The following is a 49,419-nucleotide window of genomic DNA, read 5'->3' as shown; positions in this document are numbered from 1 at the left end:
TTGAGAAAACCGTGTAATCAGCGGCATCAATTAACCCTTTATCTAGCGAGGTATAAACGTCTGAACCAGGTAGGTTTACCGGAGTTGCGCCAGCGGCTGCAAACACTGCCTGCACTAAGCCTTCAGGTGCTCTAAGTTTAAGGCCTTTAAGATCGGCAACACCATTTAGCGGAACTTTAGAAACGAACGCTTCAAGGCCCGTCGCGGTAGCACCAAGAAATTGCACACCGTACGGCGATAGCAACTCTTCATACAACTCGCGACCACCGCCGTTATTGATGAAATCCATCATTTCAGCAGGATCGCCCCAGGCACCAACGGTATTACCAAGTAGACCAAACGCTGGGTCTTTACCTGAAAAGTAACCCGTGGCGGTAATGTGACCATCGAGAATGCCTGATCCAACCGATTCGAGTGTTTCGGTGTGCTTGACTATAGATCCAGCCGGCAGCATTTCAACGCTTACGACACCAGCGGTTAATTTATCAATGCTATTTGCCCAATCTTGCATCAGCACATAGTTGGCGTTACCCGCGTTATCACTTGATTGAAACTTCAAGTTAAATTCAGCAGCCAAAACTGTGCTGGTCATTAAGCTGATACCTGCCACTGATCCGAAAAGGATCTTTGAGATAACAACTGCTTTTTTAGAGAGATTTGATTTATTTATTTTCATTATTAGCCTCTATTATGTTTGTTGTACGTTTATTGAATTACTTGAGCCCGTTTTTTCATTAAAGGGCTTGAACTATCTGAACCACCAGTTGGTCAACCGGGTTATTGATTGAAACCGTGATCAAGTTTTCTGTTTGATCCGGCTCTTCCAATGCGTCGAATTGGCTGTCTATTAGCGACAGCGCCATAAAGTGATTTTCACGTGCCGCCATGCGACTGTGTATTTCTGCTCTGCTACCTTTGAGATAGACAAAATGCAGATTATCAAGATTGTTAATAAGCTGCTGTCGGTAATTTTTCTTTAGGGCAGAGCAGGCCAGGACAAATCCTTTTTTATGCGAGATACGCTCGCTAATAGTATGGTTTAAAGTCGCTAACCAAGGGGCTCTGTCCTTATCGGTAAGAGGTATGCCAGCACTCATTAGGGATACATTTCTTTGTGTGTGAAAATCATCACCTTCTAAAAAGTCAATTGCTAGCAAACTGGCTAAATTTTTACCTACGGTACTTTTACCACTACCAGCGACGCCCATGACAATAATATACATATGATTTACGAACTCCCTATAAAAGATAGCGCTAACATTTGGAGCGGTAGCTCATTAGTTAGCCTATTTGTAAGCAGGTTACTACCTGTAAACTAGCTGAGTCAAGAAGAATTAAATAATAATGACAGCGCTAACATCGTATTGCTATCAGCTTGTCGATCCTATACTCTTACCACTAAACGAGCAGAATATAGGTGATAAGTGAACAGAGGCAGTGCTGGTGATAAGCTGGGTAAAAATGGTTCCCGTAGCAAGGGACGTGTCACTTTAAGCGATGTCGCTAAAGTGGTGGGCGTAAGTGCTATTACAGTGTCCCGGGCGTTAAATGACCCAGACAAAGTTAATCCCAAGTTACGAGTCAGGATTGAACAAGCTGTCAGCGATCTCGGTTATGTGCCCAACAGAGCGGCTAGGTCGCTGGCAACCAGTAGCACCCAAACGTTGGCTGTCGTTATCCCCACCATTTCGAACGCAGTATTTAGCAATGTGTTGAAAGGCATATATGACCAAACCGCGGGACATAATTATGAAGTGTTATTTGCGAACACTTATTACTCGCTTCACAATGAAGAGAAGGTAATTGCCAAATTATTAGCACAACATCCTGACGGAATTATCACCACGGGCTTAGATATTACAGAGCGTTCTAAGTCAATGTTATTGGCTGCTAACATTCCACTGGTTCAAATAATGGAAGTAGGTACTGGCGATGTCTTAGATATGTGTGTCGGTTTTTCTCATTTTGATGCTGGTGTTGCGATGGCGGAATATTTGATTGCACAAGGCAATCGCCATATCGGTTTTATCGGCGCGCAAATGGATTTTAGATCCCAGCGGCGTATGCAGGGTTTTTTATCGAAACTAGCAGACGCTGGCCGCGAGACAGATAAGTATCTATTGACGACCACTACGCCATCAGACATCAAACTGGGCGGACAGCTATTGGGCGATCTATTGGCGAAACAGCCTGAGGTCGATGCGATTTTTTGTAATAATGACGATTTAGCCTACGGCGCAATTTTTGAATGTCAGCGTAGAAAATTACGAATGCCCGAGCAAATTTCTATTGCCGGTTTTAATGATCTCGACGCCTCAGCTTCTATTAATCCATCGCTAACAACGATCAGAACCCCACTGTACGAAATTGGCAGCCGAGCGGCAGAATTACTGATTAATACAATAAAAGGTCGACCGGTTGTGTCGAAAACGCTCGATTTAGGGTTTGAGTTGATCGTGCGTGACAGTACTTGAATGGTATAAGCAACCCTAATTCAGATGCTAAATGATAGGATTAACGATAATCCCTACCTGATTTAGCCACCGTTTAAGTTTTAGTTAATTGATACTTGTTGGCGATGGCCACAACCGCCACTGCCGCTAAAATAAGTGCAGTCGCGGCATAATCTCTAAGTACAATCGGCTCACCGACTAACAACGCACCAATCGCAAGCGCGACGACGGGCGGCACATAAGTTGCTGACGAGGCCACTAACGCGCCTAAGTGCTCGATAATATAATAGTAACAAAGATAAGCCACGCCAGTGCCTAATAGCCCGAGTCCGAAAATACTACTGACAAGCGCGGTGGTGTCATTAGCAAGGTGACTGATGCCCGTAAAATCGGTGACACAGGCCAAAACCACTAACCCCGCGCCCAGTTGATAAGTGGTTAAAGCGAGCGGAGACAATTTCAGTGGTGAAATAAAGCGTTTCGCATACACAAAAGACACCCCGACACTAAACGAACCCAGCATCATGTAAGTCACTCCTGATAGCGTGCGGGCATCGACTTGGTTATCAAAAGGTCGCGCTAGCATAAATACACCAATAAACCCCAGTCCGGTGCCGATTAACTTCCACTTGGTCACTCGCTCCTCTTTTAGAAACAACAGGGCTGCCACCAATGAAAACAATGGGATAGCGCCACTAATCGCCCCAGCAATGCCCGAATTTAATAACGAAGTGCCTTTGGCAAAGCCAAAATAATAAATAACCGTAGCCAACAAACCCATCGCGAAAAAGTGAGGCCAGTGTTTTAAATGCGCCAATGACAATGATTTAGTCACTAGAGCGACTATCGCCACGGGCACAAAGCCAAAAAACACCCGCACGAACACAATTTGCATCGGACTAATGTGTGCTGCGGCAAGTTTCATAAAAATAAAATTACTGCCCCAAATAAGACCGATAAAAGCAAACGCAAACAGGGCGACATTATGTTTAGATGAAGGTTGAGATGAAGACATAGATGAAGACATAGATGAAGACATAGATGAAGACATAGATGAAGAGATAGATGAAGAGATAGATGAAGACATAGTTGTTCCTTAGATAAGATGAATCGCGACAACCGTCTGACCGCGGGGTTAATCATGACGGGTAATAGAATAAAAGATTATTGTACCTTTCAATCTTCATGTAAAATGATATCTTGTAATGTCAGGTATCATATTTGGTGAAGTCATGGATTTTAAAAAACTGCGAACATTTCAGTGTGCCGCTCTAACCTTAAATTTTAGTAAAGCCTCGGATCAACTTGGATATGTTCAATCAGCTGTCACCAATCAAATTAAGGCATTGGAGCAGGAACTTGATGTTCAGCTCTTTGAACGAAATGGTCGAGGCGTGGCGCTAACCCATGCGGGTGAACAATTATTGCATTACAGTCAAAAACTGATGGCGTTGCGTGAAGAAGCGCGGGAAAAAGTTTCCAACAGCAGGCCCAATAAAGCGATTCGCATTGGCGGTCACGAAAGTTTTATTACCTATTACTTGCCTAATTTATTAAAAGATTACGCCAACCACCAAAGTGACTTTCGGCTATCTGTTACGCCGACGCCTGTGGCCAATCTTAAAAATGATATTTTGGCCGATCGTATCGATGTCGCCTTTATTTTAGAAAAAACGGTAAGCCGCACCGGATTAAAGATCCATACCTATCAAGATGAAGAAGTGGTCATCGTGTGCGCGCCCAGCCACCGATTGGCCAATCAGCTAAGCGTTAAACCAGAGCAGCTGGCTAATGAACATTTATTGTTAACAGAAGCAGGGTGTTGCTATCGCAACCAATTTGAGCGGATATTAATTAGCGCTGGCGTGTTTGATCAGCACAACAGTAGCGAATTTGTTAGTGTTGAAACCATTAAAGCCTGTGTCAAACTCAACATGGGTATTGCGCCGTTAAGTCGGGCGTGTGTTGACGCTGAAATAAAGCAAGGGCTGCTGCAGGTGGTTAACCTAGAATCGATAAAACTTAGCGTCAATGTTCACTGTGTCTCGGCGCAAAACCGTGCTTACCCAGAATCGGTTGCCAAGTTCATCACCTATTGTGAAAATTACGACTTTTCAACCCGCTGAACTGTTCAATGTTACGCCATCGGTGGCAAGTAAATGTGCTCGTCATTAATGCCGACTTTACAATAATGATGAAAAGATAACTAAGCCAATGATATAAACATCTACATATTCGAATGAATAAAAAAACCACCGTTACAAGCGGTGGTTTTTGAATAAACAGTAATTTTATTACGGATTAAGTCAGCGTAAATGCCTCACCAATACCCAATAATGCAGGGTTTTTTGCATCGATAACAAAAGCAGGCACTTGCTTTAGACGCTCATTAAAGCGGCCCTTTGCCTCGAAACGTTGCCTAAAGCTAGATTGCGCAAAATAACTGCCTAATTTAGGCACAATACCACCGCCAATATAAACACCTTGATAAGCGCCTAGCGTCAGCACCACATCACCCGCAACTGAGCCCAATAAACCACAGAATATATCTAAAGCTTCGACACAATAGGCATTACTACCATCAAGTGCTTGATCCGAGATATTCTGCGGAGTTAATGGCTCTGCTGTAACCTGTTCTAGCGTACAAATCGATTGGTAAAGGTTTTGCAAACCCATGCCCGACACTAAACGCTCGGCAGATACATGCGGATATTGCTGCCGACAAATACGAATAATATCAAACTCTCTGTCGTTGGCAGCCGCCGCCGTTACATGACCGCCTTCTCCTTCAAGCGGTACCCAAAGGTCACCCAAAGGGATAAGCCCAGACACACCAAGCCCAGTCCCAGCGCCGACTAGCGCTAGCGCTGTTTTCTTGCTCGACTCATTAATAACCCCACCCACTTGAACAAGGTCGGTTACTGACAGCAGAGGAATCGACATCGCCAATGCGGTAAAGTCATTTTTGACAATCAGCTGGTTAAACCCCATTTGCTGCTTAAGTGCATCAATCGAAAACGACCAGTGATTATTGGTCATTTTCACTTGATCGCTGACAATGGGAGTTGCCAGCGCAAGGGCTGCTTCGGTAATCAAAGGATTACCAACCATCGAAAAATAATCCTTGATTGCACCAGAAATATCACTGTAATCGGCACAGGCAAGTACTCGTTCTTGATGAATACCATGCTCGTTTGACAGTAAGGCGAATCGCGCATTGGTACCGCCAATGTCAGCAATCAAGCGCACTAACTCATGTGACATTAGCGAATTCTCATCTCAGTCTTAGGATCAAAGAATACCGCTTTTGTCATATCAAATTGCAGTGGTAACGCTTGCTCTGTGCTACACATAGTCGTTGGGTGAACACGACAAACTATCTTCGCGCCATTGAGACGAATCGTTACCATTGTATCGGGACCGGTCGGCTCAATCATTTCAACATCACAAGCCATTACACGGTTAGCTGATCCATCTTCGCTGTCTTGGGTAATTTGCTCAGGACGAATGCCTAAGATCACCTGTTTACCGACGTATTGTTTTAAGCCTTCAATGTCTTGGTTTATTGGAAACTGCATTGATTTACCAGCACTTTCAAGTAATAACTCATAACCATTATCACCTTGGCTTAGCTCACAAGGGACAAAGTTCATTGAAGGACTGCCCATAAAGCCGGCAATAAACTGATTGGATGGATTGTCGTAGATCTCTTGTGGCGTACCAAATTGCTGGACTTCGCCATTTTTCATCACCGCAATCACATCGGCTAAGGTCATTGCCTCTATTTGATCATGTGTCACATAAACGATGGTTGTGCCCATACGTTGATGCAGTTCCTTGATCTCGCCGCGCATTTCGACACGTAGCTTGGCATCAAGATTCGATAATGGCTCATCAAACAGATAAATTGCCGGATCACGCGCTAATGCACGCCCCATAGCGACACGTTGGCGCTGACCACCAGACAATGCCGCCGGTTTACGGTCAAGCAAAGGCACGATTTGTAACATCTTAGAGACACGATCAACCACCACCTTCTGCTCATCTTTAGGCATTTTAGCTATGTCTAAGCCAAATGAGATGTTCTGGCGAACCGTCATATTTGGATATAACGCATATGACTGAAAAACCATCGCAATATCACGATCTTTAGGATCAAGTGCCGTCACATTGCGATCACCAATATGAATCTCGCCATTAGTGACGCTTTCCAAACCCGCAATCATGTTGAGTAAGGTCGACTTACCACAGCCGGATGGGCCGACTAGGATCAAAAACTGTCCTGGTTCAATTTCTAGATTGATCCCTTTTAGTACTTTTATTGGACCAAAACTCTTTTCTATATTTTTTATTTTTAAAGCTTGCATCAGTATGTTCCTAACCTTTAACAGCGCCCGCAGTGAGGCCTCGAACGAAATATTTACCCGCAATGACATAAACCAAAAGCGTAGGTAATGCCGCGATAATTGCAGCGGCCATATCGACGTTATATTCTTTGACACCCGTACTGGTATTGACCAAATTATTGAGCGCAACCGTAATAGGTTGATTATCACCCGCCGAGTAAACGACGCCAAACAGGAAGTCATTCCAGATTTGAGTGAATTGCCAAATAACGGATACCACGAGAATAGGGGTCGAGATTGGCAAAATAATTCGCCAGAAAATCATCCAAAAACCAGCACCATCAATTCGTGCTGCATTAACCAATTCATTAGGAACCGTGATGTAGTAGTTTCTAAAAAACAGGGTGGTAAATGCTAATCCATAAATAATATGGACCATAATCAGGCCATAACTGGTGCCTGAAAGTCCCAAGAAGCCGAGAGTTCTCGCCATTGGCAGTAAAATAACTTGAAATGGGATCATGGTGCCGATAAGCAACATACCAAAGAACAGGTTACTGCCGCGAAATTTCCACTTAGTCAGCACATAACCATTGAGCGCGCCGAGAATAGTTGAGATAATAACCGCTGGCGCAACAATCGATACTGAGTTCCAGAAATAACCTTTTAATCCTTCACAAGTCGCTCCGGTACATGCCGTACTCCATGCCTTACCCCAAGCATCAAAATTCAATGACTGGGGGAGGGACAGTATAGTACCGTTACGAATTTCATCTAAATCTTTAAGTGACGTAATCACCATTACCACTAAAGGTAATAAATAAAAGATAGCCGCAACTGCTAATAGACAATAAATTAATACACGACTGATACTCATTGTTTTTTCTCCCGAAGCTCAGAGTAGAGATAAGGCACGATAATCGCCAGAACGGCCATTAACATCATCATCGCCGCTGCTGAACCGACCCCAATTTGTCCACGAGTAAACGCATAGGTATACATAAAGGTTGCAGGTACATCGGTCGCATAACCCGGACCACCGCCCGTTAGCGCCACGATTAAATCAAAGCTCTTAATGGCAATGTGCGTTAATACAATTATCGCACTGAAAAATACCGGACCTAAACCAGGGATAATAATCTTACGATAAATCAACGGCATTGATGCACCATCAACCCGCGCAGCTTTTACAATGTTTTCATCGACACCGCGTAAACCAGCAAGGCACAGCGCCATCACAAAACCTGAAGACTGCCAAACACCCGCGATAACCACGGTATAAATAGCCATGTCACTATTGACCAGCCAGTCGAAGGTAAAAGACTCCCAGCCCATCTCTCGGAACATTTTCTGCAGACCTTGCTCAGGATTTAATATCCATTTCCAAGCGGTACCCGTCACGATGAATGACAACGCCATTGGATAAAGGTAGATGGTACGAATAGCACCTTCTGCACGAATTTTTTGGTCAAGGAAAATGGCTAAAAACAAGCCAATGACCAAACAAATAACGATGAATAACACGCCGAATATTAATAAATTTTCTGCAGCGACCCACCAACGGTCATTTGCAAACAGACGTTCATACTGCTTTAAGCCGGCCCAATCATATTTCGGTAACATACGAGAGGAGCTAAAAGACAGCCATGCGTTCCACAGCACAAAGCCGTAGATAAAAATAAGTGTTGCAACAAAGGTAGGGGCAACCACTATTTTGGGGAGAATGTCCCCAAAGGAAAACTTGGGTTTATTGGATACGCTCATAAACGAACCCTCCTGAAAAAGGAAGATGGTAGAAAATTAAAACCCAGCACAAGGACTGGGTTTTACCACAACGGTCAAACTAATGATTAATTATCAGCAGCGGCTGCGATAGCTTTAACCATCTTGGCAGCAGCTTCTTTAGCCGTAACTCTATCGTTATTGTAAAATTCTGTCACAGTGTCATAAATTGCACCCTGAGTTGCAGAAAATGTAGACATACCATGTGCCATACTCGGCACTAACGTGTCACGCTTCGCTGACTCAACAAAATCTGTTGATGATAGCTTGGCACAATCATCAAATTTTTCCATTGATAGGTTCAGACGAACAGGAATAGAACCCTTGTTCAAGTTGAATACTTCTTGGAACTGCGGACTTAAGATTGTACTGGCTAAATCATCCTGGCCCTTCTGTAGTTCCTTGTTATCTAGGTCAAACATAACAAAGCTATCGATATTGAAGGTAAAGTCTTTTGCAGTACCTGGTGCCGGAGCACAGATATAGTCAACGCCTGGCTTTTTACCGGCTGAGGTAAATTCACCTTTGGCCCAATCACCCATGAACTGCATGCCCGCTTCACCCTTGATTACCATGGTGGTAGCAAGGTTCCAGTCACGACCCGGAGCACCTTCATCAGTGTATTGCTTGATCTTACGGAATATTTCAAGTGCTTCAATCATCTGTGGGCTGTTTATAGCTTCAGGATCTAGTTCAACAAATGCTTTTTTGTAAAACTCAGCACCTGCAGTACCCAGTACCACTGACTCAAAAGTTGTTGCGTCCTGCCAAGGCTGTCCACCATGAGCAACGGCTGTAATACCTGCGGCTTTAATTTTTTCTGCTGCAACGAAAAACTCATCCCAAGTTGTTGGAATTGTTGCGCCTGCTTTTTTGAATACTGCTGGGTTAGCCCACATCCAGTTAACACGATGAACGTTAACAGGAACAGCAACGTATTTACCGTCATACTTCATTACGTCAGAAACTACGCTAGGAAGTAAGTTATCCCAACCTTCGGCTTTAGCAACTCTGTCGATATTGGCAAGTACGCCTTCAGCGCCCCATTCTTGAATGCTTGGTCCTTTAATCTGCGCTGCTGCAGGAGGATTACCAGAGACAACGCGTGATTTTAGTACTGTCATCGCACTTTCACCGCCACCGCCAGCCACAGCAAAGTCTTTCCATGTGTGTCCTTTTGATTCCAACAACTTCTTTAGCTCAACCACTGACTTGGCTTCACCGCCTGAAGTCCAATAATGAAGAACTTCAACATCAGCTGCTTGCGCGGCCATTGAAACACTCAGGGTAAAAGCAATAGATAAACCAATTTTAGACAATTTCATAAAATCTCCTCTGATGAAAGAACACCACAAGCCTCTTTCTAGAGGATGTGAATAAACGCTAGACTATTGAGCAAGTTGTTAAAACTACCTCTTGAAATGCATGATGTCAATTAATAAATCAAATTGATTTATTGGTGACACTGGAGATTTTATAGCTATAAAAAATCGATTAATCAACATGTTGGTAGTTGAGATTACTTTTGGTGTTGTTATCGCACTATCACTAAGTGGCCAGTGAAGTTGCATAGCTAACGTCAACGATATTTTGTTCAGTTGAGGTGGTACAACATCATGAAATGTACTTTTATTGTGCAGTGCGTCATGTCCTTTGTTAGTTATGGGCGGCTCCTGTAACTGACTGATTTTTATGCTTGTTGTTTGGGTGGATGAAATTTTACTCTGATTCAGATTTATGACTGATGTACCGTCTTAGCTAGACTCGTTTTTTACCGCTAATGCTTTGATGCCCACATAAATAACTGCGGCGTATACAGCGGCTATACAGGTGCGGTTTAATTAATTTGAATTTTTTGGCGCGAGTTATATATCACTTTAGCTCGTTAAATATAGCAATGAAAAGAGCAGGGCACAGATGATTACCCCCCCAGAATATTGTTATATTATTGTTAGAATAAAGATCTTGAAATGGGTATCCTAACTTCAAATGATAAATTTAAAACTCGTCAATATTACAAAGGCTGGCTTCTAGCTCTTGTTTACTTAATCTACCAGGAATGACTAAATAGGCCTGTTATTGCCAAAAACAATTTGTTGAGACGTGAGTTGTTGAGGCGTTAGTTTTGGTTTAATTAAGGTTTTGTGTATCTGCGGATAGCTCAATAAAGTTTTCAACAGTTTGCGTAATTTTTACGATTATCGAATCTGTAATTCCCCCCAGATGGTTGGCTAAAATATAGTCCTCAAAAGCCTTCAAATCTCTATTTTGATATAAAAAAGCTATAGCAGGTTCCAGACTCAGCTGAAGATGATCGAGTAATATAAGGTCAAGTTGGCACTCTTGCTGTCTAATTAGATCATTTAAGCAGCCAGCTCGTGTTTGTTGCGCTTTGTGCCATAGACGTTTTAAATGGGAAACTCCCAGGCAAGAATAATCGAGATGAGCAGGTAATGGCTGTTCTAAAATCCCGGGAGTAGTCTGGTATTCGAATTTAAAATGAGGATATCTACCCTGAATATATGAAAAATTAAGTTCATTGCCAATTTGTGGACTGGCTGCTCGAAATCGTTTAGGTAAGTTTAAAGAAGATTGATTATCAGCCAGTTGGTGTTCGTTATATACCGTAATCCGGGTGGTGAACTTTAGATCTTTGTAATCATCAGGAATAGCCAGAACGCCAGCAATAGAAGGCAGTTCTGTTTTTACCAATGCGGCCGTTGTTATTTTATCGAGGCAAAATACTTGGCCAAGGTGAATATATTCAGTTGCTCAACTATCGCCTGATGGACGCCACGTATAAATACTTGTGTCCGCATATGCTCTTGGGCGCATTGTGCCGCTGTGATCATAGAGACAGCCTTACCAACCGGAGTTATAGTGGCATCTAAATCCAGAAAAACATCCGGATGTAGCTCTATCATCGTGATATCACATAAGCATTGAACTAAGTCGTCAACTTGTACTTTCATAATATACATTGTCCAATTGAAGTTGCTTTAACAGCCAAGAATTAACGACACAGTCAATAACCAGATTTACTCGCTCTTCCTCACCTTGATTATCAACACTATGAATTAAATTGGCATTGATATACCACAGTTCACCTGCTTTCATAGGCACAACCCGCTGGTTAACCTTAAATTCCAGTTTGTCTGAAGTCTGAATCGGCAGGTGTAACCTCGCTTCACCTTGTTCCAAGCATAAACCTTGATCACGGTGAGGCTTAATATAAGCGCCAGGTTTTAGTCGCATTAAACGCACTGATTTTATTGGACAGTGCAGGTTATCAAGCACCGAGTTAAGGTTCGGACATTGCGCTAAAATAGCTAAGTTTTTCCAATTGTTACCGGCTTCAATTGCAAAACTTTGTAAAATTGGATGAGCATCAAAGTGTTCGCTCAAAGCTCTTAAAGGCAATACATCCCAGCCCCCCTGATAACAGCGCTGATTAATATGGTCAACCCAATCTCGGGTGAGCAAGGGAGTTATTTCATTGAGTAAAATTTGTGGGTCAATTTTTTGAGTCATTCTACCGAATGCTATCGCATCATAATCAACTTCAGCAGGACTAATAAAAGACATTTTTAACCTCATAAAATATATTGAAAACTCAGGTGAATCGCACGATAGTTCAAGTATATTCATCTAAACTGAGCCAGACTTACAGGGTAGGGCTACAGATTGAAATTACAAAACTTGTTTTGTAGCCGTTGCCAAATGCAGATGCTATGTGGTGCCGTAGCAACAATCCTGATTTAGCCTGACATTTGTGGTACCAACACAACTAAAATGTTTATTTAACATTAACATAGTCTCTGTAGTACGAAAGGCTAAAAATTCACTTTTATATAGAATCACCACTAATGACAAATTAATCAAATGTTTATTAGTTAGCTTTTCCGCAAAAATCTTCGCAGCTTAGCCCTAAGTCGAATTCGAATAACTGTAGGTTGGCTCGAGATCCAATGGTTGTTTATATTTATTAAGGTCGTGTAATTTATCTCGGTTTATTGAGAGTCTCACCTTTGCGTTATATTCACTATTTTCAATAGATTTAATATCTGTCTTATACATTAAACTAATAACTAAAAACAAATAGTCGTTCATTTATTGCACAGGTCGTTTGTTGGTGATAGCTTACGACTTATAATAAGTTTGTCACTTAAACTTATTGAATATCAGTTATATTTTATACGTGTCCCATCATAATTAATCATTACGCGAACGCTAATCAATGTATTACTTGGAAAGGAGTCTTAACGTGACTGACAGAACCGACATTACAAAAAACAACTTTTTTGCCTGGTCCTTGTACACGGCTTACCGCAATCCGGTTACGATTGGAAATTGGGTTGCTGCAGAATGGCCCGGTATCCCAATTTCTGATGCGCATGACATGAAACGCGATATCGATTTTAGGATTGATATGTTCATCGAGGCGCTAAAAGTCGCGATTGCTGGTACCGCCAATTGCAACGATTGGGTACGCTACTTTGTGGTACCAGAATTTTATTTCCATAGTGCACACGGTCCGTATCCAGGCCTTAGTATCGACGGTCAGTCAGCTTTTGATTACCTTATGAATCGCCTCGCGTGTCAAAGGCACTCTCGGTGATTCTTCCGATTCAGGTAGTGACTGGGTGATTTGTACCGGCAGTGTCCTTACTACCCACGTCACAGATATTGCTAAATTTTTGGCCGGAACAGAGGTCAAAAAGCGTCTCACCACATTGAATGAGGCTTATAGCCGCGCGGCACAAACAAACACCGCACCTGTACGGACACCACACATCGGTTTAACACGACTCAAAACACTTATAGCCGCAACCGAACCTAAAACCGAGTATGATGAGTTCAACGCGCTGGTGAATTCATACCGCCAGGATCCGCTCTGCACTGTACGTAACCGTGCTGAAATTTTTGTTTACAATGGCGGCTCGACTGGTGATATCCTCCGCTATTCAGTTGAAAAACAGGCTGAATCAACAGTCGATTTAACCTTGGGTGTACTACAAAATGGCGTAATTGACACTGGTGGCCAGATCACCGAATGGCTGGCTAATTATCCACCTGTCAGTATCATAAGCGGCGATAATCAGAAAGCAGGCACTAGTAGCGAGCGTCAACCTGGTGCGCGTATCCCCATTATATCTTATAAACAAAGCGTCGAATTAGGCGCCGAAATTTGCCTCGACCATCGGCTACAACGACTGCGACGTACAGTGGATATGGCTGGTAATAGCCCACTTGATATTCAGCTCGTTCCCTCTGGCGGGATGCAGCTATTGAGTTATGCTATCGCGGGTGGCAGCAGCGGAGCTATCTTTAACGCCGACGGCTGTGACTATATATTGAACCAATACAACAGCGCCGGTAAACCTGTTATAACCTACAATGGTGAGGCCAGCAGTGGCGTTACAAAACAGGTAATTACTGGGGTCTATACTGCTTCGGTCCAAACTAAGTCTAAGGGAACCGACGGCACTCCCTATTACAGTCATAGCCAGTTGGCTTTTCGCACTACTGAACTAGGGCCTTTCGGTTATCTGAACCCTGATAGCACTGAAAATCCTGGTGGGGTGACTTTTAGCGGTGACGTCTCTAGCCCTGCCAACCAATACCTCGACCTCTACAAGGAACCAGTAACACATTCGGTAATAACCAGCCGGAATGTCGATGATTACTTCACTGCTAACCTAGGGGAGGTACATCAATATTATTTGAATATTGATTAAGCATGCTGCACCTATAATTCGAAAACGGTGCTAAAAAGTGGGCCGCCATAATTAAATCATTGATATATATTAGTTATGGCGTTTATGTAGCGGTCAACTAAATTTTTCCACTACTCTAGGCGTAGAAACAAGATAAATAGGGAAGAATTGACTCTTTATCTGCACCACCATAGGTCAGTACACTTGATTCATTAGGTATCAAACTTATTGAATATCAATGATATTTCAATATTTCATCTTTGTTGTTAACTCAGTAGCTCTTGTTATTCGGCTAAAGGAAATAGCGCGGTAGTTAGCACCGTAGGTTTGATGTAGCTTGGTTAGCCGGATCCGCCAGTAAACATGCTTCGTCACTTATTTAATCGCAATAACTATCCAAACGGCCGAGCTTGTTAAAGGCCGGCGGCTGAAGTTTTATCATTCAGTCATGATTTATGAAGACGCCAAGGAAAGGACCCAAGATTTTATCCGTTGATATTGAAACGGCAACCGAAATTGCCGTTTCTCTTTGGGGTAAAGATCTTACTATTTTTTATCCTGGTCAAAGTCGCCATGATCTGCATGCTCTCGAGAGGCTGCCTGCAGCTCAAGTATGAACGACTAGCTCTTACTTTATCTTGCTGTGAATTTATTTATGGCTGCTGTTTCGTTGGGGCTAAAACAATTTCACGAATACAAACGTTTTGTGGCTGCTGGTAAGCATAAGCAACGGCATTGGTCACATCAATGGGTGCTAATACACCGCCCATGCTGTCTTTCCAGCTGTGGTAATCATTAATAATTTCACTCGAGGTCGTGTGTGATAACAGTTCAGTTTCCACTGCGCCCGGGGCAATGGTAATAACTCGGACATTACTGTCTGCGACTTCTTCACGTACCATTTCTGAAATTGCATGAACAGCAAACTTGGTTCCGCAATAAGCGGCATGGTTACCATAGGTCTTGCGTCCGGCGACTGAACTAATGTTGATAATGGTGCCTGTATTGTCGCCTTTCATGCTAGATAGCACTGACTGCATACCGTTTAATAGACCCAATACATTGACGTCGTACATCGTTTTCCATTCTGCAGCGTCTTGAGTATCTATTTGGCCTAACATCATCACGCCAGCGTTATTGACTAACAAGTCGACCGGGCCAAACTGTGCTACTGCACCCTTAACAGCGTTATTAAATGCTGCTTGGTCACAAACATCTACTTGGGCGCAAATGGCATTAGGTAGTTCAAGTGCCTGTAAACGTTCTAAACGGCGCGCAATTAATAATAACGGATGACCTAACGCACTCATGTGCTGCGCTAAACTTTCACCAATTCCTGAACTTGCACCAGTAATAACAACTAACTTTTTCATTTTCGATCCTTTTAATAACTAATCAATTTACTTAACCTAAATTCTGGATAAGAGTTTTGTAACACCATGAAACTAGAAGCATAAATATAAAATTCCAGTGACGAAATTTTAGTAGATATCAAGGCGTTTTCACGAATCAATAGCTGGCTATTGGGAGTAAAAACAACGCTGATAGGTGCTAAAAGAGCGTTATTGGGCAAATTCGCTTATCCGGTATTCAGGTTACTTAGAAAGCCATGGTAAACAAATTGCTATTGATGATATATAATCCCACACTTACATCATTGTTTACTCACAGTTGCCAGTAGGTGCCATTTATGAAAAACCAAGTCAGCCTTTCAGAGATAAAAACTTTTGTGGTGTTAGCGCAAGCTGGCAGTTTTACGAAAGCGGCTGAGCTGCTCTTGTGCTCGCGCTCTCATATTTCTAAGCAACTGGCGCAGCTGGAAGCGCAGTTGGGGGTCACCTTATTGGTGAGAACGACCCGAACTCAGCAACTGACACCGCAAGGCGATGCCTTTTTTAAGCGCTGTTTGCAATCGCTCAATGGCATTGAACATGCGATAGAGCGGGTTATTGAAAGCGCTGACACGCTGGCAGGTTCGATTAAAATAAACAGTGTTGGCGGTTATATTGGTGAAGATATTATCGCGCCATTAGTGCATGACTTTATGAATCAATATCCCGAAATTAATATTGAACTCGACTTTACCAGTAAGCGGGTTGATCTAGTCGCTGGTGAGTTTGATTTTGTGTTTAGAATGGGCGCGTTAATAGACTCAACATTAATCGCGAGAAAACTGACCAATATTGATAGCGATACTTTTGTCAGCCCCCGTTATTTGGCGAAATACGGCACGCCAACCTCACCACAACAATTAACCGATCATCGATGTATCATTGGCAGTGTACGCCATTGGACGTTTATCAATAACCAAACCAAGCAAAGCTTAGACATTGCAATTGCTGGTAACTTAACCTGCAAAAACGGTAAAATTATGGTGTCAGCGGCACTCGCTGGCAACGGCATTATTAGGGTACCTAAACTTTATTGTGCTAAGGAAGTTGAAGCGGGTTTATTGCAACCATTATTTAAAGATTGGCACATTGCGACCACGCCATTTTATTTGGTATATGTGCAAGACAAGCACCAGCCGCTGCGTTTAAATGTGTTTAAAGAATACGTGATCGACAACATTGCTAAATACATGCCAAATGCCACTCATCAATGAGGGACAATTGATCAGGCATATTAAGAGTGCGTGGTTAAAGTCAGCTAGGGACTTTAATAATACCAATTGCATTTAACAATTGACCACTTGTGCTAGTTTAAATCAACAATAAGGCTACCGCGTCCTGCTCGCGCCCCTTACCTACGTCCTGTAGGCAACTGCGTACCTCTCAATCCCAATAGCTAGCTATTGGTCATTCGAGCGCCTTGTTCTTGCAAATTTCCCCTGCGCACAACAAGATCATATCTTTAATGCAATTGGTATAACAGGCTATCGTTCGTTAAATGCACATACAAAAGCCCGCCAACTTTATGATAATTCTTGAGTTGGTGGGCTTTTAATTAACCTGAGATTAAGTAGCTAATTCCAGATATTTGGTTTAAACCATGTCATCAAACGGGTTATGTTGAGGCAGGTCAATTGGGTGGTTAAACCCGGGAATTTTCATGCTTGTTTGAGTTAGCTCAATTTCACTGTCGTCAATCATGCCCTGACCAAAACGGTAAATAAGCTTAAATTGGCCGTTATCAGCCTGTTGCTGATAGATTGCTTGTTCAATCTTGACCGCAGCTAATTTTTGCTGATATTCGCTTATCGCTACATCACCATAGCGTTTAGTTAACATTGCTAGGGTTTTATTGGGTGACAATACCGTCGCAGTTGCATTGTTTCCGCCAAACCCTTTCGAGTTGATAAAGGCAACATCCATTGGCTGACATTGCCAATGATCAATTGCAATGTTTAGCCTTTCGTCGTGCACGTCATCGGCTACTTTATCAATGGTGGTAATACCCGGCATAATGTCATGGGCAAAAATCCCCAGTGCCCACGCTAATTGGTCGCCACTGGCGGGACCAATCGTGTGGCCCAAATAGGCTTTAGGCGCGGCAATTGGCCAATTATTAATGTTAAAGTTTTTGGCAACGCGATCATAAATCAGTGATTCAGTAACGCGGTTTTGCGGGGTACTCGAACCATGGGCTAAAATAAAGCTGTGCTTAGATACGCTGTCAGCGCCAACAATGCTGGTGGCTAGGGCCACAGATTTGGCCATCGTAATGTAGTTGCCAGGACCTGGTGCAGTGATCGATTTTTTAATGCCGTCGGCATTTACAAATACATCAGCGACAGAGCCTAAAATATTAGCGCCCATTTCAATGGCTAATGCATCGTCCATTATGACAAAAAATTGCGCCGCTTCACCAATGGTAAAACCACAATTGTTGCCAAACGGGCGGCTGGTACGGCGGTGATCAGCATGTTCGCTATTATCTAATCTTTTTAGCCCTTCTTCGTTGGCCAATGCACTCATGTTACCAAAACCTTCGATAATCTCTGGCGTGATTAACGAGTCGGCATTGCCAACAATGGCTAAACGGATTTTGCCCGATTGCATATCGGCCACGGCGGTACGTAAATTATATAAGAAGGTTGCACAGGCACCGGTAGCGGTATGGGTTACACCAACACTGCCAGTAACGTAGCCATTAATAAAATCAGTGGGCATGGTGTTTAAACCAAGCGCTAAATTTTTCGAGCTAACGCGCGCGCCATTTAAGCGGTTTTTCATTAAACCACCCAAACCGTCGGCTTGCATTTGGCCAACCATTGAGCCGGAATAAGTACCGACCATATCAGGACTTATCTTGTCTAAAATAGTGTCCCATTCGATGCCCACCGAACGAATAGCATCGGTTGCGCCAAAAATAGTCGCCTGCAGGCCACGTGCTTGATAACGGCTGTTGTATAAAGTTTCAGGTTTAAACCCGGTCGGGAATTGACCCGCTGCTTTAATTGGGTTATCGCGATACGAGTCATGTTTTATCACCAACTCTTCTTCAATTTCAACCCAAGCTTGGCCGTCTTCAAGTTTAGTGATTGTCCACGTTGAGGGTAGGGGCTGGGGTAAATCTTTAGCACGGGTAGTGAAGTTTATGTGGCCGTCACTAGGGTGCAATGTCATGTTTTTATGACAATGGGTCGCGTCTGGATCGAAATGGTTATTTTCTATTTTTCGAATTAAGGTGCCAGCGAGGATCTGCTCGCCAAATAGTGTTTCAACTTGCTCTGGGGCGACAACATTATTGTCTTGGTCGGTAAAGACACCGTCCTTACACTTAATTAAATTCATTAAACTAGCTAGGCCAATATAAGTATCTTGACGCGCTTGGCTGGTTAATTTTTCAATGATGATCCGACGAAAACCTTGATGAAAAGAAGTACGACCCGAGGCGTTAATGCCGCCCATGCCGACTATAATGGGTAAAGTGACCATGAAAAATCTCACTGAGTATAAGTACTAAATAGTTTACCCTGCTTTAAAACGCAATAATGTGCTGTTCTGGCCAATTACTGTGTTATTGTGGCCAAAATCCCGATTAGTGGTCAATTTAATGGATCTAGATTCTTCTCAACCATATACCGTATCTTTTTTAGTCTACCAGCATGTGTTAGCAACCAGTTTAACCTTGCCAATTGAGATGTTAAAAGCGGGAGAAGCCTTTGCTATTCGTAAAAATCGTCGTGTTAGGCCATTAAAAATTGCAATGGTGGCTCAAGAGCTGGGGTATGTCGACTCGAGGGCTGGCATTGCCATTAAGCCAGATATTGATGTTGAACATGCCACTGTGCCAAATGTCGTAATTGCGCCGAGTTTATGGCGAAATCCACGACCCGTATTACGTAACAGTGATCGCCTAATTGATTGGATTAGTCAATGTTGGCAAGCTGGCTCGACGTTAATTGGGGTTGGCACGGGGGTGTGTTTTTTGGCTGAATCTGGGGTGTTAGACCGTCACCCGGCAACGACTCATTGGCATTATTTTGAACAATTTAGCCGCGACTATCCGCAAGTCGACTTAAAACCCGATTTCTTTATCACCCAATCGCAGAGAACGTATTGCGCGGCAAGTCTTAATGCGTTGGCGGATATTATCGTGCACCTGATTGGTCAGGTCTATGGTATTGCCGCGGCTCAACATGTAGAGCGTAATTTTTCGCATGAAATACGCAAGCCTTATGAAGAGCAGCGTTATTTAGAAGGGTCGGGCGATCAACATCCGGACGAACTGATTGCGCAAATTCAGTTTTGGATGACCCACAATTTAGCGTCGTTATTAAGCCTTAGTGATGTTGCTCAGCAATTTGGCATTAGCCAGCGCTCATTAACTCGGCGTTTTAAGGCGGCAACAAATAGCAGTGCAACCCAATATTGGCAGCGGTTACGGATTGAAGCGGTCAAAGAGTTACTGGCATCGAGCAACCTGACCATTCAGGAGATTGCATTTGAGGTGGGTTATCAAGATCAAGGCCATGTTACGCGATTATTTCGGCGAGCATTAGGGATCTCGCCGAAAGAGTATCGGGTGATGGTGCGTAAAAAGCTATTTAGTCAATCGTAAAAAAAATAGCAATTAATTAACTTTTAGCCCGAAGCCATCGCAAGAATAGCGGTGATATCAATTGGATCTGTGCGTTGCACGAAGTCAGGTTGCTGCTGCATGCGTGCAAGCACCGCCATGCGATCAGCTAACTCATTACCTTCAATATTGGCATGAGCTTTAACGTGGCTAATGGTCAGATCCGCTTTCAATGCTAAATAAAGCGTATAGCACTGTTTAATAATTTCAAGATTCTTAATTGGTTCGTTTTTGCCACGCGTCCAGCCTTTGTTTTTCCAACCGGTTGCCCATTTGGTAATACAGTCTATTGAGTATTTAGAATCGGATAGTATTTGAACACGCTGGCCTTGTTTGATGTAACTTTGCGCTAAAATAAGCGACTCTAACAGTCCGGTTAACTCAGCGGTATTATTGGTGCCATTAGCTAAATAACGACCGTACCACAGCTCTTTAATTTGCTGTTGATGATAAACAGCAATGCCAGTGCCTGATTTTCCAGGGTTAGGCGAGCAGGCACCATCACAATAAATGCGCACGTCAGCGGCTAGTTGTGGGGTTTTATCACCGATTGGTGCGCTTGATTTCTTGGTCGCAGTTGAACTTGATTTAGTTGGCTCTTTGGCCAAAGATCGTTTCATTAATGCTTTAGTATAGGTCGACTTGTAGGCCGCTTGTGCCTCTGCTAGTGATGCAAATCCCATATATTGAGCGTCGCTTCGGCCATTTATTTGGGCTTGGGTGGTAGCCCAGTTGTCAAATATGCCAGTGGTGAGTCCTTTCCAAACTACGTAGTGTTTTTTACTCATGGTGCCTATCTATGTTGCTAGCTAAAATCTAGCCTGATGATAGGCCGCTTTGTCATATTCGCCAAGTAAAAAATACGCTGGTGAACATCGGCGATCAATATTTAGCCAGCGTTTGGCTTATTTTATTAAATGTGGACTATTACGTTGGGCGAGAGCGGCGGGATAGTTTCTTTGCTCAGCGAGTTTTATGGCCCTTGCGGTAATTTGTTGATCGGTTAAGGCGTCGGTTGTCGGGAAATAATGTTGCTGTTGTTTAGGCTGTTTGATTATTTTTAACTCAATCAGTTGAGTTAAAATAGCATCGGCACTGGTTAATACCGACGAGGCTTTAACTATTTCACAGCGGGCATATCTGAACTGACCAAAGGTGACATCTGCGGTACGTAAATCGGCTTGATCGCCTGGGATTTGCTGCGCCCCAAACAAAGGTTTACCACCGACGCTGGCCGTTGAAAAATCAGGAATGAATTTAGCCATGTAGTTGATTGATTTTTGGGTTCGCAGTTGTGCGACATCTTCAGGCCATTGCTTGGTGATTTTTGCGATAAATTTGGCTGGTAGTTTTGGCTGAGCGCTATCGGTTTCACTCATCACTAGCCCTTGGTCAAACAAAGTAATGTCTTGAGTCATGCCATGAATTTGGAAATAACCGCCGGGGTAGGGGGTTAGTTGCGCCATGCCATTTGGGGTACCACGGTCGCCGAAAAATATGACTTCAGGCCACATCGCGTCTGTTTGTTGCCAATGGGTGACATAAGCGGCTTTAAACTCGACCATTCGCTGGCGTTTTTCATCGACTAAGTCATCAATACTACCGGTTTTAAAGCCGCAAGCGTTGATAATATAATCAACCAGTAAAGGCGGGCGTTGCGATTGGTCTGGCGATGATTCGAGCGTGATTTGCCATTTTGAAATACTTTTACTAGAGCTATGGCACCTGTCGATAGCGACTACTTTAGTGTCAGTTAAAATCTGACAATGTTCGATACTTTCCAACGCCAAGCTCGCCGTTGCTGCCAGCCTAAATACACTTAAACCGAATTCTTGGACCACAATGATCGGAAATTTTAATTGGCTTAAATCGGCTCTTTTCGCAAAGGGAATTATCCATTGTGCCATTTCACTTGGCATTGATGGTTCGGGTTGCTCCGCCAGTTGTTCTAATTGCTGGCGTGAAAACAACTGATAATAATTTTCGGCTGGACCAAGTACCTTATTTTTTGGATCTTGGTCAATTAATTGCTGGTATTGCTGTTGCAAGGTATTAAGTCGGGGCAATAAATCTTCAGGCTCACCTTGGTCATGACACGGAATAGCGATGACCGTTGGCCGGTAATCGACCGACTTATTATAAAGGCGTAATACCTCTATTGATTGTGTAAGCAGGGTAATACATTGCTGATCTGATATTTCACGATACAAATTACCGCCAGCGTGCAAATGACAAATTGGCGGACCATTAACTAAGGTTGGGCCTTGTTCAATCAAATTGACCTTAATGCCAAGCTCGCTTAATCGCAACGCAATAGTCGCACCAGCGATACCGCCGCCAATAATACCGATAGTTGGGCTAACGTTAGCTGATGTCGGTGCACTAGATAAAACAATAGGGGTCATGAGCAATAAGTAATGGTGGAACTTGGCGGCTATTGTACTTGGCACTGCGGCGGTTTTAAATAAAGTTAGCTTAAAAAGTGGCATTAAAAGGTCAGTTTGCTCAACTTTTGACTGTAATTATCATGAATGATTATTATTTAGACTAAAGTAAGCTGGCGCCATTGGTGTCACTCGCGTAATAATCGTTTGAGCAAAAAATACCACACTAAACAAATATCAACGATGCTATTTCTATTTTTAACTATAGCTTTCAAGTGCATACTTTGTATAATGTAAATCATTCGTATTAACTCCGTATAGTGAAGCGCTAAAAGCCCATGTCTGCTAATGTAGTTGCGTTAACGCAAGCACCTTGCCTTAAAAAGCAAGTAGAACAGCTTTATAAACAACATCATAGTTGGTTACATACTTGGCTTAAGGGGAAGTTAGGTTGTCCTGATAATGCCGCTGATCTCACCCAAGATACCTTTGTTAGAATTATTCAATCGCGTGATGCTTTAGTGAGTATGCGCGAGCCAAGGGCTTATTTAGTCACTACTGCTAAGCGTTTACTTATTGATAAATCTCGACGAGAACTGCTAGAAAAAAACTATCTCGTTGAACTAACTGCCGCGGCAGAAACCTGTGCAGGTTATCCGAGTGTAGAACAAACTTGGCAGGCAATAGAAGCCTTAGAAGAAATTAGTAAAATATTAGAGCAAGTGTCTAAAAAATGTCAGCAAGCGTTTTTACTTTATTATCTTGATGGCCTTTCTCAAAAAGATATTGCCAAACAACTAGGGACTACTACCAGAACGGTACGTAACTATTTAGTTAAAATATTGGTACATTGCCAACAATACCAAGCTAGCAATTAGCAATGAAAGAAAAGACCACGCATCAGAAAACGTCTAAGCAGACAGCTAGTGCTCTGCACCGTAATAATCAACGGGCAAGTATGCAAAGTATTGCCGAGCAAGCGGCCCAGTGGCAATTATTTTTAGATGAATGCCCCCCAGAAGAACAGGCACAAAACAGAAAAAAATTTACGGCATGGCAACAGTTAGATTCGCGGCATGCATTGGCGGCCGAGCGTGTAGAAAGCTTTATTAAGCAAGTAGCAATACTGAAACAACCCAGCCAACAGCAAGCTGGTAATCAGATCTATCATCAGCAGACTATTATGCCCGCGCGTAAAGCATTGCAAGCGAGTTTTAATCAAGCGACGCAACGTAAGGGTAAAACAATAGCAACAACATTATTAAGCCTATCGTTACTCATTAGCTTACCGGCAGCTATTACCTTGCAAAAATATCCGTTAAGTCATCTTAACGCCGACGTTATTGCCACTAGTGGAGAGTGGCAAAGCCATACCTTAGCCGATGGTAGCAAAATTACGCTTGCTGGGAAGGGGGCGATAGACATTGACCTCAATGCCGAGCAACGGGTGGTTACCCTTTACCATGGTGAAATTTATATTGATGTTGCTGCCGATGCTAATCGCCCCTTTATCGTTAAAACGCAATATGGTGCTATTCAAGCTTTAGGTACACGCTTTATTGTTAATCACCGTGGCGAATATCAAACGCAACTCACGATGCTTGAATCGAAAGTGAAAGTATTCTCAGTGAAAGGCAGCGCAACTAAGAATGCTGTATTAGATGATAGCGTTTCACCCATTATTAGCGCAGGCGAACAAATTAAATTAAACAATAGTGGTTTAAGTAACATCACCACTATTGATACCACTATGCAAGAGAACCGATGGCAGCATCATCAATTACTCGTGCATAACTGGTCGTTGTCTGAAGTACTTACCGAGCTTAATCGCTTTCATACCAGTTATATTCATTTTGATGCCGCCAGCTTGCAGCACATTAAAGTATCAGCGGTATTACCGTTAGATAAACCAGACCAAGCCTTAGCGTTACTAAACGCTAACTTTTCTACCATTGAAGTTAGCCAATTTACTCCTTGGTTAACTGTGGTTAAAAGTGTGGAAAAAAATGTAGATAAAAAAATTAATTAAATTTTTCTGCTTAATAACGATATTAAAAACTAGATCCGATTTCAAAACGCTATCAGCATAATTTCATGACATAAAATTAAAAAATAATTTCCGCTTTTGCTAAGCGGCTCGTCAATTAAGGTAAGAACTTTACTTAGCTATGTTGAAATTATTAGGAGTTTCTACTTTTCATGAAATTATTATCACTAACACCACTGGCAATTGCCATTCGCTATGCGTCGCTCGCTGCTGTTGCCGGCACAAGTTTAACGGTATCTGCCGCTGCTACGGTATCAACCGCTGAAAAAGCTCATCATTATACTATTCCTGCCAGCGGTTTATCGGTTGCTTTAAACCGTTTTGCTCAAAAGGCTAGTGTTTCAATTGTTATGAATGAAGCGCAATTAAAAAGCCTTAATACTCAAGGTTTACAAGGTCGCTATAGTATCAGCCAAGGCTTTGCCAAATTACTGAAAGGTTCAGGCTTTCAAGCAAAAAAAATAGCAGCTGGCTATACAATTAATAAAGCCTCGCAGGACGATCACAATGTCGCCGGAACTTTAGCATTAACCACAGTTGGCAATGAAGGCAGTTTTGGTGATGCGCCAGCAGAAGAGGGCGGTTTTAAAGCACAGTATCAAACCACCGCCACCAAAATGGCAATGTCGTTAAAAGAAACGCCACAGGCAATTTCGGTGGTAACCCGAGACTCTTTAGATGCTCGGCAGGTGATGGATTTAGCAACCGCTGTTGAGCTAACCGCAGGTACTAGCAATAGTGGAGACGGTGGTGGATCCTTTCCTGGGCCAGGGGCTTTTGCTGGCCGTGGCCAACATGAACAAAAATTCGTTTTACGTGGTCAACCGAGTGATGTTCGAACTGACGGTTTTAGAACTACTGGGATTTATGGCTCAAGCAGTGGTGTTGATATGGCCGTTTTTGAACGAGTTGAAGTAGTTAAAGGGCCGGCAGGTTTTTATGGTCAAGGTTCGTTAGGTGGCTTTATTAATCAGGTACGTAAAAAACCGCAAGCCGAATTTGCTGCAAGTGTGTCTGCTCATATTGGTTCTTTTGATAGTTATCGTACACAAGGCGACATCACTGGCGCGTTAACTGATGATGAAAATATCCGTGGTCAACTTACCATGCTGTATGATAACTCTGGTGCTTTTGTTGGCGATTTGGAGAGTGAACGATTTTTATTGGCTCCTAGTGTAGAGTTTATCGTAAATGAAAACACTCAGGTGTTAATGCAGTTTCTGTATCAAAAAGATCAATTTGATTCTTATCCGGGCGTACCGATGAACTTAGTCGGCAATGAACTAGAGTTATATGATGGGCTTTCATCTCGTACAACTCTCTATGGTAAAACCGGTGATAAATCAACGGTTGAAATAGCGGAAGCTAATGTCACGGTTAAACATCAATTATCCGATCAATGGTTAGCCAGTTTATTATTGCAAAGTGCCAAAAGGCAGCAAAATGTTGTGCAAGGGAATTCTGGCTCTGTTTATGATGGTTTTCTATATAACTCTAGTGATCGTGATGATTGGAATCGAGAAAGTTGGGCGGGAGAATTACGGTTAGAAGGTAGTTTTGAAGCTTTCGGGTTTGAGCATCAAGCTTTAATTGGGTTAGAAAAAAATGCTCAAAACAGACAACGTGAAAATGCCGCCTCATATACTTATATAGGTGATCCAAATACGTTTGATGGTGATTTTTCTGATTACCGATTTATCCCCGCTGAAGAAATGCCTACGGCTTTTGATAAAGATGAAAAAATAGAAAATCAGGCCGTTTATGCGCAGGTTATGTTGAGCGTATATGAACGTACAAAACTATTACTGGGCGCGCGTTATGATGATAATTACCAGCGCGTAATTGCATCTTACCCAACTGGTTTGGGTACCGCTTACAGGGATGAAAAAAACAATAAAAAATTAACATATCGCGTTGGTTTAACGCAAATCGTTAATGATAATATTTCAGCGTATGGTATTTATGCGACTTCATTTTTACCGACTATGTCAGCAGGAAAAGATGAGATTCTTGACCCACAAATCGGTGATGGCTTTGAGTTAGGCCTCAAAACCGATTGGTTTGATGACAAGCTTGCAGTCACGCTTGCCGCTTATCGACAAGAACTTGATAATCGGCCTATTACTGATCCTGAAAGTAGAACGGACGACTTGCAAGGCACCTATTCAATGTCTGCCGGTTTACACCGTACAGACGGGCTTGAATTGGAAGTTACCGGTTCGCCTTTCCCTGGCTTAACCCTTGCGGGAGCAGCTTCATGGATGGACAATGAATTTACCGAAGAAGGTGATAATCAAGGCTTATCAATTGATGGGTCAGTTGACCAACAATTTAGCTTATATGCTAATTATGAATGGCAACAAGGGCCGTTAACTGGTTTTTCGCTTGGCGCAACACTCGTCAGAGTTGGTGACAGAAAGTTCTTGAGTACTAACGCTCAATTTGAGACGGTACAAGCTAATCTAGATGGCTATCAACGAGTTGATTTAAATGTATCTTATACAGGCATAAAAAACTGGAATATGAACTTGTTGGTTCGTAATGTTACTGACGAAAATTATATCGATGCAGCAAATGGTAATTTATACACTGGCTATTATTTTGGTTCACCACGAGCTGCAATGTTTAAAGTAACTTATAATTTTGAATAAATAACAAATTAACGGGAAAAAGAACGAAAATAAAGGGTAGTCATAATTAAGATATTGATATCATTGTTGGTTATTATTAGTTGTGGCTGTCCCTTTTATGCTGCCTTTTATGCTTTATGTCGGTTTAATAACAAAAAAGAACAACAAAGTTTTGAAGAGATTGTTGAATACTGGGTGAAAGCACATTCAAAAATTGAAATTACAGTAATAGGGTTAATAAAAGATGTTATTAACCCTGTAAATAAAAGAAAATATCCAGACTCACCGGTAAATGGGTTTCTGAACTTTGGTTTGACTCTTGAGAAGCTAAACAGAAGTATTTAGCTCCCTGTTGGACTAAAACTTGTGAGTATGTAGCCAACATTTTCAAAAATGTAGCTGTTACCTATGCCAGCGAAATAAAGAAATATTAAACGATAGAACCAGATTAATCGTTCAATATCTAGGCTGGCTCCTTAACCTTTTCTTTGTTAACTGGGCTGATGAGCAGTTTACCTTTGGTTATCCGGGTAATGGTTTGTTTGTAACTTCTTTGGGTCGTTATTGTTTTACCGTCAATTTCAAATTGGACACCTTGTTGTAATATCCGTGCAGACTCAATACTTGCCTTGGCCAAAAATTCAGAAATCTCTTGGTCAGCGCTTAACTTCTGAGCTTGAATATTAACCACTACTTGTATTTTTTTATCAACATTGCGTTTTAACTGTTGCAAGAGTTGCTGCTTTTTTTCGCCGCTATCCAAATGGCCAACTTTTTCGTGAGCAGCCAGTAAACGTTTTAATAATTCATGCTCTTGTTGCAACAATTTATTAATCTTTTTCGCGTGTTGGCGCAACTCAGGCAGGGCACCTTCAATGGTGAGAGTGGTTTTGTTGCCTGAATTTCCCCCGAGTTCAACCGCAGAAATCTTTTGGCCAGCAAGCACTGAGCCTCCAGATAAGGTGCCTTTTGTGCCGGTGGCATTTGCTACCGTCACATTCCCCCCCGCCTGAACAGTACTGTGAAGAATATGAGTAGCGGCAATGACATCATCGCCGCTACTTATGTCACAATATTGAATGAATCTTGCGTTAACACTGCCGCCCGCTTTGATTGAACAGGTGAATTCATGGTCATTAGACTTGTCTTTCTTACCAACAATGCCATTGGCTACGGTAATATTGCCAGTGGCCTCAAGTGTTGCTGAGTTAACTGCACCGCCCACCGTTATATTGCCATTGGAAAACACTTTCAAACCTTCACAGACATCGCCCGAGATCAAAACGCTTCCTTCAAATCGAACGTTGCCAAAGCCAACATCAACGTTATCAATGACCAGCACATCGTCAATAGTGACACCAGCATCGAAGGGGCGGGGAATACCAACGCGAGCCGCAATTAACAGATCAGGGTCGGCGCTGCTAATCACTGTGCCGTCACCAATAACAAATTCGTGGAGCTGACCGCTTATCGGTGCTATCGGTTCACCTAATACGCTAATGCCTGGTGTACCCGGCGTCGGCGGATGGCGGCGGATAAGTTCAGTATCGAGCTTGACCGTTAATATATCGCCCAGTTCATGCATGTCGACCTTACCATGGCTGCCTTTTTTCGGTGTTAACGAGCGCTGCTCCATGGTGTCTACTAGTAACTCAAAACGTGAATCTTGACCGTCAATAGCTAAAGTACCAGAAAGAATATGGAAGCGACTTTTGGTGCCTGCTTCAGCCGCATTAGCAGCGGTTATAAACTCCTCTAAGCCGTCTTCGTGGATCGACTGAGTTAAATTGTGCTGGGATAAAACCACTAAAATATCTGAAATATCCACGAACTTACCGCAGTAAGGTGCGGTAATGGCTGCATACGCTTTCATTTCATCGTCAGAAAACTCGATATCGATTTTGGCGTTAATTTTCTTGACAATGACTAAGCTCTCGATTTGAGATTCATCGTCTTGCTGGTCAGACTCTTTGCTCGCTAAGTTGATTAAATCAGTAGCCTTGATAATATTATCATCGACTTTGAACCAATCTGAAACGTCACTACGGCCTATTAATTGGTATATTTCGACGGCCTTTATTTCACTTTCTCTTGATTGTATCTTGATTGAGACTTCGGTTTTGTCAGGTGACAATATCAGGTCGTCATCTGTCAACATAAGCTGATTTCCTATAAATTATCGAATTTAATGCATCGTGAACGAATTATGTTAGCGTAAATCGAACCAGAAAACTATGCGCTTTGGCAGAGAAATAACCTCAATAACATATTAATTGTCATAGTGATGTAATGGTTATGTCGTCAAGCAATATTGGGTTAATTACGATGAGATAGGTCGTGAAATAGCGCAATATGTGAGTTTATTACTGGCGGAACGAAGCTCGCGTGGGCAAAACGCTTGATTTAATCAATGACGTTAACCTTTCATACAATTTACTTATCGTAACGACTTGTTGTCTATTAACTTTAACTTCGATTCAAAAGTGACCGCTAATAGGTTGGAAATCAACCGGTTTGGTGGTTATGTAGTCGAATAATAAAAAACGGGTTAATTTTTGTTATTTAAGCTAAACTACAACTTAACAATATAGTGTGATCTGAACCAGAAAATCGGATTAATCACCTTTTTTATGCATATATAACTACCCTCTCAGTGTGATTGGGGTTATACTTTGCGCCCTTTTTTACTAGTCGGTACCCAATAATATGTCAGAAACATCCATCACCTTTAGCGACCTTGAGCTCGCAGAGCCACTTCACAAAGCACTTGCTGATTTAGGATACGAATGTCCTACACCAGTGCAAGCAGCGGCTATTCCGCCAATGCTAAAGGGCAAGGATGTCATGGCGTTAGCACAAACGGGTACGGGCAAGACAGCTGCTTTTGCATTACCTTTGTTAAGCAAAATCGATGTAAACTTATGCAAAACACAAATCTTAGTAATGGCGCCAACGCGTGAACTTGCTATTCAGGTAGCTGAAGCGTTTCAAGCTTACGCACGTTACATCAAAGGTTTCCATGTGTTACCAATCTACGGCGGCACTCCTTACCCGCTACAGATCAAAGCACTTAAACGTGGTCCTCAGGTTATCGTTGGTACTCCTGGTCGTTTATTAGATCACTTGAACCGTGGTACGTTGAAGCTTGATAGTGTCATGGCTATGGTACTTGATGAAGCTGATGAAATGTTGCGTATGGGTTTCATCGAAGACGTTGAAACAATGATGAAGGCTACGCCTGCTAGCAAGCAAACTGCTTTATTCTCTGCAACAATGCCTGATGCAATCAAGCGTATTGGTAACAGCTACATGAGAGAGCCTGAATTTATCAAGATTGAATCAAAAACGGCAACGGTTGAGAACATCGATCAGCGTTACTGGTTTGTTCGTGGTAATACTAAGATGGAAGCCCTAACGCGTATTCTTGAAACTGAGACTTACGACGGCGTAATCATCTTCTCTCGTACTAAAACGATGACAGTTGAAATTGCTGAAAAGCTTGAAGCTCGTGGTTACAGTGCTGCGGCAATCAATGGTGATATGACTCAGCAATTGCGTGAGCGCACGATTAACCGTTTGAAGAGTGGCGGTTTAGATATTCTAGTGGCGACTGATGTTGCTGCTCGTGGTCTAGATGTACCTCGTCTTGATTTAGTTATCAACTACGATATTCCATATGATGCTGAATCTTATGTTCACCGTATTGGCCGTACTGGCCGTGCTGGTCGTAAAGGTAGCGCTATCTTGTTCGTTGCTCCACGTGAAAAACGCATGCTTTTCACTATCGAGAAACTTACACGTCAAAAGATTACAGAAATGAACTTGCCGAGCCGTGATGATGTTGCAGCTAAGCGTATTACTAGTTTCCGTGAAACATTAGACGAAGTAATCAAGTCTGAAGATTTGACTTTCTACCGTGAGTTGAGCCAAAAGATTGCTGCTGAAGATGAAGCAACCGTTGAAGAACTAGCTGCTGCATTATTATTTATGGCTCAAAAAGACAAGCCATTAATTTTGCCACCTGAGCCAGTACGTGCTCCACGTCGTGATCGTGAAGAATTTGATCGTGATGCAAACGGTGGCCGTGGTCGTCAAGATCGTGGTGACCGTCCTAGTCGTGGTGACCGTCCTGATCGTGGTGATCGTCCTAGCCGTGGTGACCGTCCTGAACGTGGCGACCGTCCTGAGCGTAGTCGTCAACCTCGCAGCAATGTCAATATGGATACTTTCCGTCTTGAAGTTGGTCGTGATGACGGTATTCAAGTTAAAAATGTTGTTGGCGCAATCGCTAACGAAGGTAACTTAGACAGCCAATTCATCGGTGGCATTCGTTTACACGATAGCTACACTACTGTTGAATTACCTGCAGATATGCCAAAAGAGACTTTAGATCATCTTTACAAAGCATTTGTATGTTCTAAGCCAATGAAGCTAAGCAAAATGGCTTCTGGTACATTACCTGATAGCCGTCCACCACGTCGCAGTGCTCCACGTGACGACAGTCGCGGTGATAGCCGTGGCCCACGTGAAGGTCATCGTGGTCAGCGTGATAATAACCGTGGCCCACGTCGCGATTAAATCATAGCTAATAAATTGCGCTAACGCGCCATAAAAATGCCCACTTTAAGTGGGCATTTTTGATCAAGTAGCCTGATGATAAATTAACATTTGTTGCATTTTATCTAATGGGGTAGAATTAGCGCCCTAATTGACCCTCTACGTTTGATGGTCTGTGGAAATAGCGTGTATTTACGCCGTAAAATTCAGGCGATAAAGAGTATTAATAAATGATACAAGTGATCTTTGGTATAGATCACCACTGTTAAAAGGACGAATAATGTCAGAACAAAACCCAGTTACAATTACACTGCCAGATGGTAGCCAACGCTCTTTCGAGCAAGCGGTCTCTATTATGGAAGTTGCGATGGATATCGGGCCAGGTTTAGCCAAAGCCTGTGTTGCCGGTAAAATTAATGGCCAATTAGTGGATGCCTGTGAATTAATCACCGAAGATTCTACAATTGCCATCGTGACCGCGAAAGACGATGATGGGTTAGAAATTATTCGTCACTCATGTGCGCACCTTATTGGACACGCGGTTAAGCAATTATGGCCCGACGCTAAAATGGCGATTGGCCCTACCATCGATAACGGTTTCTATTACGATATCGACATGGACCATGCTTTATCAGTTGACGATCTGGCTAAACTTGAAAAGCGCATGAAAGAGCTGGCCAAGAAAAACTACGATGTTATTCGTAAAAAGGTTTCAGTTAGCGAAGCACGCGCTGTTTTTGAAGAACGTGGTGAAAGCTATAAAATTGAAATTATTGATACGCTAACACCGGATCAACGACCTGGTCTATATCATCACGAAGAATATATTGATATGTGTCGTGGCCCTCATGTGGCAAATATGCGTCACTGTCAAAATTTCAAAATTATGAAAGTAGCAGGTGCCTATTGGCGCGGCGACTCTAAAAACAAAATGCTGCAACGTGTTTACGGCACCGCTTGGGCAGACAAAAAAGCACTTAAGGCATACTTAAAGCGCTTAGAAGAAGCTGAAAAGCGCGACCACCGTCGTATTGGCAAGCAACTAGACTTGTACCATATGCAAGAAGAAGCACCCGGAATGGTATTCTGGCATAACGATGGCTGGACAATTTTCCGCGAATTAGAAACCTTTATTCGTGAAAAGCTAACTGAATATGATTACCAGGAAGTGAAAGGTCCACAGATAATGGATCGTTCAATGTGGGAAAAATCAGGTCACTGGGACAAATACAGTGATGGTATGTTTACCACCAGTTCAGAGAATCGTGATTATGCGATTAAACCAATGAACTGCCCAGGTCATGTTCAAATCTTTAATCAGGGTTTAAAATCGTACCGTGATTTACCGTTACGAATGGCTGAATTTGGTTCGTGTCACCGTAATGAGCCATCTGGCGCTTTACATGGTCTAATGCGCGTACGTGCGTTTACTCAAGATGATGCTCATATTTTCTGTACACCTGATCAAATTCTTAGTGAAGTCACTTCGTGTATTAAAATGGTTTTCGATTGTTATGAGACCTTTGGTTTTGACGATATTCGCATTAAACTTTCAACTCGCCCTGAACAGCGTGTTGGCAGTGATGAAGTTTGGGACAGCGCAGAAGCTTCATTAAGAGATGCTTTAATCGCCAATAACCTAGAATATGATCTGCAACCGGGCGAGGGCGCATTTTATGGTCCTAAAATCGAATTTACTTTGCATGATTGTCTAGGTCGTGCGTGGCAATGTGGTACAATACAGCTTGATTTCTCGATGCCTGAACGTTTAGACGCAACTTTTGTTGCTGAAGACAATGAACGGCATACGCCAGTGATGATTCACCGAGCAATTTTAGGATCTTTAGAACGCTTCATCGGTATTTTAATCGAAGAGTATGCGGGTAAATTTCCGACATGGCTTTCACCAACTCAGGTTGTGGTAATGAATATTACCGACAAACAGAGTGAATATGTCACAGAAATCGTTAATAAATTGAAATCTTTTGGAATTAGAGCCAAATCGGACTTGAGAAATGAGAAGATAGGCTTTAAAATCCGTGAACATACTTTAAAGCGGGTACCTTACCAAATCGTCATTGGCGATAAAGAGGTCGAAGCAAAAGAAATTGCTGTTCGAACTCGTAACGGTGTTGATTTAGGGAAAATGTCAATAGAGTCTTTCCTAGACACCTTACAAAACGAGATTAACAGCCGTAGTCTACAACAACTGGAGGAATAACTGATTAAAGGCGCAAGAAGAGGACAAGTGCAAAAAAAGAATTTGCACCAAATAAACGGTGAAATCACCGCAAGTGAAGTTCGTTTAACTGATGCTTCAGGAACACCTGTTGGTATTGTTACACTTCGCGAAGCTATCGCTTCTGCTGAAGAAGCTAATTTGGATTTAGTTGAAATTAGTCCAAATGCCGAGCCTCCTGTCTGTCGTGTAATGGACTATGGTAAATATATTTTCGAGAAATCGAAAAAAGACAAAGAACAGCGTCAAAAAAATAAGCAGATCCAGTTAAAGGAAATAAAATTCCGCCCTGGAACTGACGAAGGCGATTATCAGGTAAAACTACGCAACCTGAATCGCTTTATCGAAGACGGCAACAAAGTGAAAGTTACACTTCGTTTCCGTGGTCGTGAGATGGCACACCAAGGTTTGGGCACTAAGCTATTGAATCGTATTAAAGCTGATTTAGCTGAACTGACCAACGTGGAGTCTTTTCCTTCAATGGAAGGTCGCCAAATGGTGATGGTACTTGCACCGAAAAAGAAGTAGTTAAGGCAACTCAAGTTGCAAAATAGTGGCTTAGCTTGCTAAGCCACTATTTTTGTACGCCTTACTACCTACTATTAACCCAATGCGAAGTAGAAGAAATATAATGCCTAAGATGAAAAGCAACAAAGGCGCTGCAAAACGTTTCAAAAAAACGGGTTCTGGCGGCTTCAAGTTCAAACATAACCACCTTCGTCATATTTTGACTAAGAAAAGCACTAAGCGTAAGCGTCAATTGCGTGCTAAAGGTATGATCCATAAAGTGGACGTTCCTTCTATCAACCGCATGTTACCTTTCGCATAGTCGAAGTTATTGGAGAATTTGAAAAATGCCTAGAGTAAAACGTGGTGTAACGGCTCGCGCGAGCCACAAGAAAGTATTAAAGCAAGCTAAAGGTTATTACGGCGCACGTTCACGTGTTTATCGTGTAGCGTTCCAAGCTGTAACTAAAGCTGGTCAATATGCTTACCGTGACCGTCGTCAGCGTAAACGTCAATTCCGTCAACTTTGGATTGCTCGTATTAATGCTGCATCTCGCCAGAATGGTCTATCTTACAGCCGTTTCATCAACGGTCTTAAGAAAGCATCTATCGAGATCGATCGTAAGATCCTAGCTGATATCGCTGTATTCGATAAGTACGCATTTAGCGTTCTTGTTGAGAAAGCGAAAGCTGCTATTTAATTCATCTTTTTGATTTAAAGTGAAAAGGAACCTTCGGGTTCCTTTTTTTGGTTTAAAGCAGTTACAATACTCATTATATATTTAATCTAGAGTGTTGTTATGACTGTTACCCGAAGCCAATTATTGGCTTACTTAGACCAAACCCTTGCCCCTTCAAAAATAAAAGACTATTGCCCTAATGGTCTGCAGGTTGAAGGTACTGACAGTATTACCAAAATTGTTACTGGTGTAACCGCCTCACAAGCCTTAGTTGATGCCGCTGTCGCTGCTGGCGCAGATGCTTTATTGGTTCATCATGGCTATTTCTGGAAGGGCGAATCACCCGTTATTACCTCGCTTAAACGCAATCGTATTAAAGCCTTGCTTGATGCCGACATCAACCTTATCGCTTATCACTTACCGTTAGATATTCACCCGACCTTGGGCAATAATGCGCAATTGGCTAAATTGTTTGGCATTGAAAATACTACGGGCTTAGAGGCCGGTAATCCACAAAGTGTCGCGGTAAAAGGTAACTTAATAACGCCAACGACCGTAGCCGAGTTTGGTCAAGTGATTGAGCAGCAACTTGGTCGGACACCACTGATTGAAGGTGCTAACGATAAATTGATCAAAACGGTTGCTTGGTGCAGTGGCGGTGGCCAAAGTTTTATTGAAATGGCTGGAGAGCAGGGCATTGATGCCTTTGTTAGTGGTGAAGTGTCAGAGCAAACGATTCATTTAGCGCGTGAATATGACATTGCTTTTTTTGCCGCCGGTCACCACGCCACTGAGCGTTATGGAATCAAAGCCTTGGGGCAACATTTAGCCAAACAATTTTCAGTTGAGGTTGAATTTATTGACATTGCCAACCCGGCTTAATATTTTATGATTGAAGTTTTTCAGCAAATTGTTATGCTAGTTTAAAGATTATACCAATTGCATTAAATTTATGACCTAGTTGTGCGTGGAGACAATTAATTTAGACAAGGCGCTCGATTGAGTAATAGTAAGCTATTAGGAATGAGAGCAACGCAGGCTAGATGGGTTTGATCAAGCACCGATGATCACTTAATTAATGAGATTGGTATTAGCCCTGTGATCATGGACATTCACCGGGTTAATCAATTTAATACCAATTCCGTTAAATTATCAAAATTGGTATAAGTTGTGGTTAACCGCATTAATCTAAAGATTGTCAGATCAACTGATAGCAGTACGAATACAAGGGAATGTAAAGTGCATCAAGAATTAATAGACCAGATAGCGGAGTATCTCCCTGAGAAAAATATGCAGATAAAGTTAACTGACTTTATTGCAGAAATAGATTATTGCTATACTCAAGCCGATGCTAAGCAGCAAGCGCTTGAATATTTATTATGTTCGGCCCAAGCAACGCTCGACTCTACCACTACTGCCATTATCGTTACCGATCGCAAAGGCAATGTCACTCGCTTAAATCACAAAGCAACATTTTTGTTGGCCCAATTACGGGTTGATGAACCGCAGAATATATTTAGTCAGTTAGCGCCAAGTATCGTTGATTATCCGGATGTTTTACAAAGTTTTAGTCAGGTTTTTCGTTCAGGTCAAGCGCGTGCAGAGTTGGTTGTAACGTTAACCTATGGCCGAATGTTCGAGATTGTCTCACTACCTCAATGTGTCAAAGGCGCCGTGGTCGGACGGGTGTGGAACATTACCGAAGTCACCAAATTACGCTCTAAAGAGCGTCAAGTTTACTTCATGGCCTACCACGATTCTTTAACCAAATTGCCAAATCGGCTTAAATTAACAGAACATTTAAAAACTGCAATCAGCCAAGCTGCGGTATCAAGAACGCGCCTAGCGGTGATTTTTATCGATCTTGATGGCTTTAAATACGTCAATGATACGTTAGGCCACGACAGTGGTGATGTGTTGTTAATTGAAGCTGCTCGGCGAATTGGTGCGCACCTTACGTCTGATGACTTATTGTCACGCCATGGCGGTGATGAATTTATTTTGCTGTTAAACAACATTGCTAGCGACGCAGAAATAGAATCTCGTGCTGAAGCGATCAGACAAAGCTTATTACCCGTAGTAACCATCGCAGGTCAGGAAGCTTATGTGTCTGGCAGTATTGGTGTTGCTACTTTCCCAGAACATGGTAGAGATTACAGTAGCTTAATTAAACACGCAGATTTAGCAATGTACCAAGCGAAACGCTTGGGGCGTAACAATTGTCAGTTTTTTACATCAGCCTATGCACTCGATGGCAACGTTCGGATGCTGTTGATTACAAAATTAAAGAAAGCAGTTTACAACAATGAAATAGAGACGGTATATCAGCCAATTATCGATGTTGTAAATTGTAAAATTACCGCGCTAGAAGCAACATTTAAGTGGCGTCAGCGCGATGGCAGTTTTATACCGCTTAATGATTTCTTGTCGATTGCGATAGACACTGAATTAATTATTCCAATGACAGAGCGAATTATTAATCAAGCTTGCCTGCAAATGGTCTTGTGGAATGAGTTAGGCCATGACAACTTAACAGTAACCTTTAATCTGTATCCTGCACATTTTAAAAATACTGGATTAGTCGGCCACATAGCTAACACGCTCAAATCAACCGGGCTGGGCGCCGAAAAATTGGTGTTACAAATAAAAGACATTGAAACCGCGGTACAATACGACAGTAGCAATGAGTTATTAGCGAACTTAGATCGGCTTGGGGTTCAGATTATAGCGAGTGATTTTGGCTGTAGTGTTACGTCGATGAACCATTTTACGACATTGCCGATTAGTGGGGTCAAGCTAGCAGATAATTGTGTTGGCAATGTGCTTAAGTCAGACAAACATCGCTTGTTAGTTCAGGCACTAATTGCCATGAGCAAAACGATGGGCTTTACAATTTCCGCCAGTGGCATTACAAATCTTGGTCAGCAAAAATTATTAGAACGTTATGGTTGTTCAGTGATGCAGGGCTCACTGTTTGGCCCACCGCAAAACAGTGAGCTAATCAGTACGAAGTTATTTAAGCAATTGCCTGAGTTGGCGCCATAACGCGACTTGGCAATTAACCTTTAGCCATTCTTGCAGCCGATGCGTCGGCTAAATCGGCTAATAAAGTCTCAGTATCACCCCAATGGATGCAAGCATCGGTAATGCTTTGGCCATAAACTAACGGCTGACCCTCAATCACTTTCTGATTGCCTTGCTCAATAAAGCTCTCGGCCATGATGCCCGATATTTGGCGGCTACCTTCGCGCATTTGCGCCATGATATCTTTGGCAACGAGTAACTGATTAGTATGAAGCTTTTGGCTGTTACCGTGGCTAAAGTCAATCACTACTGCTGGGCGCAGTTCGGCTTCATTTAAACGAGCACAAGCGTGTGCAATGTGCTGTGCACTATAATTTGGCTCTTTACCGCCACGCAGGATCACATGACCAAACGGGTTGCCATGGGTGCGGTAAACTGTCATTTGGCCATCTTTATCCGGAGAATAAAAGATATGGGGTACTTGAGCTGCACGCACCGCATCAATCGCAATCTTGGTATTACCATCGGTACCATTTTTAAAGCCAACAGGGCATGAAAGCGCTGAGGCCATTTCACGGTGAATTTGGCTTTCAGTGGTACGAGCCCCAACAGCGCCCCAACAGATTAAATCAGCAATATATTGACCATTGACCATGTCTAAAAATTCGGTGGCAATTGGCATGCCCATTTCAGAAATATCGACTAAAAGTTTACGCGCTAAACGCAGACCTTTGTTCGCTTTGTATTGGCCATTTAAATCAGGATCACTAATTAAGCCTTTCCAACCAACAATGGTACGAGGCTTTTCAAAGTAAACACGCATTGTAATGACTAAACTGTCTTTATATTGCTGTTGCAACACAGTTAAACGTTTGGCGTAGTCAAGTGCAGCAGCGGTATCGTGAATAGAACAAGGGCCGATAATAACCAATAAACGATCATCGGTACCATCGATAATGGCTTCAATCTCACGACGGTTCTGAATGAGCGTTTGGGCGGCACTGTCAGACAATGGAAATTCTAGGGCTAATTGACTAGGGGTGATCACCCGATCGATATAGGTGGTTCTTAATTCATCTGTTTTTATTGGCATTATTATAAGTACGATTAATTTAACTGGCTCAACCTTAACCTACTCAGCCAGTATTTTAAAGCCGTAAGCTCACAAAACTCGGCATCAATGCCGAGTCTTTTGGCTAGATCGACAATTTCATATTGTCAGCTAAGCAAGCGTTAGAACATTTTACGTTTTAGTCCGCTGATATCGATGATTTTTGCGGTTATTTCTTCAACACTATGCTTAGTAGTATCAATGAATGGGATGCGTTCGCGGCGGTAAAGCATCTCAACCTCTTTAACTTCAGCACGGCATTGTCTTAACGAGGCATATTTACTGTCGGCTCGGCGCTGAGTTCTTATTTCATGCAGTCTGAACGGGTCGATAGTCAGGCCAAATATTTTGCTTTTATTTTTCTTAAGCTCTGCCGGAAGTTTTAGATTGTCCATATCTTCGCAAATAAACGGGTAGTTGGCCGTAGCAATGCCAAACTGCATTGCTAAATAAAGACTGCTTGGTGTTTTGCCACAGCGGGACACGCCAACCAAGATTATTTCAGCTTTATCCAGATGCTTTAAACTAATGCCATCGTCGTTATCAAGCGAGTAATTTATCGCGTCGATGCGAGCGCTATACGCTTCGTTCGCAATACCATGAGTGCGATGCGTTTTCGGCGCCGCTTTAGTGCCGAGCTGTTTTTCGAGCGGGGCCACAAAAGTGTTTAGAAAGTCATAACTGATGCCATTACAGCTTTCAATAATTTTTCGAATATTCTCATCGATTATTGAATGAAAAACCAGTGCTGGTTTCTCGGTAATACAACTGTCGTTTATTTGTTGTGCAACTTCAGTCGCTTTCGCAAGAGTCTCAACAAAGGGAATAGTAATTTGTTCAAACTCAATATCAAATTGAGAAAGGACCGCGTGACCCAATATTTCGGCGGTAATTGCCGTCCCATCAGAGATGTAAAAGACTTTACGCAAAATAATTTACCTGTCTGTAATAAAATTTAATTAAGAGTTATTCGTTTTTATGATTTACGGAACAAATTGTAGCAGTGTAGAATGCAACAAACCATATTATTAGATAGCCACATTAGTGAATTTGGAGATTGACGGTGCAAAAATATGTACTTTGGTATGAACAGCTTGGCATGAATGATGTTGAAGTTGTTGGCGGTAAAAACGCATCTTTAGGTGAAATGATCAGTAATTTGTCAAACGCAGGTGTTCAAGTACCGGGCGGTTTCGCGACAACAGCTGATGCATTCAATGAGTTTTTAGAAACCAGCGGTATCAACGAGAAAATTTATCTGTTGCTTGATGATTTAAATGTTGATGATTTAACGGCGCTGGCAAATGCAGGCAAGACAATTCGTCAATGGATTCTCGATACCCCGTTCCAGCCACAGTTTGAAGTGGCAATTGCCGAGGCTTATCAGCAGTTAGCTGATTCGTCAGCGGGTATGTCATTTGCGGTGCGTTCATCTGCGACCGCAGAAGATATGCCAGACGCATCATTTGCTGGCCAGCAAGAAACATTTTTAAACGTAGTCGGGTTAGACGCCGTACGTGAAGCGATTAAGCATGTTTTTGCTTCATTGTTTAACGACCGCGCAATTTCATATCGCGTTCATCAAGGTTATAGCCATCGCGGCGTTGCGTTATCAGCTGGTATCCAGCGGATGGTTCGCAGTGACATTGCGTCATCTGGCGTTATGTTTACGCTTGATACGGAATCTGGTTTTGACGATGTTGTGTTTATTACGTCGTCATGGGGTCTTGGCGAAATGGTCGTACAGGGCGCAGTTAACCCTGACGAATTCTACGTGCACAAGCCAACATTGAACGCTGGTCGTCCTGCTGTTGTTCGTCGTAACATTGGTAGTAAGCTCATTGAAATGGTTTACTCTGACGACACGAAGCACGGCAAGCAAGTTGTCATTAAAGACATTGAAACCGAGCGTTCACATCAGTTTTCGATTACCGATGCTGAAGTAACAGAGCTGGCTAAACAAGCCTTAGTTATTGAGCAACACTACGGTCGTCCAATGGACATCGAGTGGGCAAAAGACGGTAACGACGGTAAATTGTACATAGTACAAGCACGCCCAGAAACGGTTCGTTCACGCGAAAGCAGCAACATCATGGAGCGTTACTCGCTTAATGCTACCAGCACCGTTATTGCTGAAGGCCGTGCTATTGGTGGTAAAATCGGTTCGGGTCGCGTTAAAGTATTAGCGTCGATTGACGAAATGGACCGCATTGAGCCTGGCGATATCTTAGTAACCGATATGACCGATCCCGATTGGGAGCCAATCATGAAGCGCGCTTCAGCGATTGTGACTAACCGTGGTGGTCGTACGTGTCACGCTGCAATCATTGCGCGTGAGCTGGGTGTTCCTGCCGTGGTTGGTTGTGGCAACGCGACTGATTTAATCAAAGAAGGCCAATTTGTAACTGTGTCTTGTGCCGAAGGCGATACGGGTTACATTTATGACGGTGAGCTCGATTTCACGGTAACCTCGTCTGAAGTAAGCAACTTACCTGAGCTACCGCTTAAGATCATGATGAACGTTGGCAACCCCGATCGTGCGTTTGACTTTGCGCGTTTGCCACACGCTGGTGTTGGTTTGGCCCGCTTAGAGTTTATTATCAATCGCATGATTGGTATTCACCCGAAAGCCTTGATTAACTTTGACGATCAAGACGCCCGAACTCAACGTGAAATTACCGAATTAATCGCCGGTTACGCAAACCCAACTGAGTTTTACATTGCGAAACTGACCGAAGGTATTTCAACCTTGGCTTGTGCTTTCTCACCAGAGAAAGTTATTGTGCGGATGTCTGATTTTAAGTCAAACGAATACGCTAACCTATTAGGTGGCGAACGTTACGAGCCTGAAGAAGAAAACCCAATGCTGGGCTTCCGCGGCGCTTCTCGTTATTTGTCTGAAGACTTCAGAGACTGTTTCGCACTTGAATGTGAAGCACTAAAACGTGTTCGTAACGAAATGGGCTTTAATAACGTTGAAATTATGATCCCGTTTGTTCGTACCGTTGAAGAAGGCAAAGCCGTTATCGAACTACTGGCTGAGCACGGACTTAAGCGTGGCGAAAACGGCTTACGCATTATCATGATGTGTGAATTGCCTTCTAACGCGTTGCTTGCTGATGAATTCTTAGAACACTTTGATGGCTTCTCAATCGGATCTAACGATTTAACGCAGTTAACTCTGGGTCTAGATCGCGATTCTGGCATCGTGTCTAAATTGTTTGACGAGCGTAACCCTGCGGTTAAAAAGCTGTTATCAATGGCGATTCAAGCGGCCAAAGTCAAAGGTAAGTATGTTGGTATTTGTGGTCAAGGTCCGTCAGATCACGAAGACTTCGCAGCTTGGTTGGTTGAAGAGGGCATTGACAGCTTGTCACTTAACCCTGATACCGTACTGCCAACGTGGTTGTACCTTGCAGACAAGTTCCCTGCATAACGTACTAAGTATAAAAAATTACTACTTGGCGCTGTTCAAGTAGTAATCATAAAAAAGGCTGCCAAATTTGGCAGCCTTTTTTGATCTACATAACCTCAATTCTTAATAAGGGCTACCTATTATTACTGTTAATCATTAGATTTTCGCAATCACTTTAGCTAAACGGTCAATTGCCTCGCCCAGTTCCTGCGCAGTTGCATTGGTAAAGTTTAGGCGTAGTGCAGGCTCAACACCCGTTCGCTCTTGATAAAATACAGTGCTTGGCACAACCGCCACACCTTGTTCAAGTGCTGCTTGTGCTAAGGCAAACACGTCACACGGTGGCAACGACAACCAAATAAACATGCCGCCATCAACCGCATTAAACTGACACTGTGGTAATTTCTGTTTAATGTGCTCGGTTAATGCGAGGTAACGTGATTGATAAAGGTCGCGCAGGTTCGCTAAATGCTGATCAAAGCCTTGGTGCTGTAACAAATCAAGTAACACCGCCTGCATTGGCTGGCTCGAGTGTAAATCAGCCCCTTGTTTAATGCGGTTTAGCGGCTCAATCCAATCGGAGCGACCAGTCACTAATCCTAAACGAATGCCTGGGGTCGCTATTTTAGAAAATGAACGTAATACTAACGAGTTATCAGGGCAAAAGCTTGAGACTAACGGCAACTCTTGACCGGTAAATCTTAATTCGCGATAAGGCACATCTTCAATTAAAGCCACCTGATATTGTTGACACAGTTGCGCCACTTTTTGACGAACGCTAAGTGACCAACAAACCCCTGTTGGGTTATGGAAGTCTGGCACCGCGTAAAACATCGTTACTTTACTTTGTGCAAAACATTTTTCTAGCTCAGCTAAGTCCGGCCCTTGATCGTTTTGAGAAATACTTACAATATTTGCCTGTGCTAAACCAAATACCTGCAACGCACCAAGGTAGCTAGGCGCTTCCATTACTACAGTATCACCGGGGTTAAGAAATGCGCGAGAAATTAAATCTAATCCTTGCTGAGAACCGGTACAAACAATGGCATCGTGAGTCGTAGGTAATTGATATCGCTCGGTGAAAAAGTCGAGTAACGGCTGATAACCTGCGGTATTGCCATATTGAAACAAAGCCGTTTTCTCAGGTAATTGCGAAAGTGATTTAGCCATCAACGCTAAAGGAAACGTTGCATCGTCGGGTAAACCACCGGCCAACGAAATCACTCCAGGTGCATTCGATGCGCTAAGAATTTCACGGATATAAGACGGTTTTATTTGCTGTAATGATTTGGCTAATTGCATGGTGATAACTCGTGGCTTAATTTGTCTTAATCCTACGGCAGCTTGCACTTGTTGGCATGTCCGTTTATGCTCTACCGCATGTCCATTTATGCTATAAAGAACTATTTTGCCCACTGACCAACAAGTTTCACGGATTAATGATGTTTTATACCATATTCATCAAGATATCAGTCAGGAATTGCCAGCTGGTGAACTTGCGGCTATTGCAGCTTATTCAGAGCAACATTTCCATCGTTTGTTTAAAACAGTGGTCGGCGAATCTGTCCACGGCTACATTCGGCGTACTCGGCTTGAGTATGCCGCAAATCAATTAATGTTCGACAGCAACTGCTCTGTTTTAGACATTGCAACAAAGTCGGGCTTTTCTTCGGTTTCATCATTTAGCAGGGCGTTTAAATCAATCTTTACCATGGCCCCGGGCCAGTGGCGTTGCAATGAACAACAATGGCACGATTTTGCCTGTTTCGACGACAGTGAAATAGCAGCAAACTATCAGCGCATGGATAGCCTAGTGGTTCCTAACTGTGAATTACTCGAATTGCCACCACGCCATGTTGCTTATGTTCGTCATCAGGGCTACGACCGCTCGATTAAAGGGGCATGGCAAACGTTAAAGGCTTGGTCTAATGAACAAGAGCGGGACTTCTCGCAGCAGTTTGGCTTACATCACTCTAATCCTGCATGGGTTGAGCTTAAGCATTGTCGCTATGTAGCCTGTTTGGCGATTGACTCACCCATTCAACGCCGAGGCGTCGTTAATAGCATGACAATCCCCGGTGGGCTGTATGCGGTCTTTAAACTTGAAGGTAAATACGGCGAACTATTGCCACAACTGAGTAATATTTGGCAGCGTTGGTTACCCAGTTCTGGGTTTAAAATGTTATCAACCCCGTCTTATGTTCATTATCACCAGAACCAGTTCTTGAGTGAAGATGAAAAATATCAGTTAGATTTTTGCTTGCCGATTTCGTTGTATAAATAGGTTTAGTTGATTCAATACTTCACATTATTAATGAAACAGCAATAAAGATTAACGTCAACGCGATACAAGAATATATCTGCACGAATATTACCCCCTTCGGATTTGTAGCCATTTCGCACGCTTTGTATGGAAAGTCTGTTTTTTATTGCGTAATAACATGCTGTTACACAAATAATTGCTGCAAAGCGCGCATGCACGCTTTGTTTTGGTCATATTTCGCGCTCCCCACTGGTAATTTGTTGTTTTTAATAATACTCTTGGTTTAAATTTTTATTAAGGGTGCTTTGTAAGTGAGCATGCTTGATATACAAATGTTATGTTTTCTCAATAGGTTGTCATGATCAAACGAAGTACCAAACAAGAGTCAGCATTGATTGCTAGAAGAAATTTGGGATTAGATAGTGTATCTAAAAATGATCCTGGTTTTTCGTGCCAAGGAGTGGTCGGTGAATTTATTGGTTTATACCTTCGCTGTGAAGTTTTCGCGACAAAATTACAGCATTATTACCAAACAGATAAACAACCATTGCAGACGAGATTGAACACTCAAAGTCTCTCTAAATCACTTGAACATTTCAATTTGCACTTTAATTCGGAATCTTTACTTTTGATTTATAAAGGGGGATCTGGAAAGCGAGGTAGTAAGAGTGCTAGGCAGCTCAGAAATGGATATTTGCATGAGCTATCATCAGCGGATAAAAATGAAATCGAGCAACAGCACTCTGAATATGTGAAATTAATGAAGCGTTTTTTAGATCTTCGGCTAAAAACATAACAAGGCATTTAAACGGAAACTATGAGTAAGATTGAAGAAATAATTAAAGTATCAGCGAGTCTGCATGACGAAGTTGATCGTTCTGCTTTCATAGGTATCGCGACCGAATTTGTGGCAACTTTAGATGATGACTCAGTTCTAAAAGTTCTCGATATTGAAACAAAGCGTAAAAAATACAATTGGAAGTCAGGGAGTCTCTTTTTTAAGTGTAAAGATGCAGGCGTCGAAGACTGTTTAGCATCAATGCAAGAAATTGGACTTGCTTTGCCAGAATGCGATTTTTTCTCAGGAGACATAGAGAAAAACACGATAAAACCTGAACTTCAGATAAAAAAATCAGAATACAAAATTATATACGGATCTCCAGAAGAAATATCATTTCAAGTAACTGAGATCTTGGAAATGGAAGGATGGCGAATTTGGGGACCACCGTTGCCATATGGCAGTTACCTTGCTCAATCAGTCGTTAGAGAAGTAAAAGTTTTCGCATGGAAAGGCATTGACTATCCGTATGAAAATCACTTTAAAGAGCTATACGATAAACTTTCAGATATTTCGGAAAATGAAATAAGTTGGGAACTGGAAAGGCATTTGAAGCCACTTAGGATTCAAAATCCGTTGCTTTCGAGCGTGGCGGTTCAAGTCCGCCTACCGGTACCATTTCTTTGCAAAAACATCAACCGACCATCGAGTCGGTTTTTTTGTGTCTAAAATCCCCCACTCCTTTAAACGTTTGTCCTGTTAATTAATTTTGTCCCCCTACTGACTCTACTTGTTTTGATACGAGGATAGGCTGTTCTATCTTCAAATATGGCTATTGAAGCAATGTGTAATTATCGCATTGGGGAAAGCGCTAATTGCAAAGCAGTGAAAACCACAAACGGAACATCCATATTTGATTTACCAAATTTTTAATGCCATTTACTTCTATATTTGTTGTTGGTTGTAGGTAAGTCTGTATAGTCAATGGCTTACGAGTTGTTTTAACGGTGTTAGTTCACATCCAATATACAAGTTGGGTGTGAATAAGATGCCTGGTTTCTATTTGGTAAATTGGGATTGGAGAGCAAAGATTGTTTAATCTATTAATATCACATGACCCTGAAAGTTGGGACTCTACCCAATATGAATGGGATAGAAGCCGATCCGCTGTAGAGTATACCGCTGATGAAATTAGCGAGCGATATAAGTTCTTTGATGATAAAGCAATTGAAGAATTAAAAAGTTTTCCAACATTATTTGTTACTGAAAATGAGGCAACGGAATCTCGAATAGGTTACATAACCAATATTCGCTTGAGGAGTAGGTCTGTTGTCATCGATTATGAATTCGACCCAATATTACCTTCTCTTCCAGTTGGCGCTATTGAAGCAATGCGAATTGATATAGAGCTTGGTCGGTGGGAGCTATCTCGAACTCACTGGGCTATTAAGGATGAGGCTATTTTTGACATCCTACTTAGTCACGGCTACATAAATCAACAGCAATTAGATGCTTCTCGACAGTTAAAAGAACCAGAACCTCGAGTTGTAGAGCAAAGTCAAATTATCGACGGTGAATTTAATATCTCGCAAGTATTTATTGTGCATGGACATGATGAAATAGCCAAACTTGATGTCGCCAGATTCGTATCTGGCTTAGGGCTAGAACCAATTATTCTTCATATGCAGGCTAGTTCTGGGATGACGATAATTGAAAAAATTGAGCGTTACTCGAATGTTGGTTTTGGTATTGTTTTATATACACCGTGCGACGTAGGACAAAAAGTTGGAGACTTGACTGGCCAACATAGAGCTCGCCAAAATGTAGTGTTTGAGCACGGCTACTTAATCGGTAAGTTGGGACGCCCTAGAGTAACGGCGGTAGTTAAAGGTGAAGTGGAAACGCCAAATGATATCAGCGGAGTAGTCTATGTAGGTATGGATGAGGCAGGAACTTGGCAAGAACAGCTAAAACTTGAGATGCGTGGTGCTGGTTACCATGTATAAACATTAAAATGATTTGTTGCCGGATATAACCCTAAAAACAGTGTGATTCATCTCCAAAAAATAGAAACTCATAGGAAACAATGTGAAACCCGAGCTATCAATAAAACTAGAATATCTTGAGGAAAGAAAGAATCCAGCTGAGATTTTTGAAGCCATGGCGCAGTATATAAATGCTTATAGAGACTTAGGGCAGGTTTTAAGTTGTTCTGTTGGTATCAAAACTGATTTTGAATTTCAGCTCAACGGCATTGAGAAAGGATCAATATTAAGTAAGTTGTCTGCATTGTCGGGTAAGATAGACGAACTGTTTGAATCAGCATTTTACAATTCTGGTAATGATCTTTTTAAGGAGTTAACAGAGTCAGAAGATACAGAAAATGAAGAGCAGGTTGAGAAATTGGCTGCTGATTTGGAAACATCCTTAGCTAACCACTTACCACAGCAGATTGTTGATCCACATATTGACCGGCAACAATTAGCATTCGTACTAGAAAAATTCTCTATAGCAAATCAAAAAATTAAAAAGGGTGAAAACGTTGTATTGATTGCAAGCAATGGGGATAAACATACTTGTAATATCGATACTGCATGGCGTTTTAAAGGTAAGCCTGGTGAAATGTTTCAGGGAGTAACTGTAAGCAAAGAGCTTAATGATAAACTTTTTGTTAAAATTTCAGTGAATGAAGGAAATTCTGTTTGGTCTTTTCGCAGCTTATCAATGGATAGAAAATTTAGTGCCAGAATAACGGATAAAGACTGGTTAGAGCGTTATCAAAATGGTCTTATTCCAGCTATTGGACCTAAAGATGTTGTAGAGGCTAAGGTAACTTTTGATATATACACACCACCAAAAGGGAAAGGGCAGCCTAAGATTCGAAATGCTAAAATTGTAGAGGTTTTGGATATCCAGCGAAATAATGAGTATCAATATGAGCTTGAAGCTTAGTAAGCGTGAAAGAAAAGCAATTTTTGCAGATCTAAAAGCTGAGTATTTGTTTATTGTAATACCCTTTATGCTTTTAATTGCAGTAAAACTATATATTGCCAACTGGCAAGAAATAATACTATCTCCAGAATGGTCTTTGGCGTCATGCTTGATTTTCGGTCAAATAACATCAAAAGTTTCAAAAGCGGTTGCAAGTTGCAAGGCAAAAACAAGTGAACAGCATTTTGGTTGGTATACAGCCAAAAGGTTCCTATTGGTCGTTATTTCAATCACTGTCTACTTCGGCATGTTAACAGAACCTAGTGTTGGGTTGGGGTATGTGCAAATTTTTGTTTTCTTGCTTGCAAGCTTCTTTCATTTTTCGGATGGTTACACGACCAAATTATTGCAGAGAAACACCTAAAACCCGCAGCAAGGGATAAATCAGTGAGTTTTAGACACCCACAAATTTTAGACGGCTAATTACTTTTTGTACTAGGCTAGAGTCCTACTAAACGAGAGTGGGAGTAG

The 49,419-nt window shown here is 42.3% G+C and carries 43 protein-coding genes; 24 read left to right on the top strand and 19 right to left on the bottom strand.

Annotated elements, in window-relative coordinates; genetic code table 11:
* Positions 1 to 676, bottom strand: a 676-nt coding sequence (dctP, locus tag HRU23_18285; protein NRA56092.1) for a TRAP transporter substrate-binding protein DctP, incomplete at its 3' end; no start/stop codon positions are given.
* A gap of 58 nt (positions 677 to 734) precedes the next feature.
* On the bottom strand, positions 735 to 1,223 hold the full coding sequence (locus HRU23_18280) for a gluconokinase (GenBank protein NRA56091.1): 489 nt from the start codon (positions 1,221 to 1,223) through the stop codon (positions 735 to 737).
* Between the two features lie 228 nt (positions 1,224 to 1,451).
* Here HRU23_18280 and HRU23_18275 point away from each other — a divergent pair, with 228 nt between their 5' ends.
* Positions 1,452 to 2,474, top strand: a complete 1,023-nt coding sequence (locus tag HRU23_18275) for a LacI family DNA-binding transcriptional regulator (protein NRA56090.1) — start codon at positions 1,452 to 1,454, stop codon at positions 2,472 to 2,474.
* A 73-nt stretch (positions 2,475 to 2,547) separates the two neighbouring features.
* Here the strand turns inward: HRU23_18275 and HRU23_18270 are convergent, their stop codons facing one another.
* Positions 2,548 to 3,468, bottom strand: a complete 921-nt coding sequence (locus tag HRU23_18270; protein NRA56089.1) for a DMT family transporter — start codon at positions 3,466 to 3,468, stop codon at positions 2,548 to 2,550.
* A gap of 190 nt (positions 3,469 to 3,658) precedes the next feature.
* Here HRU23_18270 and HRU23_18265 point away from each other — a divergent pair, with 190 nt between their 5' ends.
* Positions 3,659 to 4,579, top strand: coding sequence for a LysR family transcriptional regulator (locus tag HRU23_18265; protein NRA56088.1), 921 nt, complete (start codon positions 3,659 to 3,661; stop codon positions 4,577 to 4,579).
* 175 nt (positions 4,580 to 4,754) lie between these two features.
* Here the strand turns inward: HRU23_18265 and HRU23_18260 are convergent, their stop codons facing one another.
* The 8 genes from HRU23_18260 to HRU23_18225 all read right to left on the bottom strand — a co-directional run bounded on the left by HRU23_18260 (position 4,755) and on the right by HRU23_18225 (position 12,112).
* On the bottom strand, positions 4,755 to 5,717 hold the full coding sequence (locus HRU23_18260) for a glucokinase (protein NRA56087.1): 963 nt from the start codon (positions 5,715 to 5,717) through the stop codon (positions 4,755 to 4,757).
* Positions 5,717 to 6,820 (bottom strand): sn-glycerol-3-phosphate ABC transporter ATP-binding protein UgpC, encoded by a 1,104-nt coding sequence (gene ugpC / locus HRU23_18255; protein ID NRA56086.1) that lies wholly within the window; start codon positions 6,818 to 6,820, stop codon positions 5,717 to 5,719. Before ugpC ends, HRU23_18260 begins: the two co-directional genes overlap by 1 nt.
* A 10-nt stretch (positions 6,821 to 6,830) precedes the next feature.
* Positions 6,831 to 7,676: a carbohydrate ABC transporter permease gene (locus HRU23_18250; protein NRA56085.1), complete on the bottom strand. Its 846-nt coding sequence runs from the start codon at positions 7,674 to 7,676 to the stop codon at positions 6,831 to 6,833.
* On the bottom strand, positions 7,673 to 8,563 hold the full coding sequence (locus HRU23_18245) for a sugar ABC transporter permease (protein NRA56084.1): 891 nt from the start codon (positions 8,561 to 8,563) through the stop codon (positions 7,673 to 7,675). Before HRU23_18245 ends, HRU23_18250 begins: the two co-directional genes overlap by 4 nt.
* An 86-nt stretch (positions 8,564 to 8,649) precedes the next feature.
* Positions 8,650 to 9,906: a carbohydrate ABC transporter substrate-binding protein gene (locus HRU23_18240; GenBank protein NRA56083.1), complete on the bottom strand. Its 1,257-nt coding sequence runs from the start codon at positions 9,904 to 9,906 to the stop codon at positions 8,650 to 8,652.
* Between the two features lie 805 nt (positions 9,907 to 10,711).
* The gene (locus HRU23_18235; GenBank protein ID NRA56082.1) at positions 10,712 to 11,293 is read right to left on the bottom strand and encodes a hypothetical protein; all 582 of its coding nucleotides are present in this window, start codon (positions 11,291 to 11,293) and stop codon (positions 10,712 to 10,714) included.
* Between the two features lie 11 nt (positions 11,294 to 11,304).
* Positions 11,305 to 11,553, bottom strand: coding sequence for a hypothetical protein (locus HRU23_18230; GenBank protein ID NRA56081.1), 249 nt, complete (start codon positions 11,551 to 11,553; stop codon positions 11,305 to 11,307).
* Positions 11,537 to 12,112 carry an aspartyl/asparaginyl beta-hydroxylase domain-containing protein gene (locus HRU23_18225; protein NRA56080.1) on the bottom strand — a complete coding sequence of 192 codons (576 nt, stop codon included), beginning with the start codon at positions 12,110 to 12,112 and terminating at the stop codon, positions 11,537 to 11,539. Before HRU23_18225 ends, HRU23_18230 begins: the two co-directional genes overlap by 17 nt.
* Positions 12,113 to 12,845: 733 nt before the next feature.
* Between HRU23_18225 and HRU23_18220 the strand changes: the two genes are divergently transcribed.
* Together HRU23_18220 and HRU23_18215 are read left to right on the top strand one after the other, a co-directional pair.
* A complete protein-coding gene (locus HRU23_18220) occupies positions 12,846 to 13,199 on the top strand; it encodes a hypothetical protein (protein NRA56079.1) in 354 nt (117 codons plus the stop codon).
* A 25-nt stretch (positions 13,200 to 13,224) separates the two neighbouring features.
* Positions 13,225 to 14,319, top strand: a complete 1,095-nt coding sequence (locus HRU23_18215; protein ID NRA56078.1) for a hypothetical protein — start codon at positions 13,225 to 13,227, stop codon at positions 14,317 to 14,319.
* A gap of 632 nt (positions 14,320 to 14,951) precedes the next feature.
* On the opposite strand, the gene HRU23_18210 is transcribed toward HRU23_18215, so the two are convergent.
* Positions 14,952 to 15,671, bottom strand: a complete 720-nt coding sequence (locus HRU23_18210; GenBank protein ID NRA56077.1) for an SDR family oxidoreductase — start codon at positions 15,669 to 15,671, stop codon at positions 14,952 to 14,954.
* Between the two features lie 317 nt (positions 15,672 to 15,988).
* Between HRU23_18210 and HRU23_18205 the strand changes: the two genes are divergently transcribed.
* Positions 15,989 to 16,903 carry a LysR family transcriptional regulator gene (locus HRU23_18205; GenBank protein NRA56076.1) on the top strand — a complete coding sequence of 305 codons (915 nt, stop codon included), beginning with the start codon at positions 15,989 to 15,991 and terminating at the stop codon, positions 16,901 to 16,903.
* A 379-nt stretch (positions 16,904 to 17,282) separates the two neighbouring features.
* Here the strand turns inward: HRU23_18205 and HRU23_18200 are convergent, their stop codons facing one another.
* On the bottom strand, positions 17,283 to 19,178 hold the full coding sequence (locus tag HRU23_18200) for a beta-ketoacyl synthase (protein NRA56075.1): 1,896 nt from the start codon (positions 19,176 to 19,178) through the stop codon (positions 17,283 to 17,285).
* A gap of 118 nt (positions 19,179 to 19,296) precedes the next feature.
* Between HRU23_18200 and HRU23_18195 the strand changes: the two genes are divergently transcribed.
* The gene (locus HRU23_18195; protein NRA56074.1) at positions 19,297 to 20,304 is read left to right on the top strand and encodes a helix-turn-helix domain-containing protein; all 1,008 of its coding nucleotides are present in this window, start codon (positions 19,297 to 19,299) and stop codon (positions 20,302 to 20,304) included.
* Between the two features lie 23 nt (positions 20,305 to 20,327).
* On the opposite strand, the gene HRU23_18190 is transcribed toward HRU23_18195, so the two are convergent.
* Complete coding sequence (locus HRU23_18190) at positions 20,328 to 21,110, bottom strand: viroplasmin family protein (GenBank protein ID NRA56073.1); 783 nt, start codon at positions 21,108 to 21,110, stop codon at positions 20,328 to 20,330.
* A gap of 117 nt (positions 21,111 to 21,227) precedes the next feature.
* Positions 21,228 to 22,727: an FAD-dependent oxidoreductase gene (locus tag HRU23_18185; GenBank protein ID NRA56072.1), complete on the bottom strand. Its 1,500-nt coding sequence runs from the start codon at positions 22,725 to 22,727 to the stop codon at positions 21,228 to 21,230.
* 317 nt (positions 22,728 to 23,044) lie between these two features.
* On the opposite strand from HRU23_18185, the gene HRU23_18180 reads away from it, so the two are divergent.
* From HRU23_18180 to HRU23_18165, 4 genes are all read left to right on the top strand, one after another.
* Positions 23,045 to 23,584 (top strand): sigma-70 family RNA polymerase sigma factor, encoded by a 540-nt coding sequence (locus HRU23_18180; GenBank protein NRA56071.1) that lies wholly within the window; start codon positions 23,045 to 23,047, stop codon positions 23,582 to 23,584.
* 2 nt (positions 23,585 to 23,586) lie between these two features.
* The gene (locus HRU23_18175) at positions 23,587 to 24,735 is read left to right on the top strand and encodes a FecR domain-containing protein (GenBank protein NRA56070.1); all 1,149 of its coding nucleotides are present in this window, start codon (positions 23,587 to 23,589) and stop codon (positions 24,733 to 24,735) included.
* A 170-nt stretch (positions 24,736 to 24,905) separates the two neighbouring features.
* Entirely contained in the window at positions 24,906 to 27,404 is a 2,499-nt protein-coding gene (locus tag HRU23_18170; GenBank protein NRA56069.1) for a TonB-dependent receptor, read from the top strand.
* A 63-nt stretch (positions 27,405 to 27,467) separates the two neighbouring features.
* Entirely contained in the window at positions 27,468 to 27,728 is a 261-nt protein-coding gene (locus HRU23_18165) for a hypothetical protein (protein NRA56068.1), read from the top strand.
* 118 nt (positions 27,729 to 27,846) lie between these two features.
* Here the strand turns inward: HRU23_18165 and HRU23_18160 are convergent, their stop codons facing one another.
* Complete coding sequence (locus tag HRU23_18160) at positions 27,847 to 29,541, bottom strand: DUF342 domain-containing protein (protein ID NRA56067.1); 1,695 nt, start codon at positions 29,539 to 29,541, stop codon at positions 27,847 to 27,849.
* A 548-nt stretch (positions 29,542 to 30,089) separates the two neighbouring features.
* Here HRU23_18160 and HRU23_18155 point away from each other — a divergent pair.
* The 7 genes from HRU23_18155 to HRU23_18125 all read left to right on the top strand — a co-directional run bounded on the left by HRU23_18155 (position 30,090) and on the right by HRU23_18125 (position 38,411).
* Entirely contained in the window at positions 30,090 to 31,961 is a 1,872-nt protein-coding gene (locus HRU23_18155) for a DEAD/DEAH box helicase (protein NRA56066.1), read from the top strand.
* Between the two features lie 259 nt (positions 31,962 to 32,220).
* Positions 32,221 to 34,161: a threonine--tRNA ligase gene (gene thrS / locus HRU23_18150; GenBank protein ID NRA56065.1), complete on the top strand. Its 1,941-nt coding sequence runs from the start codon at positions 32,221 to 32,223 to the stop codon at positions 34,159 to 34,161.
* 3 nt (positions 34,162 to 34,164) lie between these two features.
* Positions 34,165 to 34,707 carry a translation initiation factor IF-3 gene (infC, locus tag HRU23_18145; GenBank protein ID NRA56064.1) on the top strand — a complete coding sequence of 181 codons (543 nt, stop codon included), beginning with the start codon at positions 34,165 to 34,167 and terminating at the stop codon, positions 34,705 to 34,707.
* 103 nt (positions 34,708 to 34,810) lie between these two features.
* Positions 34,811 to 35,008: a 50S ribosomal protein L35 gene (gene rpmI / locus HRU23_18140; GenBank protein ID NRA56063.1), complete on the top strand. Its 198-nt coding sequence runs from the start codon at positions 34,811 to 34,813 to the stop codon at positions 35,006 to 35,008.
* A gap of 25 nt (positions 35,009 to 35,033) precedes the next feature.
* Positions 35,034 to 35,387, top strand: a complete 354-nt coding sequence (gene rplT, locus HRU23_18135; protein NRA56062.1) for a 50S ribosomal protein L20 — start codon at positions 35,034 to 35,036, stop codon at positions 35,385 to 35,387.
* Between the two features lie 99 nt (positions 35,388 to 35,486).
* Entirely contained in the window at positions 35,487 to 36,248 is a 762-nt protein-coding gene (locus HRU23_18130) for a Nif3-like dinuclear metal center hexameric protein (GenBank protein ID NRA56061.1), read from the top strand.
* A gap of 357 nt (positions 36,249 to 36,605) precedes the next feature.
* Positions 36,606 to 38,411, top strand: coding sequence for a diguanylate cyclase (locus tag HRU23_18125; GenBank protein NRA56060.1), 1,806 nt, complete (start codon positions 36,606 to 36,608; stop codon positions 38,409 to 38,411).
* A 13-nt stretch (positions 38,412 to 38,424) separates the two neighbouring features.
* Here HRU23_18125 and HRU23_18120 read toward each other — a convergent pair whose 3' ends face one another.
* Positions 38,425 to 39,483: a 3-deoxy-7-phosphoheptulonate synthase gene (locus tag HRU23_18120; protein ID NRA56059.1), complete on the bottom strand. Its 1,059-nt coding sequence runs from the start codon at positions 39,481 to 39,483 to the stop codon at positions 38,425 to 38,427.
* Positions 39,484 to 39,623: 140 nt separating this feature from the next.
* Positions 39,624 to 40,433 carry a kinase/pyrophosphorylase gene (locus HRU23_18115; protein NRA56058.1) on the bottom strand — a complete coding sequence of 270 codons (810 nt, stop codon included), beginning with the start codon at positions 40,431 to 40,433 and terminating at the stop codon, positions 39,624 to 39,626.
* 131 nt (positions 40,434 to 40,564) lie between these two features.
* On the opposite strand from HRU23_18115, the gene ppsA reads away from it, so the two are divergent.
* Positions 40,565 to 42,937, top strand: a complete 2,373-nt coding sequence (gene ppsA, locus HRU23_18110) for a phosphoenolpyruvate synthase (protein NRA56057.1) — start codon at positions 40,565 to 40,567, stop codon at positions 42,935 to 42,937.
* 135 nt (positions 42,938 to 43,072) lie between these two features.
* Here the strand turns inward: ppsA and HRU23_18105 are convergent, their stop codons facing one another.
* Positions 43,073 to 44,218, bottom strand: a complete 1,146-nt coding sequence (locus HRU23_18105) for a PLP-dependent aminotransferase family protein (GenBank protein ID NRA56056.1) — start codon at positions 44,216 to 44,218, stop codon at positions 43,073 to 43,075.
* Between the two features lie 106 nt (positions 44,219 to 44,324).
* Here HRU23_18105 and HRU23_18100 point away from each other — a divergent pair, with 106 nt between their 5' ends.
* The 6 genes from HRU23_18100 to HRU23_18075 all read left to right on the top strand — a co-directional run bounded on the left by HRU23_18100 (position 44,325) and on the right by HRU23_18075 (position 49,312).
* Positions 44,325 to 45,200, top strand: coding sequence for an AraC family transcriptional regulator (locus HRU23_18100; GenBank protein ID NRA56055.1), 876 nt, complete (start codon positions 44,325 to 44,327; stop codon positions 45,198 to 45,200).
* A gap of 337 nt (positions 45,201 to 45,537) precedes the next feature.
* Positions 45,538 to 45,975: a hypothetical protein gene (locus HRU23_18095; GenBank protein ID NRA56054.1), complete on the top strand. Its 438-nt coding sequence runs from the start codon at positions 45,538 to 45,540 to the stop codon at positions 45,973 to 45,975.
* Positions 45,976 to 45,996: 21 nt separating this feature from the next.
* The gene (locus HRU23_18090; GenBank protein ID NRA56053.1) at positions 45,997 to 46,686 is read left to right on the top strand and encodes a hypothetical protein; all 690 of its coding nucleotides are present in this window, start codon (positions 45,997 to 45,999) and stop codon (positions 46,684 to 46,686) included.
* Between the two features lie 662 nt (positions 46,687 to 47,348).
* On the top strand, positions 47,349 to 47,963 hold the full coding sequence (locus HRU23_18085) for a nucleotide-binding protein (GenBank protein ID NRA56052.1): 615 nt from the start codon (positions 47,349 to 47,351) through the stop codon (positions 47,961 to 47,963).
* An 82-nt stretch (positions 47,964 to 48,045) separates the two neighbouring features.
* On the top strand, positions 48,046 to 48,909 hold the full coding sequence (locus tag HRU23_18080; protein ID NRA56051.1) for a hypothetical protein: 864 nt from the start codon (positions 48,046 to 48,048) through the stop codon (positions 48,907 to 48,909).
* A complete protein-coding gene (locus tag HRU23_18075) occupies positions 48,893 to 49,312 on the top strand; it encodes a hypothetical protein (protein NRA56050.1) in 420 nt (139 codons plus the stop codon). The genes HRU23_18080 and HRU23_18075 overlap by 17 nt, the downstream gene beginning before the upstream one ends.
* Positions 49,313 to 49,419 lie beyond the last annotated feature (107 nt).

The organism is Gammaproteobacteria bacterium, from assembly GCA_013214945.1.
GTDB lineage: Bacteria > Pseudomonadota > Gammaproteobacteria > Enterobacterales > Psychrobiaceae > Psychrobium.
Note: the sequence above shows the minus strand (reverse complement) of the source record. Positions and strands in the feature narration are given on the sequence as shown.

Bases quoted from the DNA above. Each gene is read 5' to 3' on its own strand.
- HRU23_18280 (NRA56091.1), bottom strand. From the start codon at position 1,223: ATGTATATTATTGTCATGGGCGTCGCTGGTAGTGGTAAAAGTACCGTA.
- HRU23_18270 (NRA56089.1), bottom strand. From the start codon at position 3,468: ATGTCTTCATCTCAACCTTCATCTAAACATAATGTCGCCCTGTTTGCG.
- HRU23_18265 (NRA56088.1), top strand. From the start codon at position 3,659: ATGTCAGGTATCATATTTGGTGAAGTCATGGATTTTAAAAAACTGCGA.
- HRU23_18260 (NRA56087.1), bottom strand. From the start codon at position 5,717: ATGTCACATGAGTTAGTGCGCTTGATTGCTGACATTGGCGGTACCAAT.
- ugpC (NRA56086.1), bottom strand. From the start codon at position 6,820: ATGCAAGCTTTAAAAATAAAAAATATAGAAAAGAGTTTTGGTCCAATA.
- HRU23_18250 (NRA56085.1), bottom strand. From the start codon at position 7,676: ATGAGTATCAGTCGTGTATTAATTTATTGTCTATTAGCAGTTGCGGCT.
- HRU23_18245 (NRA56084.1), bottom strand. From the start codon at position 8,563: ATGAGCGTATCCAATAAACCCAAGTTTTCCTTTGGGGACATTCTCCCC.
- HRU23_18240 (NRA56083.1), bottom strand. From the start codon at position 9,906: ATGAAATTGTCTAAAATTGGTTTATCTATTGCTTTTACCCTGAGTGTT.
- HRU23_18230 (NRA56081.1), bottom strand. From the start codon at position 11,553: ATGAAAGTACAAGTTGACGACTTAGTTCAATGCTTATGTGATATCACG.
- HRU23_18225 (NRA56080.1), bottom strand. From the start codon at position 12,112: ATGACTCAAAAAATTGACCCACAAATTTTACTCAATGAAATAACTCCC.
- HRU23_18210 (NRA56077.1), bottom strand. From the start codon at position 15,671: ATGAAAAAGTTAGTTGTTATTACTGGTGCAAGTTCAGGAATTGGTGAA.
- HRU23_18205 (NRA56076.1), top strand. From the start codon at position 15,989: ATGAAAAACCAAGTCAGCCTTTCAGAGATAAAAACTTTTGTGGTGTTA.
- HRU23_18200 (NRA56075.1), bottom strand. From the start codon at position 19,178: ATGGTCACTTTACCCATTATAGTCGGCATGGGCGGCATTAACGCCTCG.
- HRU23_18195 (NRA56074.1), top strand. From the start codon at position 19,297: ATGGATCTAGATTCTTCTCAACCATATACCGTATCTTTTTTAGTCTAC.
- HRU23_18190 (NRA56073.1), bottom strand. From the start codon at position 21,110: ATGAGTAAAAAACACTACGTAGTTTGGAAAGGACTCACCACTGGCATA.
- HRU23_18185 (NRA56072.1), bottom strand. From the start codon at position 22,727: ATGACCCCTATTGTTTTATCTAGTGCACCGACATCAGCTAACGTTAGC.
- HRU23_18180 (NRA56071.1), top strand. From the start codon at position 23,045: ATGTCTGCTAATGTAGTTGCGTTAACGCAAGCACCTTGCCTTAAAAAG.
- HRU23_18175 (NRA56070.1), top strand. From the start codon at position 23,587: ATGAAAGAAAAGACCACGCATCAGAAAACGTCTAAGCAGACAGCTAGT.
- HRU23_18170 (NRA56069.1), top strand. From the start codon at position 24,906: ATGAAATTATTATCACTAACACCACTGGCAATTGCCATTCGCTATGCG.
- HRU23_18160 (NRA56067.1), bottom strand. From the start codon at position 29,541: ATGTTGACAGATGACGACCTGATATTGTCACCTGACAAAACCGAAGTC.
- HRU23_18155 (NRA56066.1), top strand. From the start codon at position 30,090: ATGTCAGAAACATCCATCACCTTTAGCGACCTTGAGCTCGCAGAGCCA.
- thrS (NRA56065.1), top strand. From the start codon at position 32,221: ATGTCAGAACAAAACCCAGTTACAATTACACTGCCAGATGGTAGCCAA.
- rpmI (NRA56063.1), top strand. From the start codon at position 34,811: ATGCCTAAGATGAAAAGCAACAAAGGCGCTGCAAAACGTTTCAAAAAA.
- rplT (NRA56062.1), top strand. From the start codon at position 35,034: ATGCCTAGAGTAAAACGTGGTGTAACGGCTCGCGCGAGCCACAAGAAA.
- HRU23_18130 (NRA56061.1), top strand. From the start codon at position 35,487: ATGACTGTTACCCGAAGCCAATTATTGGCTTACTTAGACCAAACCCTT.
- HRU23_18120 (NRA56059.1), bottom strand. From the start codon at position 39,483: ATGCCAATAAAAACAGATGAATTAAGAACCACCTATATCGATCGGGTG.
- HRU23_18105 (NRA56056.1), bottom strand. From the start codon at position 44,218: ATGCAATTAGCCAAATCATTACAGCAAATAAAACCGTCTTATATCCGT.
- HRU23_18095 (NRA56054.1), top strand. From the start codon at position 45,538: ATGATCAAACGAAGTACCAAACAAGAGTCAGCATTGATTGCTAGAAGA.
- HRU23_18090 (NRA56053.1), top strand. From the start codon at position 45,997: ATGAGTAAGATTGAAGAAATAATTAAAGTATCAGCGAGTCTGCATGAC.
- HRU23_18085 (NRA56052.1), top strand. From the start codon at position 47,349: ATGCGAATTGATATAGAGCTTGGTCGGTGGGAGCTATCTCGAACTCAC.
- HRU23_18075 (NRA56050.1), top strand. From the start codon at position 48,893: ATGAGCTTGAAGCTTAGTAAGCGTGAAAGAAAAGCAATTTTTGCAGAT.